This is a genomic window from Halomonas sp. BMC6 (assembly GCF_964204995.1).
GTDB lineage: Bacteria > Pseudomonadota > Gammaproteobacteria > Pseudomonadales > Halomonadaceae > Vreelandella.
Genome location: NZ_CAXNSH010000001.1, coordinates 1,542,458 through 1,599,379, shown reverse-complemented (window position 1 = coordinate 1,599,379; position 56,922 = coordinate 1,542,458). Strand labels below are relative to the sequence as shown.

The 56,922-nt window shown below is 58.2% G+C and carries 49 protein-coding genes (2 of these 49 only partly in view); 22 read left to right on the top strand and 27 right to left on the bottom strand.

All coding sequences use genetic code 11. The features are described 5' to 3' along the window. The 3 genes from AB6K10_RS07580 to AB6K10_RS07570 form a co-directional block, all read left to right on the top strand. Positions 1-1,845, top strand: partial view of an ABC transporter ATP-binding protein gene (locus tag AB6K10_RS07580; RefSeq protein ID WP_339118356.1) — the 3' portion only. It extends 3 nt beyond the left edge of the window; only the last 1,845 of its 1,848 coding nucleotides appear in the window; the start codon falls outside the window, past its left edge; its stop codon occupies positions 1,843-1,845. Between the two features lie 133 nt (positions 1,846-1,978). Beyond that, a complete protein-coding gene (locus AB6K10_RS07575; RefSeq protein WP_339118355.1) occupies positions 1,979-3,661 on the top strand; it encodes a methyl-accepting chemotaxis protein in 1,683 nt (560 codons plus the stop codon). Between the two features lie 164 nt (positions 3,662-3,825). Beyond that, positions 3,826-4,986: an EAL domain-containing response regulator gene (locus tag AB6K10_RS07570; protein WP_339118354.1), complete on the top strand. Its 1,161-nt coding sequence runs from the start codon at positions 3,826-3,828 to the stop codon at positions 4,984-4,986. Between the two features lie 55 nt (positions 4,987-5,041). Here the strand turns inward: AB6K10_RS07570 and AB6K10_RS07565 are convergent, their stop codons facing one another. Continuing rightward, positions 5,042-7,288 carry an ATP-binding protein gene (locus AB6K10_RS07565; protein ID WP_339118353.1) on the bottom strand — a complete coding sequence of 749 codons (2,247 nt, stop codon included), beginning with the start codon at positions 7,286-7,288 and terminating at the stop codon, positions 5,042-5,044. Between the two features lie 27 nt (positions 7,289-7,315). Then, on the bottom strand, positions 7,316-7,822 hold the full coding sequence (locus tag AB6K10_RS07560; protein WP_339118352.1) for a molybdopterin-dependent oxidoreductase: 507 nt from the start codon (positions 7,820-7,822) through the stop codon (positions 7,316-7,318). Between the two features lie 156 nt (positions 7,823-7,978). Here AB6K10_RS07560 and AB6K10_RS07555 point away from each other — a divergent pair, with 156 nt between their 5' ends. Beyond that, positions 7,979-8,692, top strand: coding sequence for a response regulator transcription factor (locus AB6K10_RS07555; RefSeq protein ID WP_159341346.1), 714 nt, complete (start codon positions 7,979-7,981; stop codon positions 8,690-8,692). Positions 8,693-8,795: 103 nt separating this feature from the next. On the opposite strand, the gene arfA is transcribed toward AB6K10_RS07555, so the two are convergent. The 4 genes from arfA to AB6K10_RS07535 form a co-directional block, all read right to left on the bottom strand. Continuing rightward, a complete protein-coding gene (arfA, locus tag AB6K10_RS07550) occupies positions 8,796-8,978 on the bottom strand; it encodes an alternative ribosome rescue factor ArfA (RefSeq protein ID WP_159341345.1) in 183 nt (60 codons plus the stop codon). Positions 8,979-9,098: 120 nt separating this feature from the next. Then, positions 9,099-9,923 carry a 2,5-didehydrogluconate reductase DkgB gene (gene dkgB, locus AB6K10_RS07545; RefSeq protein WP_305947024.1) on the bottom strand — a complete coding sequence of 275 codons (825 nt, stop codon included), beginning with the start codon at positions 9,921-9,923 and terminating at the stop codon, positions 9,099-9,101. A gap of 110 nt (positions 9,924-10,033) precedes the next feature. After that, positions 10,034-10,930 (bottom strand): uroporphyrinogen-III C-methyltransferase, encoded by an 897-nt coding sequence (gene cobA, locus AB6K10_RS07540; protein WP_339118351.1) that lies wholly within the window; start codon positions 10,928-10,930, stop codon positions 10,034-10,036. After that, positions 10,890-13,613, bottom strand: a complete 2,724-nt coding sequence (locus AB6K10_RS07535; RefSeq protein WP_339118350.1) for a nitrate reductase — start codon at positions 13,611-13,613, stop codon at positions 10,890-10,892. Before AB6K10_RS07535 ends, cobA begins: the two co-directional genes overlap by 41 nt. Before the next feature lie 635 nt (positions 13,614-14,248). On the opposite strand from AB6K10_RS07535, the gene AB6K10_RS07530 reads away from it, so the two are divergent. The 3 genes from AB6K10_RS07530 to nirD are packed head-to-tail and all read left to right on the top strand — an operon-like array spanning position 14,249 to position 18,514. Further along, positions 14,249-15,568 (top strand): FAD-dependent oxidoreductase, encoded by a 1,320-nt coding sequence (locus tag AB6K10_RS07530; RefSeq protein ID WP_339118349.1) that lies wholly within the window; start codon positions 14,249-14,251, stop codon positions 15,566-15,568. A gap of 17 nt (positions 15,569-15,585) precedes the next feature. Further along, entirely contained in the window at positions 15,586-18,111 is a 2,526-nt protein-coding gene (nirB, locus tag AB6K10_RS07525) for a nitrite reductase large subunit NirB (RefSeq protein ID WP_339118348.1), read from the top strand. A gap of 28 nt (positions 18,112-18,139) precedes the next feature. Beyond that, on the top strand, positions 18,140-18,514 hold the full coding sequence (nirD, locus tag AB6K10_RS07520; RefSeq protein ID WP_339118347.1) for a nitrite reductase small subunit NirD: 375 nt from the start codon (positions 18,140-18,142) through the stop codon (positions 18,512-18,514). A gap of 87 nt (positions 18,515-18,601) precedes the next feature. Here the strand turns inward: nirD and AB6K10_RS07515 are convergent, their stop codons facing one another. Both AB6K10_RS07515 and AB6K10_RS07510 read right to left on the bottom strand, forming a co-directional pair. Then, the gene (locus AB6K10_RS07515; protein ID WP_159341338.1) at positions 18,602-19,438 is read right to left on the bottom strand and encodes an alpha/beta fold hydrolase; all 837 of its coding nucleotides are present in this window, start codon (positions 19,436-19,438) and stop codon (positions 18,602-18,604) included. 79 nt (positions 19,439-19,517) lie between these two features. Continuing rightward, a complete protein-coding gene (locus tag AB6K10_RS07510; RefSeq protein ID WP_159341337.1) occupies positions 19,518-20,039 on the bottom strand; it encodes a GNAT family N-acetyltransferase in 522 nt (173 codons plus the stop codon). Between the two features lie 129 nt (positions 20,040-20,168). Here AB6K10_RS07510 and AB6K10_RS07505 point away from each other — a divergent pair, with 129 nt between their 5' ends. After that, positions 20,169-21,107: a cation diffusion facilitator family transporter gene (locus AB6K10_RS07505; RefSeq protein ID WP_159341336.1), complete on the top strand. Its 939-nt coding sequence runs from the start codon at positions 20,169-20,171 to the stop codon at positions 21,105-21,107. Between the two features lie 44 nt (positions 21,108-21,151). Here the strand turns inward: AB6K10_RS07505 and AB6K10_RS07500 are convergent, their stop codons facing one another. The 4 genes from AB6K10_RS07500 to AB6K10_RS07485 form a co-directional block, all read right to left on the bottom strand. Beyond that, on the bottom strand, positions 21,152-22,648 hold the full coding sequence (locus tag AB6K10_RS07500; RefSeq protein ID WP_339118346.1) for an alanine/glycine:cation symporter family protein: 1,497 nt from the start codon (positions 22,646-22,648) through the stop codon (positions 21,152-21,154). Positions 22,649-22,738: 90 nt separating this feature from the next. Further along, entirely contained in the window at positions 22,739-23,506 is a 768-nt protein-coding gene (locus AB6K10_RS07495; protein WP_339118345.1) for a metallophosphoesterase, read from the bottom strand. A gap of 43 nt (positions 23,507-23,549) precedes the next feature. Further along, the gene (locus AB6K10_RS07490) at positions 23,550-24,353 is read right to left on the bottom strand and encodes an alpha/beta hydrolase (RefSeq protein ID WP_339118344.1); all 804 of its coding nucleotides are present in this window, start codon (positions 24,351-24,353) and stop codon (positions 23,550-23,552) included. A gap of 64 nt (positions 24,354-24,417) precedes the next feature. Next, entirely contained in the window at positions 24,418-26,130 is a 1,713-nt protein-coding gene (locus tag AB6K10_RS07485; protein ID WP_339118343.1) for a thiamine pyrophosphate-dependent enzyme, read from the bottom strand. Between the two features lie 575 nt (positions 26,131-26,705). Between AB6K10_RS07485 and AB6K10_RS07480 the strand changes: the two genes are divergently transcribed. Continuing rightward, on the top strand, positions 26,706-26,828 hold the full coding sequence (locus AB6K10_RS07480) for a hypothetical protein (RefSeq protein ID WP_285262748.1): 123 nt from the start codon (positions 26,706-26,708) through the stop codon (positions 26,826-26,828). Between the two features lie 56 nt (positions 26,829-26,884). Here the strand turns inward: AB6K10_RS07480 and speG are convergent, their stop codons facing one another. After that, positions 26,885-27,436 carry a spermidine N1-acetyltransferase gene (gene speG, locus AB6K10_RS07475; protein WP_339118342.1) on the bottom strand — a complete coding sequence of 184 codons (552 nt, stop codon included), beginning with the start codon at positions 27,434-27,436 and terminating at the stop codon, positions 26,885-26,887. 133 nt (positions 27,437-27,569) lie between these two features. After that, a complete protein-coding gene (locus tag AB6K10_RS07470) occupies positions 27,570-28,775 on the bottom strand; it encodes an FAD-dependent oxidoreductase (RefSeq protein ID WP_339118341.1) in 1,206 nt (401 codons plus the stop codon). Positions 28,776-28,900: 125 nt separating this feature from the next. On the opposite strand from AB6K10_RS07470, the gene ltaE reads away from it, so the two are divergent. Then, complete coding sequence (gene ltaE, locus AB6K10_RS07465) at positions 28,901-29,911, top strand: low-specificity L-threonine aldolase (RefSeq protein WP_339118340.1); 1,011 nt, start codon at positions 28,901-28,903, stop codon at positions 29,909-29,911. 16 nt (positions 29,912-29,927) lie between these two features. On the opposite strand, the gene AB6K10_RS07460 is transcribed toward ltaE, so the two are convergent. Together AB6K10_RS07460 and fhuB are read right to left on the bottom strand one after the other, a co-directional pair. After that, a complete protein-coding gene (locus tag AB6K10_RS07460; RefSeq protein WP_339118339.1) occupies positions 29,928-30,539 on the bottom strand; it encodes a LysE family transporter in 612 nt (203 codons plus the stop codon). 94 nt (positions 30,540-30,633) lie between these two features. After that, positions 30,634-32,613 carry a Fe(3+)-hydroxamate ABC transporter permease FhuB gene (fhuB, locus tag AB6K10_RS07455; RefSeq protein WP_339118338.1) on the bottom strand — a complete coding sequence of 660 codons (1,980 nt, stop codon included), beginning with the start codon at positions 32,611-32,613 and terminating at the stop codon, positions 30,634-30,636. 160 nt (positions 32,614-32,773) lie between these two features. On the opposite strand from fhuB, the gene AB6K10_RS07450 reads away from it, so the two are divergent. From AB6K10_RS07450 to fhuF, 3 genes are all read left to right on the top strand, one after another. Further along, a complete protein-coding gene (locus AB6K10_RS07450; RefSeq protein WP_339118337.1) occupies positions 32,774-33,358 on the top strand; it encodes a cytochrome b/b6 domain-containing protein in 585 nt (194 codons plus the stop codon). A gap of 66 nt (positions 33,359-33,424) precedes the next feature. Then, the gene (locus tag AB6K10_RS07445; RefSeq protein ID WP_159341325.1) at positions 33,425-34,192 is read left to right on the top strand and encodes an ATP-binding cassette domain-containing protein; all 768 of its coding nucleotides are present in this window, start codon (positions 33,425-33,427) and stop codon (positions 34,190-34,192) included. A 110-nt stretch (positions 34,193-34,302) separates the two neighbouring features. Beyond that, complete coding sequence (gene fhuF, locus AB6K10_RS07440) at positions 34,303-35,076, top strand: siderophore-iron reductase FhuF (protein ID WP_339118336.1); 774 nt, start codon at positions 34,303-34,305, stop codon at positions 35,074-35,076. An 8-nt stretch (positions 35,077-35,084) separates the two neighbouring features. Here fhuF and AB6K10_RS07435 read toward each other — a convergent pair whose 3' ends face one another. Continuing rightward, positions 35,085-36,740: a multidrug ABC transporter permease/ATP-binding protein gene (locus AB6K10_RS07435; RefSeq protein ID WP_339118335.1), complete on the bottom strand. Its 1,656-nt coding sequence runs from the start codon at positions 36,738-36,740 to the stop codon at positions 35,085-35,087. A gap of 156 nt (positions 36,741-36,896) precedes the next feature. Here AB6K10_RS07435 and AB6K10_RS07430 point away from each other — a divergent pair, with 156 nt between their 5' ends. Both AB6K10_RS07430 and AB6K10_RS07425 read left to right on the top strand, forming a co-directional pair. Continuing rightward, a complete protein-coding gene (locus tag AB6K10_RS07430) occupies positions 36,897-37,763 on the top strand; it encodes a LysR family transcriptional regulator ArgP (protein ID WP_339118334.1) in 867 nt (288 codons plus the stop codon). 159 nt (positions 37,764-37,922) lie between these two features. Then, positions 37,923-39,716, top strand: a complete 1,794-nt coding sequence (locus tag AB6K10_RS07425; protein WP_339118333.1) for a diguanylate cyclase — start codon at positions 37,923-37,925, stop codon at positions 39,714-39,716. Between the two features lie 21 nt (positions 39,717-39,737). Here AB6K10_RS07425 and AB6K10_RS07420 read toward each other — a convergent pair whose 3' ends face one another. Together AB6K10_RS07420 and AB6K10_RS07415 are read right to left on the bottom strand one after the other, a co-directional pair. After that, on the bottom strand, positions 39,738-40,295 hold the full coding sequence (locus AB6K10_RS07420) for a cytochrome b/b6 domain-containing protein (protein ID WP_339118332.1): 558 nt from the start codon (positions 40,293-40,295) through the stop codon (positions 39,738-39,740). Positions 40,296-40,383: 88 nt separating this feature from the next. Next, positions 40,384-41,256 (bottom strand): LysR substrate-binding domain-containing protein, encoded by an 873-nt coding sequence (locus tag AB6K10_RS07415; RefSeq protein WP_159341319.1) that lies wholly within the window; start codon positions 41,254-41,256, stop codon positions 40,384-40,386. 140 nt (positions 41,257-41,396) lie between these two features. Between AB6K10_RS07415 and AB6K10_RS07410 the strand changes: the two genes are divergently transcribed. After that, positions 41,397-42,275 (top strand): DMT family transporter, encoded by an 879-nt coding sequence (locus tag AB6K10_RS07410; RefSeq protein ID WP_339118331.1) that lies wholly within the window; start codon positions 41,397-41,399, stop codon positions 42,273-42,275. Here AB6K10_RS07410 and AB6K10_RS07405 read toward each other — a convergent pair. The 3 genes from AB6K10_RS07405 to AB6K10_RS07395 form a co-directional block, all read right to left on the bottom strand. Further along, entirely contained in the window at positions 42,258-42,737 is a 480-nt protein-coding gene (locus AB6K10_RS07405) for an NUDIX domain-containing protein (protein WP_159341317.1), read from the bottom strand. The two genes, AB6K10_RS07410 and AB6K10_RS07405, sit on opposite strands and share 18 nt — an antisense overlap. Positions 42,738-42,877: 140 nt before the next feature. Next, a complete protein-coding gene (locus tag AB6K10_RS07400) occupies positions 42,878-43,663 on the bottom strand; it encodes an RsiV family protein (protein ID WP_159341316.1) in 786 nt (261 codons plus the stop codon). Positions 43,664-43,779: 116 nt separating this feature from the next. After that, entirely contained in the window at positions 43,780-45,222 is a 1,443-nt protein-coding gene (locus AB6K10_RS07395) for a hypothetical protein (RefSeq protein WP_159341315.1), read from the bottom strand. Positions 45,223-45,554: 332 nt separating this feature from the next. On the opposite strand from AB6K10_RS07395, the gene AB6K10_RS07390 reads away from it, so the two are divergent. The 3 genes from AB6K10_RS07390 (at position 45,555) to AB6K10_RS07380 (ending at position 49,971) form a co-directional block, all read left to right on the top strand. Beyond that, positions 45,555-45,947, top strand: a complete 393-nt coding sequence (locus AB6K10_RS07390; protein WP_167520871.1) for a septal ring lytic transglycosylase RlpA family protein — start codon at positions 45,555-45,557, stop codon at positions 45,945-45,947. A 187-nt stretch (positions 45,948-46,134) separates the two neighbouring features. Continuing rightward, on the top strand, positions 46,135-47,136 hold the full coding sequence (locus AB6K10_RS07385; RefSeq protein ID WP_339118330.1) for an NADP-dependent oxidoreductase: 1,002 nt from the start codon (positions 46,135-46,137) through the stop codon (positions 47,134-47,136). A 276-nt stretch (positions 47,137-47,412) separates the two neighbouring features. Then, on the top strand, positions 47,413-49,971 hold the full coding sequence (locus tag AB6K10_RS07380; protein ID WP_339118329.1) for a glucose/quinate/shikimate family membrane-bound PQQ-dependent dehydrogenase: 2,559 nt from the start codon (positions 47,413-47,415) through the stop codon (positions 49,969-49,971). A 223-nt stretch (positions 49,972-50,194) separates the two neighbouring features. Here AB6K10_RS07380 and AB6K10_RS07375 read toward each other — a convergent pair whose 3' ends face one another. Further along, positions 50,195-52,237: a TonB-dependent receptor gene (locus tag AB6K10_RS07375; RefSeq protein ID WP_339118328.1), complete on the bottom strand. Its 2,043-nt coding sequence runs from the start codon at positions 52,235-52,237 to the stop codon at positions 50,195-50,197. Positions 52,238-52,423: 186 nt separating this feature from the next. Between AB6K10_RS07375 and AB6K10_RS07370 the strand changes: the two genes are divergently transcribed. Then, entirely contained in the window at positions 52,424-52,597 is a 174-nt protein-coding gene (locus AB6K10_RS07370) for a YqaE/Pmp3 family membrane protein (RefSeq protein ID WP_044629799.1), read from the top strand. Between the two features lie 88 nt (positions 52,598-52,685). Here AB6K10_RS07370 and AB6K10_RS07365 read toward each other — a convergent pair whose 3' ends face one another. Then, entirely contained in the window at positions 52,686-53,162 is a 477-nt protein-coding gene (locus AB6K10_RS07365; RefSeq protein ID WP_305947055.1) for a nucleoside deaminase, read from the bottom strand. Between the two features lie 27 nt (positions 53,163-53,189). After that, positions 53,190-54,455, bottom strand: a complete 1,266-nt coding sequence (locus AB6K10_RS07360) for a dicarboxylate/amino acid:cation symporter (RefSeq protein ID WP_339118327.1) — start codon at positions 54,453-54,455, stop codon at positions 53,190-53,192. Between the two features lie 188 nt (positions 54,456-54,643). On the opposite strand from AB6K10_RS07360, the gene AB6K10_RS07355 reads away from it, so the two are divergent. Further along, positions 54,644-54,859, top strand: coding sequence for a TIGR02450 family Trp-rich protein (locus tag AB6K10_RS07355; RefSeq protein ID WP_159341309.1), 216 nt, complete (start codon positions 54,644-54,646; stop codon positions 54,857-54,859). A 218-nt stretch (positions 54,860-55,077) separates the two neighbouring features. Next, positions 55,078-55,284: a cold-shock protein gene (locus AB6K10_RS07350; protein WP_009095703.1), complete on the top strand. Its 207-nt coding sequence runs from the start codon at positions 55,078-55,080 to the stop codon at positions 55,282-55,284. Positions 55,285-55,391: 107 nt separating this feature from the next. Here AB6K10_RS07350 and AB6K10_RS07345 read toward each other — a convergent pair whose 3' ends face one another. Both AB6K10_RS07345 and AB6K10_RS07340 read right to left on the bottom strand, forming a co-directional pair. After that, a complete protein-coding gene (locus AB6K10_RS07345; protein ID WP_339119604.1) occupies positions 55,392-56,246 on the bottom strand; it encodes a putative RNA methyltransferase in 855 nt (284 codons plus the stop codon). Beyond that, positions 56,246-56,922 carry the 3' portion of a helix-turn-helix transcriptional regulator gene (locus AB6K10_RS07340; protein ID WP_339118326.1) on the bottom strand. The gene runs 94 nt beyond the window's last position, so 677 of the gene's 771 nt are visible here — the last part of the coding sequence; the start codon falls outside the window, past its right edge — the gene reads right to left on this strand; its stop codon occupies positions 56,246-56,248. The genes AB6K10_RS07345 and AB6K10_RS07340 overlap by 1 nt, the downstream gene beginning before the upstream one ends.

The window sequence follows — 56,922 nt, the reverse complement described above, 5'->3', positions numbered from 1 at the left end:
ATGCCGTCCTCTTCCTCTCCTTCCTCCTCTCCCTTCAGCGGCTTCTTTAGCGTATTTCGCTATAGCCGCCGTGCGCTGGCATTGGTATGGGACACCTCCCGCTGGATGATGTTGGGCTTGGCGCTTTGCACGCTGGTGGCTGGCGTGCTGCCCGCTGTGGCGGCTTATGTGGGCCAACTGATTGTTGATGGCGTGCTGGCGGCGATGGAAAGCTATGAGACAGCGAGCAACCCTGACTTATGGGCAACGCTCACTCCAGTGCTGGGGTTAGTGGCGTTGGAAGGCGGCATCATTGCCCTGATGGCGTTAGCCCAGCGTGGCCTCTCGGCCCAGCAGTCGCTGTTAAGAGCGCTGCTCGGGCAGAAAGTGAACGTGATGATTTTGGAAAAAGCGGGCACGCTGTCGCTGAGCCAATTCGAGGATTCGGAGCTTTATGATCAGCTCACCCGTGCTAGACGAGAAGCCTCGACCCGCCCACTAGCGCTGGTCAATAAAACCTTTGGGCTGCTGCAGAACGCCATTTCCCTCGGCAGTTTTGCCTTCCTGTTGGTGCAGTTTTCTCCCTGGGCACTGCTGATCTTGGTGGTGGGAGCGCTGCCAGTGTTTCTTTCCGAAGCGAAATTCTCCGGCGATGCCTTCCGGCTATTTCGCTGGCGCTCGCCGCAAACCCGCATGCAGATGTACCTGGAAACCGTACTGGCTCGTGAAGACAGCATTAAAGAGGTCAAACTGTTTGGTTTAGAGCAGCGCTTTCTGCAGCGCTACCGAGATATCTTTCATCAGCTGTTTGCCGAAGATCGCCGCTTGACACTGCGCCGAGAGGGTTGGGGGTTCGTGCTCGGGCTATTGGGTACGCTGACATTCTACGCGGCCTATGGCTGGGTCGTCGTCGAAACCGTTATCGGCGCGCTAACGCTGGGTCAAATGACTATGTATCTGATGGTCTTCAAGCAGGGGCAAAGCGCACTGTCCGCCAGCCTTACAGCCGTGAGCGGCATGTATGAAGATAACCTCTACCTCTCCAACCTCTACGAATATCTGGAACAGCCCACCGAGGCCGATACGGGCCATGTGACCCAGGGCGCCATTCCCAACGACGGGCTACGTTTCGAGCAGGTGAGCTTTGCGTATCCCGGCGGCCGTGAGGTGCTGCACGATATTTCGCTGCATATCGTCCCCGGCAGCAGTCTTGCCCTAGTGGGTGAAAACGGATCGGGCAAAACCACCTTGATCAAGCTCTTGACCCGGCTCTACCGACCCACAAAAGGGCGAATTTTGCTAGACGGCAGCGACCTCAACGAGTGGGACACCCAAGCGCTGAGGGCACGGGTGGGCGTAATTTTTCAGGACTTTGTACGCTATCAGCTCACCGTTGGGGAAAACCTTGGGGTGGGCGACACCACCGCCTTCGATGATCAGCAGCGCTGGCAGCAGGCGGCGAAAGACGGGCTGGCCGATCACTTCATCAAGCGCATGCCCGACGGCTACCAAACCCAGCTAGGGCGCTGGTTTAAAAACGGCCAAGAGCTTTCCGGCGGCCAGTGGCAGAAAGTGGCACTCTCCCGCGCTTACATGCGCAAAGAGGCCGATATCTTAGTGCTAGACGAGCCTACCGCTGCCATGGATGCCGCCGCCGAGGCGGATGTCTTTGCCCGCTTTCGTGATCACAGCCGCGACAAGATGACGATTCTGATCTCCCATCGTTTCTCGACCGTCCGCAGCGCCGACCAAATCATCGTCATCGACCAAGGGCGCATCATCGAACGCGGCACCCATGAAACGCTGCTTGAAGACAACGGGCGCTATGCGTCGCTGTTTCATTTGCAGGCGGAGGGATATAAATGACTTTTATTTACAATTTATTTTTAGCAGCTTTCAATCGTAAACAATAGTGACACTTCCTTTTCAGTCATCGCCAGCCACTAAATCTGAACGTATATTGATAGCATCCTAAAACAGGGGTCAGGGGTGTTCTCAAATGAAAACGATTAACAAAATCAGCTTTAAGTATGCAACCGCTTTTATCGTCGTAGCTTTATCACTTCTAGCAGTCGTGATTGCAGACGCTTTGCTGGTTAACATGGTAAAAGGCCGCCTCAATACTTTTATCGAAAATTATATTCCAGCCATGTCGGCGACACTCAATGCAGATCGTGACTTATATCAAGCTCGCGTAGCTCAAATGGAGTATGTATTGACACCTGCATCATCTGAAAAACGTCGTCAACTACGCGCCAGCTTTGAAGAAAACGCTCAACAAGCCTACGATAGGATGCAAAGTTATGCGCAGAGCATGCAGAAATATCCCTCTTTGACAAGTCACCTAGAAGACTTTGAAACCCTTTACTCAGATTGGAGAACAGTGAGCACACAAGCATTTGAACTTTATGACAACAATAACATAGAAGCTTCATTAACTTTATTAACTGGAACCTCACTAGATAGCTTCGAACGCCTTCGCGCACTATATGACATATCGGACCAAAGCATCGAGACTGCAACACTGGAAGCTGAAAAATCCGTGTTAAATAGAATAAAAGCTCAGCAAACTGCTACATTATCTTTTTCAGCCATTGTATTTTTAATTGTACTATTTATCGCTTTCATCGGCCCTAAAATGATGTCGAGAGCCATACAACAAGTAAGCGCAAGAATTAAGGAAATTACTGAGGGTGATGGTGACTTAACAGCACGAATCCACAATCAGCGAAAAGATGAGATTGGAGAGCTCGCTATAGAGTTCAACGCTTTTATTAAGCGTATCGACGACACGCTGCAGTCAGTGAGCCACAGCACCGTCAGTCTTCAGCACGCCTCCACAGAAATTGCCAAAGGCAGCCAAGAACTTGCTTCACGTACTGAACAGGCCGCGGCCAACTTGCAGCAAACCTCTGCCTCCATGGAGCAAATTGCGGCGGTGGTAAACAATGCCTCCGAATCTGCCCAACAAGCCAACCAGCTTGCACTATCGACCCGCGACATCGCCCATCAAGGTTTGAACGCCATGCAGAACGTTCAGAAAACCATGGGCAGTATTAGCGAGTCGTCTAGCCAAATCGGTGAAATCGTGACCATGATCGAAAGCATTGCCTTTCAAACCAATATTCTGGCACTGAACGCCTCAGTGGAAGCGGCCAGAGCGGGCGAGCATGGCCGGGGCTTTGCGGTGGTCGCACAAGAAGTGCGCATTCTCGCCAGCCGTACCAGTGACGCGTCAAAGAGCATCTCTGAACTGATCAGTACCTCGGCGGAACGCACCCACTCGGGCGTCTCCCAAGTGAAAGCCGCCAGCGATACGCTGCACAGCATGATGCAAAGTATCGAGCGCGTCGCCGACGTGGTGGCAGAGATCAGCGCAGGCGCAAAAGAGCAGAGCGTGGGCATTGGTCAAGTCAATGACGCGGTAAACGAACTGGATAGCATGACGCAGCACAATGCGTCGATGGTGGAGGAGTCCAGCGCTGCCGCCGCTGAGCTGCGTGAACAGGCAGATCGACTGAGCGCATTGGTGGGCTCTTTTAAACTGAGCAATAGCCCACCCATCGTTGATTCAGGGCGTCACGTATCTCTTGATCAAACTAATAAAAGCACACTACAGTTAGCCTCAACGCTACCTAGAAATTTGGTTCGTCAGTCTACCCCTGAATGGGAGTCTTTTTGATGATGCCCACTAAGCCAATCGTTTAACCCTATTCATCTCTACGTCTTCAGGCTCCTCCCTGGCACCTGAAGGCGCTTTTGCATTGCCGACTCAGGCATTGCGTCAGTGCGCTGGCAATAACACTTACTTAAAACGCTGCGCGTACCTATTTGAAAGGACATATCATGCCGCCCAGTGCGTTAGTGATTGATGATGACGTCGATATCCAGCTGCTAGGCAAAATGTTGCTAAGCCGCCATGGGTTTGACGTTGCCACCGCCGGATGCTTGGGAGAGCTGGCGCGTAAACCTACCCTACTTAACACTAACCTAATCGTGCTGGATTTTGGCTTGGGCGATTTTACTGGGCTGGATATACTGGATTATCTCTATGATCTAAAAATGAATGCGCCTATTTTGCTGTTAAGCAGCTGCTCTGATGAAATTGCCGCGCACGCAATTGCCGAAGGTAAATCTAAGGGGCTAAAGATGCTGGGCTTTTTACCTAAGGCCAAGCTAATGACCGGCCTTAGCGCGTTTATCGAGCAAATTGAGTCATCGCCGAAACCACCCTCGGTGGGCGAGCTGGCCCAGGCGATCAAGCAGCAGCATATTTGCCTAGCACTGCAACCAAAGGTATCGCTGGCGACAGGTGCAGTTGTGGGCGCAGAGGCCTTAGTGCGCTGGGAAGATCCAATGCGCGGTACCATTTACCCTGATAACTTTATTCCCCTGGCCGAAAGAAGCGGACTGATGGTGCCGCTGACTTGGTGTATTTTAGAGCTCTCGTTTGCACAGCTGGCTGCTTGGCATGCCCGTGGGTTGCCGCTAAGCATCGCCGTTAACGTGCCTGCAGAATTTATCAAAGCCGAAAAAATGCTGACGATGTTCGATACGCTATGCAGCCAGTATCCCATCGATATGACTAACGTTACGCTGGAGCTGACAGAATCCGTCGGCGTGGAGTGCTTGGGCTATGCTCGACACGTCTTGGATGAACTACGTAAACGGGGATGCAAGTTAGCGCTTGATGACTTCGGCACGGGTTACTCATCGTTAACACAGCTCTACCGACTGCCGTTTGATGAGTTAAAAATTGATCGAAGCTTTGTATCCCTCATCGATAGCGAGCCCAGCGCTCAAGCCATTACGCTCTCCATTGTCGAGCTTGGCGCGCGTCTCGGGATGAGCGTCGTGGCAGAGGGGATTGAAAACGCAGAGCAGCAGGCGCTGCTCGCCAAAGCGCACTGCCCCGTTGGGCAAGGCTACTTCATCTCTCGCCCTCTCTCGTCAGTGCAGTTCGATGGGTGGTTGGATCATCAAATGACAATCGCTAAGCGCGCCTAGTCGCCGCCCCTGGTCGACAACACCCAGCGCTACCCTGAGTAGCGCTGGTATGGCCTCAAGCTGCCAACAATCCTTGCGCCAACAACGCTTGCTCGGTCGTGAGTTTCAGCGCTTCTAGCGCGTCCAACAACCCCGTCACCGATGTATCGTTGTCATGGCTGGCGCTCTTCTCCAGCATGGCGGCTTTCTCGGCAATGGCGGCACAGCCTAGCGAGGCAGCCGCTCCTTTGAGTGAGTGCGCTTCCTTACGTAAGGACTCACTATCCCCCGAAAGCCAGCACGCTCGTAGGCGAATCAAACGCTCCTCCAGCCGGGTCAAGAACGCGCTCAACAGCGCATTGAGCGATGTGGGGTCGAACGCCTCCTGCAGCTCAGCGCAAATCTTACGATCCAACACCTCCGGCACGTCCGCGGCATCTTGTAGCAAACTCCCCTGCTCGCTGGCGGAGCGCTCGCCTGACTCGACACTTTCCTTGGGCAGCTCAGCGCTCGGGACGTAGCGACTAATCAGTTGATACAGCTCTTCCCGGGTGAACGGCTTGTTGATCATGTCGTCCATCCCGCTGTCGAAGCAGCGCTCGCGGTGCTCGGGCATGACGTTTGCCGTCATGGCGACGATGGGCAGCCTGGGCAGCGCGTTCGCGGCCTCAAAAGCCCGCCAGCGCAGCGTGGTGTCAGGACCATCCAAAATCGGCATCTGCATATCCATCAACACGAGGTCGATGGCCGCATACTCTTCTTGAAGCTGCGCCAACGCCGCCTGACCGTTATCGGCAATGGTCACCCGCTGCCCAAGCTGCTCCAACATGACTTTTGCGACGGTCTGGTTGATGGGGTTATCTTCCACGATCAGGATATGGTGGTTATCTACCAGCGCCGCTTGCTGCTCGCTGCGGTGATAAACCTCTATCCCTTCTGTTTCCGGCAGCGCGACCGTAAACCAGAAGCGGCTACCCAAACCTACTTGGCTAGTCACACCGATCTCACCATCCATGGCGTGAACGAGCCGCTTACAGATGGCGAGCCCCAGGCCCGTCCCTTCGTGGCGCCGCGCAATCGAGGTATCTACCTGGGAAAAAGCGGAGAAGAGACGCTCCTGATCTGCCGCCTCAATACCGCACCCCGTGTCGTACACCTCGAACAGCAGTCGATGGTCATCACTTGGCGAGGCGTGAAACTTCACAAACCCCTCTTCGGTGAATTTCAGCGCGTTGTTGATTAGATTCATCATCACCTGACGTAGGCGAGCGATATCCCCCACCACGAACCGAGGCAGCGACGGGTCGATGGAGTAGTTGAACACGACCGGCTTGCTTTTTTCCTGGAGCACATAGCCCGTACAGAGCGACTCGATGCATTCGCGCAGGTCAAAGGGACGAGCGTCCAGATCAAGCCGTCCGCTCTCTATCTTGGTGTAATCCAGAATATCGTTGATTACGGCGCGCAGGCTCTCAGCGCTGCGTTTGAGTGCTGACAAGTAGGCGTGAGCCTTGGGCGTGTGCACTTCGTCACTCAATAGATCGGCCATCCCTACCACCCCGTTGAGCGGTGTGCGAATCTCATGGCTCATCACGGCCATGAACTGGGACTTGGCTTGGCTGGCTATTTCAGCACGCTTGGCCGTCTCTTTCAGCTCCCGGCTCTTCACCTCTAATGCCTGGGCTTTACGAAGGCTCACTTTTCCTTCGATGAGCAGGGCGCGAACCAATAGACCGCCCGATAACATCAGCGAGAGCAGAATGATCAACGCCAACCCGTAGAGCTGCGTCATCTTTTCGCGCTCAAGCGTGCGCAGTCGCGCCACGCTTGCGTTGGTCTCTATCAAGATGGTGCCGGTAATTTGCTGTAGTTGAACCGTGCGCTCCAAGGCTTGACGAATTAGCTCGTCGTTTAGGGCGTTAGCATCGTCCCAAAGCGGCTCGATCAGGTGGTCGATCTCATGAATCACGGCGGCAGCTTGTTCTACCAGTGCATTCACGCCCTCAATTTTAGACACTGCCAGGTTGATTTCCCCCTGCTGAAACAGCGTCTTCCGGCTAAACAGTATTTCAAAACGCAGCAGCAAATCCTCGCTGCTCATGTGACCCAGCTGGCTATCCACCAGCGTCAGGTGAAACTCGCGCACTTCCCTATCAAACTGATACCCCGTCCACACGAGGTTTTCCAACAGGCGATTTTCGATGGCGTGCTGCCGCTGGAAGATGACGCCACCCGTAATGATGGCAGATAGAAAAAAGAGGATCGCTGAGAACGTAGCGACCCTCACACGGCGCGAAAAGTAGTGCCTAATAATGGGTAGCATGGCGTGTACCTAACAATATTGCGCCCGCTACTCGACCTCGATGCGCTTGACCTGCCACACGGAGCGGGTAAGGATCTCTTCGTTCAAGAGCGAGGGGTTTTCATCGAAGGGATAAATGATGAATAGCGGCCCGTGATCACGAATTCTCAGCGGCTGTCCATCGGCCTGCATGGCCAAAATGACGTCATGTTCATAGAAATCACTGACCGGTACCGTGGAGGAGTAATCATTGAGCGCCACGACGTTCAACTGCTCCCCTTCAGCACCCACGGCGTCTAATAACGCTCTTCCCAGCGGCCCTTCAAAACTCACGACGCCGTCATGCCACGGCGTGCTAGTGACGGTGGTACGCTGCGTGAGCGCTTCTAGCATCGCTTTATCGAAATGCGCTTCGTTACCCACATTGGTGTGAGTAATGTTGCCCGTCACTTCTAAAATGACGCTGCCGGTCGGCGCCTCGAGCGCCTGCGCCACATTGAAGAAAAACGCACCGGCTAGGAAAACAAGAGCTTTATTAATCAGACGCTTAGCCATTTTTCACCTCCTAGGTTGTAGGCGAATTATAGCGCTACGACTTAAGCGTTAACTGTAAACCTTTGTGTCGCTACCCCTACCTAAACTAGAATTAAGGCATGAGTTCTATCCCCATTGGTGTGAGGTTTATCACACGATAAAAATAGGTAACTCACCATGCATATCGGCGTGCTGGAAGATGATCTCGACCAACAAGCGTTCATTGAGCAGTGCCTGCTTTCTGCAGGGCATCGAGTCTCGCTCTTTGGCAGGGCAAGTGAATTAAGGCGCGCAACGCAGGAGCAGCGCTTCGATTTCCTCATCATCGACTGGCGCCTGCCGGATGGCTGCGGCATGGACGTGGTCAGCCACTTGCGACAAAACGACGGTTGGCGTGGCCCCATTCTGTTCATTACCGCAAGCCAGGGGGAAGACGACGTGGTCAAAGCGCTGGAACAAGGCGCCGATGACTTTCTAGCGAAGCCGCTGCGCCCCAAAGAGTTTCTCGCCCGCGTCAGCGCCTTGGGTCGCCGCGCCGGTTACGACACACCCCGCCCCTCTGCCACCTGCCCCAGTGCTTTCTCAATCAATACCGATGAGCACACCATTTGCGTCGATGGCCATGCCGTTGAATTGACCGAACGCGAGTACCGTCTGGCCACGCTTTTCTTTTCCAAAGTGGGTGAGCTGTTGAGCCGTGCTCATTTACTGGAATTGGTTTGGGGCATCAAAGGCGATGTCTCGACACGCACGGTGGATACCCATGTCAGCCGTTTGCGCCGCAAATTAGAGCTGGATGGACGGCACGGACTGCGACTTCGCAGCGTCTACCAATCGGGCTACCGAATGGAAGTGTGCAGCATCTCTACCGTAGAGCAAGCGGCCAATTGACATAAAAAAGCCGACCTTGCGGTCGGCCAAAAGCTGATGAGAGTCTGCAGACTGGCAAATTGCCTGCAGCGATGCCTGGGGAAGGCATCGCCAAAACGCTGATTTAAGCGGCTTGGCGATGCCCTCTCAGGGCGCTAACACCGATCGAAGACGATCCCTTCTGTGCATGACGCCCTTTGCGAGAGTAGCTGCCTTTGCCTTTCTTAGGCGTTTGCTGCTGCATTTTGAACATGGGCGTACGTAATTGTGCCTTTAGCGCGTTATTGCGAACCTTATGCTGTTTCACACTGTACTCCTGGTTTATTAAGAGACGCTTAATAAGGCGGCGTGTGTTAGCCGCCGCCCTTAGGAACACCCGCTGCGCCAACAGTTCCCGTTGCCGAAGCGGTTTTACGATAGCGTTTTCCTAATGACCTAACGGCTGGTCGTCCCACTGTGGAGCAAAATCGGGATTTGCAATACGCTCATGGCGATCCAGTTCAGCAATCTGCGCCATTTCTGACTCGCTCAGGGTAAGTTTGAAGGCATCGATGTTGCTTTGAATGTTACGCGCCTTAGTGGACGACGGAATGGTCAGGTAGCCCAGTTGATGGATCCACGCCAAGGTCACTTGCGCCGGGTTGGCCCCATGTGCATCCGCAATGCGCTGCAGCGCAGGCTCTTCGAGCACTTTACCTACGGCAAGCGGCATAAAGGCCGTCACTTTGATGCCCAGCTTCTCGCAGTGCTGCACTAAGCGGCGATTTTGTAGAAACGGGTGAACCTCGATCTGGTTCGTAAAGATCTCACCTTCGCCTAAGATATCCACCGCTTCATCGAGCTGTGCAATGGTAAAGTTCGACACGCCGATATGGTGCGCTTTGCCCGCCTGCTTCACTTCTTTCAAAGCGGTTAAGTAGTCTGCCATGGGCACCGCATCGTTCGGCGACGGCCAGTGGATAAGCAGCAGATCCACATAGTCGGTGCCCAGCTTTTCCAGGCTTTCATCGACGCTGGCCTTCAGCGCGGCGGGTTCGAGCTTGTCGAACCACACTTTCGTGGTCAGAAAAATCTCTTCACGGGGAACACCGCTAGAGGCAATCGCTTTGCCAACGCCCGCTTCGTTATCGTAAAACTGAGCGGTATCGATATGGCGGTAACCTGCCTCCAGGGCCGCGTGTATGCTCTTCGTTAACGTATCGCCTTCCAAACGAAAAGTACCAAAACCGGGGTTCGGAGCGTCGTTGTGCATCCCTTCTCTCCTTTGCTTCATTTGATAGCGTGTTAATGAATATGGGGAGAGCATTCTGGGACTTCAACCCTGGCTTTTAACATTTTTTCGTAAAAAAACGACATCCGCCATCAGGCCTGCTGGCAAGGCAGCGCTTTTGCGCCCGTCGCAGCTGGGCTATGGGCCACCATACTGACCACACTGCCCACCATGATGAGGCAGGGCGATGGCAGCGGTTGAGCGGCGAGGCGTTCGGGCATATCGGCTAGCGTGCCTACCAAAGACTGCTGCTCGGGCTGGCTGGCGTTGGCCACCAGCATGATAGGCCACGTATCGGGCAGGCCCGCTTGGCGAAGGCCGTGGCAAATGGCGGCCACTTTGGAGAGCCCCATGTAGAACACCAGGGTCTCATCTTGACGCGCCAGCGACGCCCAGTCCGGCATACCGCCTTCCCGGCATAGCTGCGCCGTAATAAAACGTACCTGCTGGGCGTGGCCGCGATCGGTAAGCGAAATCCCCATCCCCGCCGCCGCCGCAGAGGCGGCGGTAATACCCGGCACAATCTCGGCGGGCAGCCCGGACTCGGCCAGAGCCGCTAGCTCTTCGCCCATGCGCCCAAACACGCCAGGATCGCCGCCCTTCAAGCGCACTACCGATTTGCCTGCCTGGGCCAGGGAGACGATCAGCTCACCAATCTCCGCCTGAGGCATGCTGTGATGGCCGCTGGCTTTACCAACATAGTAGCGCTCGGTGCCCGGAGGAATAAGCCCTAGCACTTCGTCTCCAACAAGGCGGTCATACACCACTGCGTCTGCCTGCATCAGCAACCGCGCGGCTTTCAGCGTCAGCAGCTCCACATCGCCGCTGCCCGCGCCGACCAAATAGACGGTGCCTGGGTGGCACTCACCGCTTAACGGCAAGCGCAAGCGCGTGGCGGTATCGCGACTAAATGGCGCCCACGCCCGCTGACCCAAGCGCCACAGCGCTTCAGGCCACTTCTGTGTTAGCTGTTTGCTTAGCGCGCGCATGGGGCCGCTCCTCTTCAAGTATCGCTTTTAGTTCGGGTAGGCAGCTGCCGCACTGGGTGCCGCAGGCCAGTCGTGCGCCTAACGCTTCAACGCTGGTATCGCCCGCATGAATCGCTTTCACAATGCTGGCTTGGCCAACCTGGTGGCAGCTGCACACCACGGGGCCTGTATCCACGGCACCATCGTCGCACCCGGCCAGCAGGCGTCTACGGTGCTGTGTCTCCAGGGTAGCGTCATTGAAGCGCGCTTCAAGCCAGGCAAGCCCGTGCAGTTCGTCGGGTGATCCCACCATCAACCACCAGCGTAGCCGCCCGTTCACTACGCCCGCTGCGCGCAGCCTACCCGTTGCCGGGTCGTCACACCACAAAGAGACAGGCACGCCGCACCACGCTTCCACCTGCGCCAGCCAATCATTGATCGGCTGGCTATCCGCTAGCTGCCAACGGGTGCAGCTTGCCATCGGAATTCGCGCCCAGTAGTCGCTGCGACACCAGGGCGATGGTGGCGTATCCAATTCGTTGGCTAGCAGCAGCGTCGCCTGCCAAGCAACGGGAAGCTTGCTCACCGCCACCGCCCCTTGCTTGGCTTCCGGCTGCCCGGAGAGCGGGTCGGTATACCCTTGAATCAGTGCACCGCTGCGGCCCTGCTTGGTAAAGCAGTCGGTCCAGTGCATCGGCACGAACACTTCGCCTCGGCGCTGGGCGTTGGAGACCCGCACCCGCCCACGGTACTCCCCGGCGGCAGCGGTCAACTTAGCCAAGCCCTGATCCTTAACGCCTGCCTGAGCAGCATCGTCTGGGTGCAGCTCAATGAACGGTTCGGCGCGGTGGTTCATCAAACGCGGCGAACGGGCGGTACGCGTCATGGTGTGCCATTGATCCCGCACGCGGCCGGTATTCAAGCGCAGCGGGTAGTCGTCGCTCAGCGGCTGCGCCGGTGGGCGCGGAGTAATCGGAAGCAGTTTGGCTCGGCCATTCGCCGTAGCAAACCGGCCATCTTCGAACAGCCTTGCCGTGCCGCGAGGAGCCTGCTGAGTCACGGGCCACTGGATCGGTGCGAGCGCATCATAAGCCGCTTGGCCCAGACCTGCCAGCCCTGAGATATCGAACAGTCGCTGGGTATCGCCGCTATTCTCATAGCCAGAGAGGCGCGCGTGCTCATCGAAAATCTCCCACGGGTGGGTATAGTCAAACGCTTCCCCCACGCCCAAGCGTTTTGCCACTTCACAGAGTATCCACCAGTCGTGCTTCGCCTCGCCGGGGGGAGGCAGCATCCCCCGCTGGCGGGAAATTCGCCGCTCTGAGTTGGTCACCGTGCCATCTTTCTCCGACCAACCCGACGCGGGCAGCACGATATCCGCAAAGGGCAGCAGGTCGGTATTGGCGACGCACTCCGAGACAATTACCAGCGGGCATTTTGCCAGCGCGCGGCGCACTTTCTCCCCGTCCGGCATGCTTACCGCCGGATTGGTCGCCATCACCCACAGGGCGGTAATCTCACCACGCTCGATGGCATCAAAGAGCTCTACCGCCTTGTAACCCGGGGCGTCAGGCAGTGCCGGGGTTAAGTGCTCAGTAGCCCAAAAGCGGCTGACTAATTCACGAGCGCCCGGCGTGTGATAGTCCATATGCGCCGCCAGTTGATTGGCCAACCCACCCACTTCGCGCCCGCCCATGGCGTTGGGCTGCCCTGTGATTGAAAACGGCCCCGCCCCCGGCAGGCCGATTTTCCCACCCGCTAAGTGGCAGTTGATAATCGCGTTGCACTTATCGGTACCGCTGGAGGATTGATTCACCCCCTGGGAGTAGAGCGTGACCACGTGCAGCTGGCTGGCAAACCAGTAATAGAAAGTTTCCAGACGTTCAGGGTCCACATCACACTCGCGGGCAACGGCTTCCACGCTGCCTGCACTCTGCCTGGCAGTGCTCAGCGCGTCATCTATCCCCTCGGTGTGGCGTTCTAGGTACACGCTATCCAAGCGATTGTGGGCGTCCATCCACGCCAACAGCCCGTTAAACAGGTAAGCATCGCTGCCCGGACGAATGCCCAAATAGAGATCGGCAATTTCGCAGGTGTCGGTCACTCGCGGGTCGATCACCACGACCCGCATGAGCGGGTTGCGCTCTTTGGCCACCTTCAAACGCTGATAGAGCACCGGATGATTCCAGGCAAGGTTAGACCCTACCAGTACCACCAGCTCTGCCTCTTCTAGGTCTTCATAGCTGCAAGGCACCGCATCGGCACCAAAGGCGCGCTTGTAGCCCGCCACGGCGGACGCCATGCAGAGACGCGAGTTGGTATCCAGGTGAGGAGTGCCCAAGAAGCCTTTAAACAGCTTGTTGGCAACGTAATAATCTTCGGTTAATAACTGGCCCGATAAATATGCCGCCACCGACTGCGGGCCATGGGCACTGCGCTGCGCCTGCAAGCGTTCGGCGATGGTGGTGAGCGCCTGCTCCCAAGAGACCTCCTGGCCGTCCACGCGCGGCTTCAGCAAGCGCCCCTGCTCGCCCAAGGTTTCGTGCAGCGCGGTGCCTTTTACGCACAGGCGGCCATAGTTGACTGGGTGCTCGCGGTCTCCTTCGACGGCGATGAGCTGCTCGTTCTCCAGCGTGGCGGTAACGCCGCAGCCGACGCCGCAGTAGGGGCAGGTGGTTCGGGCGAGCCGATTGGCCTGTGGCATGGCAGTTTCCTCCGGCGTTAAAAAGCAAAAAGCGCCCAAGCTAGCCTCGAAAGAAGCCTGCCTGGACGCCGTTGTCTCAGGGGCACCGCTTACCGGGTGCCATACTCATCAGTGATTTGCTGCAGTTGGTATTGTTCGACGCAATTAGTCGTTGTAATCGTTATGGGCAAAGACCCTGCACTGAGCCGTTGTTGCTTGTTACCAGAATAACTGCAAACCCTGCGCCCTGGCCGCTAAATAATCATAAAAATGTTTTAAAAACATACTCTTAAAAAACACCTCATAGCCCTATCGCTTGCCAAAACGCTGACCCTTGACCGATAAGCGTTTGAAGAGAGTGCACCAGCCGCCTCCAAAGCACCAAAATAGGGCAAGCCTAGTAAACCGTTAGCGGCCTGCCGCCTCCTCAAAAACGCTTAATACGCTGATTATGCTGAATTAAATCCACCGACGGCAAAAGCTGGCGGGTTTTTTGCTCACCATAAGATAAGACAGTTCGGCAGCCAACGGCGGTTGCTGTGCGTTATCAACGACGCCAACGGGCAACGACGCCCCTGATACTCCCTTCTTGATAGGGCTGTGTCAGGGGCGTTTTTTATTTGCTGAACATTATGCTTCAACCACAGGAGCTACCTATGGAAACCGCTTCCCGGTGCTCACCGAACGAACACCTCGTCATTATTGGTAACGGCATGGCTTGCCACCGTTTACTTGAAGCGCTGGTTAACCATCCGCAGCGCCCACGCCGTATCACAGTGGTGGGTGAGGAGCCGGTACCTGCCTATAACCGCATTTTGCTCTCTCCTTTACTGGCGGGCGAACTGGCGCCTGAGGCGCTCACTCTGCAAGACGCCGCCTGGTACGCCGATAACGACATCACACTGACGCTTGGCGACCGCGTGACCTCCATTGACCGCGAACGCCGCCTGCTCCTCACGCATCGCGGCGACATCTTAAGCTATGACCGATTAGTGATGGCCACTGGCTCGCGCCCCACGCTGCCAGCGGTGCCTGGCATCACGCTTGACGGTGTTCATACGTTTCGTGACCTGCGCGATGCCGACGCCTTAGAAGCCATTGCTCAGCAAGGCGGCAACGCCGTGGTGATTGGCGGCGGCTTACTTGGATTGGAAGCCGCTGAAGGGCTGCGCAAACGCGGCGGTAGCGCGCTCACCGTCAGCGTTCTGCAGCGCAGCGGGCGGTTGATGAATCGCCAGCTAGACACCACCGCCGCCCAATTGCTGGAAGCCACGCTGCGCGAGCGCGGCATCATCATTGAAACCGGCGCATCGCTTGCTGCCTTGGAGGATAACGGCCAAGGGCAGGTGCAGTCGGTCACACTGAGCGATGGCCGGAAGCTAGCTGCCGACAGCGTGATTGTCGCTGCGGGTATTACCCCCAATGCGGAACTAGGCCAGCAAAGCGGGCTTATGTTTGACCGCGCCATTGTGGTGGATGGGCACCTCACCACCTCAGACGACCACATTTATGCGCTGGGCGAATGCTGCCAGTTCGAGCAGCACACTTACGGGCTGGTGGAACCCATTTGGCGGCAGGTGGAGGTGCTTGCTGCCGTGCTGTGTGGTGAAACGCCAGCGGCATATCAAGAAGCCCCCACGGCCACCAAACTCAAGGTCAGCGGTGTCAGCCTGTTTGCCTTTGGCCCCACCGAGGCCGCCGCCAAGCACGAAGAGCTTCGTTATCAAGACCCGGAAACCGGCGACTACTGCCGCCTGCTGCTCCATCAAGGCCGCTTAATTGGCGCGGTGCTGTATGGCGATACCCGCCACGGCCCCTGGTATTTCGAGCAGGCGCTGGCCGCGACCGACTTAACCGCGTGCCGCCACCTGTTGCTGTTTGGCGCAACCGATGCCCAAACAGCGCTCGATAACCATTTCGATAACCCTCTCGACACCCTGTCATCCCCTTTATCTCTCACCCGTGAGGCGGCTTAGCTATGGTGAATCACACAATGTCTACTCCAACCACGTCTTCCAACAAGCAAAAGCTGATCATTGTCGGCAACGGCATGGTCGGCCACCATTTTGCCGAGCAGCTCGTGGAAAGCGGCGCGCTGGCGGGGTTTGAGGTGACGATGTTTGGCGAAGAGCGCCACCGCGCCTACGACCGCGTGCACTTATCCGAGTACTTTAGCGGCCGCGATGCGGAGTCACTGGCGCTGTGCGATGGCGATTACTACCACACCCACGGCATTCAACTACGCAGCGGCGAAGCGGTCACCGCGATTGACCGCGAACAACAGCTGGTGGTGACCGAACAGGGCCACTACGCCTATGACCAGCTCGTGCTGGCTACCGGCTCCTTTCCCTTTGTGCCGCCCATTCCCGGCAACGACAGCGAAGGATGCTTGGTCTACCGTACGTTGGATGACTTGGATGCCATTCAGGCAGCGGCCAAAAACGCCACCAACGGCGTGGTCGTGGGTGGCGGCTTGCTCGGTTTGGAAGCCGCCAACGCGCTGCGCGGGCTGAACCTGGACACTGCCGTGGTGGAGTTCGCCCCGCGCCTGATGCCCATGCAGGTAGATAGCGAAGGCGGCGAACTGCTGAAAGAGAAAATCGAAGCTCTCGGCGTTCAGGTACTCACCGAGCGGGCCACCCAGCGTATCGAACCCGGCGACACCAGCCGCCTGCGGATGGTCTTCCAAGACGACAAAGTGCTGGAAACCGACCTGATCGTCTTTTCCGCCGGTATTCGCCCGCAGGATACGCTCGCCCGGGAGTGCGGCTTGACCATTGGCGAGCGCGGCGGCGTGGTGATCGATGACCAGTGCCGCACCAACGACCCGAATATCCTCGCCATCGGCGAGGTAGCGCTGTGGAATCAGAGTATCTTTGGCCTCGTGGCACCTGGCTACCAAATGGCCAAAACGGCCGTCGCCACGCTGACGGGGGGCGATACCTGCTTTAGCGGTGCCGATATGAGCACCAAACTAAAACTGCTGGGCGTGGATGTCGGCTCTATTGGCGATGCCCACGGCAATCAAAATCCTGGCGCCCGCATGTTCCGCTACCTCGACCCGCTCACCCAGGTCTACCGCAAACTGGTCGTCACCAGCGACGGTAAGAAGCTGCTGGGGGCCATGCTGGTGGGCGATAACAGTGTGTATGACACGCTGTTGCAGTACTACGCCAACGGCATCGAGCTGCCTAAGGAACCCGCATCGCTCATTCTGCCGCAACAAAGCGGTGCTGCCCCGGCGCTGGGGCCGGATGCCCTGCCGGAAACGGCGATGATCTGCTCCTGTCACAACGTGACGAAAGGCAGCATCTGCAGTGCCATCGACGCGGGCGCGGCTGACCTTGGCAGCGTTAAAGGCGCGACCAAAGCCAGCACCGGCTGCGGCGGCTGTGCGGCGCTGCTCAAAAGCGTGGTGGATCACGAATTAGAGGCCCGCGGCGTCGAAGTGGATAAATCGATCTGTGAGCACTTCTCTTATACCCGCCAAGGGCTTTACGACATCGTGCGTGTCGAAGGCATCAAGACATTCAGCGAGCTAATGGAGAAGCACGGCAATGCCGAGACGCATCGCCTCGGCTGCGATATCTGCAAACCGGCGGTGGCCTCGATTCTCGCCTCCTGCTTCAACGAACCGATTACCGATGCCGCCCACGTGCCGCTGCAGGACACCAACGACACCTTCATGGCCAATATGCAGAAAAACGGCACCTACTCGGTAGTGCCGCGCATTGCGGGCGGTGAAATCACTCCCGATAAGCTGATAGTGCTGGGGCAAGTGGCCCAGAAATACCAGCTCTACACCAAGATTACCGGCGGCCAGCGCATCGACCTGTTCGGCGCACGGCTGGAAGACCTGCCGGCCATTTGGGGCGAACTGATTGAAGCAGGCTTTGAGACGGGCCACGCCTACGGTAAGTCGCTGCGCACGGTGAAATCCTGTGTAGGCAGTACGTGGTGCCGCTACGGCGTGCAGGACAGTGTCGGCATGGCAATTCAGCTTGAGAACCGCTACAAGGGCCTGCGCGCACCGCACAAGATCAAGTTCGGGGTTTCTGGCTGTACCCGCGAGTGCGCCGAAGCGCAGAGCAAAGACATTGGCATTATCGCCACCGAAAACGGCTGGAACCTCTACGTGTGCGGCAACGGCGGTATGCGCCCCCGCCATGCGGAACTCTTCGCCACCGATTTAGATGACGAGCAGCTCTACCGCACTATCGACCGCTTTTTGATGTTCTACGTACGCACCGCCGACCGCTTGCAGCGCACCTCGGTATGGCGGGAAAACCTGGAGGGCGGCCTGGACTACCTGAAAGAGGTGATTCTGGAAGACAGCCTGGGAATCAGCGATGAGCTGGAGCGCCAAATGCAGCACGTGGTGGATAGCTACCAGTGCGAGTGGGCCAACGCCATCAGCGACCCCGAAAAGCTCAAGCGTTTTAGAAGTTTCGTGAACGATGCGCGGCCCGACCCTTCCATCATCATGACTTCCGAGCGCGGCCAGCTACGCCCAGCTTAACCCAGTGACCAAAGAATCGAGGACGACCATGACCGCTACCGCACTCAAACCGACGAACCGCAACGACACTTGGCAGCCGCTCTGCACCAAAGCAGACCTCGTGCCCTTTTCCGGCGTTGCCGCTTGGCTGAACACACCGGAGGGCCCCGCCCAAGTGGCGCTGTTCTATTTGCCCGGCCACGCGCAAGAGCTTTATGCCCTGGATCACTTCGATCCTTTCTCGAAGGCCTATGTGATTGCCCGCGGCATCGTCGGCGATATTAAAGGCAGCCCAGTAGTGGCCTCTCCGATCTACAAGCAGCACTTCCGCCTGGAAGATGGCCAGTGTTTGGAGGAGGATGAGGTACAGCTGCGTACTTGGCGCGTCGCCTTCAAAGGCGATGAAGTGTGGGTGGAAGGCTAGCCGAACGCTTACCTCTAAAACGCCCCCTGCAACGCAAACAGCCGCGCCGCCTATCCAGGCGGCGCGGCTGTTTGAGAGTGACGCTCTTTATTGAACCAAAAACCGAATCAGCGCCTGATTGAACGCCTCTGGGTGAGTCGCGTTAAGCCCATGCGGGCCACCCTCGATCACCTCTAGCGAAGCGTTGGGCAGTAGCTCAGCGGCGCGTTTGCCGCTCACTTCCAGCGGTACGATGCCGTCTGAATCCCCATGGAGGACCAGCGTCGGAATGTCGATCTTGGGTAAATCCTTGCGGAAGTCGGTGTAGCTAAACGCTTTGATGCAGTCGTAGGTCGCTTTGGGAGAGGCGAACGCCGCGATATCGCGGTGATAAAGCCGGTTCGGTTCGCTGATCAGATCGCTCTTGTCGTTGGCGGTAAAGAAGCTCTTGGTGAAGTCATCCAAGAAGGCGATGCGGTCACCCTTCACGCCTTCCAGGAACTGGTGAATCGTGGCATCGTCCAGGCCGCCTTCCGGGTTATCGTCTGTTTTATACAGATACGGCGGCACTGCAGCTGCCAACACCGCTTTATTGACACGCTCGGTGCCGTAGCTCGACAAATAGCGCGCGACTTCGCCGCCGCCCATGGAGAAGCCCACCAGGGTCGCGTCGTTGAGATCCAGCGCGTCCAGCAGCTTTTTCAAATCAGAAGCGAGGGTATCGTAGTCGTAACCGCCATCCGCTTGGGTCGAACGGCCAAAACCACGGCGGTCATAGGTCACCACCTTGTAGCCCGCCTCCACTAGCGCAGGCACCTGCTGCTCCCAAGAGCGGCCACTCAGCGGCCAACCGTGAATCAGTACGACCGGTTTACCTGCCCCGTGAACCTCGTAATAAATCTCAACCGGTGTGCCCTGCTCCGTCCCTGCATTCAGAAATGGCATCGCATCAACCTCCTGGTTTGGCGTTTACGGAAAACGTCATTCAAGGCTAGTACAACGTGTTGTGAGCTGCCAAACCACGCTACGAGGCCGGAGAGTATTCAAACACCCAGCAATCTTTAAGCTCCCCTTTCACCCGGGAGTAGCAAGACAATCGCTGTTGGGCAACAAACCCGCCTCTTGTCAGCACGCGCTGGGAGGCCATGTTGTCCACCGCAACCACCGCCGCCAACTGTGTGACGCCATACACGCAGCGAGCTTCCGCCAATAAGCGTTTCAGCGCGTGTTGCGCAATCCCCCGGCCGCCAGCGCTTCGCGCAATCCGATACCCCACCCGCGCCTGATCATCAACAATATTGCGTAAATTCGCGCGCCCCACGATGACGCCCCGCTCACGGATGATGAGTGGATTCATCTTGCGCTGTGCGTTGAGCGCTAAACAATCGATGATGTGCTTAGCCACCCCTTGCGGCGTGTAAAAGCACTCCGGCCTAGCCTCAATATGCTGCTCGAACCACGCACGCTCTGCGCGTTCGAAACGCAGCAGCTCAACGGCATCTTCGGGCGTTAGCAAATGAAAGGTGACGTCTTTGGCATGGCGCATCTCCACATCCCTCCTTGGGTGCAGTGCGGGGTTCACCCCTTAGGGGGTCATAAATCACTGACATTGCCTACCGTGATGTTGCTATGCTTGCCAGCCTCTTGATTCGGTAGGCATGGGAGCCATACGTTCGTGAAGACAGAATCCAGTACGTTAGCCTTTTCCGCCTTCATGGCGCTGCTCATTGGCTGTGCCGGTATCGTGGCCACCTTGGCCTCGAACTCCCAGGCCATCCTATTGGATGGCTTGTTCAATCTTATCTACTTTAGCGTAGCGCTGGTGACCATCAAGGTCAGCAAGCTTGCCAGCCGCCCGGATAGCGAGTCGTACCCCTTTGGCTACAGCTACTTCGAGTCGCTGGTTAATTTATGCAAAGGTTTGCTGATTTTGGGGGTATCGATCTTCGCGCTGGTGGATGCCGTGGCGGCGCTGCTGACTGGCGGGCGGGAAATTTCAGCGGGGCTTGCGGTGATTTATGCGCTGTTTGCGACCGTCGCCTGCTCACTGACGGCTTGGGTCATGCACCGTAGCCAGCGCCATGTCAGTAGCCCCTTGGTGGCCGCCGACAAACTAAACTGGCTGGTCAACAGTGTGATTTCAGGGGCCGTACTAGCGGCTTTTTGCTTCGTGATGCTGTTTGAACGCCTCGGCTGGCAAGCTGTGTTGCCCTATGTGGATTCCGTATTGGTGATTGCGGTGGTGGTCCTTTGCCTGGGGGTGCCCGTGCGCATGGCGTCGCAAGCGTTAAGAGAGCTGCTCAACAAAACCCCGGAAGAAGCCGTCGCTGAACCAGTGCGCCAAGCCGTTGCCCGTGGCCTTGCCGATATCGATACCCTGGAAGTGCGCGTGCGTATGGTGCGCCCCGGCCGCCTGCTTTACGTTATCGTCCACGTGGTACTCCCCAAAGAGCTGCCCGAAGCGACCCTGGCAAACCAAGACGCGCTGCGTCAGCGCATCGATGAAGAAGTGCGCCGCTACTACTCGCCCGTGGTGTGCGACGTGGTGTTCACCGCTGACAACCGCTGGGCAGCGCCCTCTTGTGGGCTGCTGGTGGAGAAATCCGCTAGCTAACCCCTGACACGTAAAGAGCGGCTCGAAGGCCGCTCTTTACTCGCTTACCGGTCTACCGGTTTCTCTTCTTTTACCGGCCACACATCCTCATCCACCAGCTCTGGATTTTTAAGTATGGCGGGATCGAACAGCGGCTCCTCGATGCCCTGGCGACGCTGGCGCTCGTAATCCTTCAACACCGAGACCGCAATCGGGGCCATCAAGAGAATGGCAAACAGGTTGGTGGTGGCCATTAGCCCCATGGCTAGGTCGGCAAAGTCCCAGACCACGCTGAGTTCGGCAACAGAACCTAGCAATACCATGGCGAGGATAATGATCTTGAACACACCGACCGCTTTTTTGGCACGGCGGCGGAACAGGTACTCAATGTTCACTGACGAGAACGAGAAGTTCGCCAGAATGGAGGTAAAGGCAAAGAACAGGATCGCGATGGCGATAAAGATCTCACCAAAGCCCCCCAGGTGATCCACCATGGCATCCTGGGTCAACTGGATCCCTTCGATGCTCTCCCCCGGCGACTCGGACAGCAGCCGCTCGTACACACCGGAGAGCAGAATCACCACCGCTGTGCAGCTACAAATCACGATGGTATCGACAAAGACCCCAAAGGATTGCACCAGCCCTTGGGCCGCTGGGTGCTTCACGGTGGCCTGTGCTGCCGCATTGGGGGTCGAGCCCATACCGGCTTCGTTAGAGAAAAGACCGCGCTTGATGCCGTTTTCCATGGCGGCCTTAATGGCGTAACCCGCCGCGCCACCGACCGCCGGGCCTAAGCCAAAGGCACTCATGACGATCAGTGACAGCATGTCGGGCACGGCGGAGAGGTTGGCAAACAGAATCCATAGCGCCACCAGCAGATAGGCAATCGCCATCACCGGCACGATCTTCTCGGCCGTACGTGCTACCGATTTCAGGCCGCCATAGATGACGACACCGGCCAGTGCCGCAATCACCACGCCGGTCACCCAGTTGGGAATGCCAAAGGCGCCGCTCATGCCTTGGGCAATGGTATTGGATTGCGCCGCGTTGAACGCCAGCCCGTAGGCAATGATCAAGAACACCGCAAACAGCGACCCCAGCCAGCGCCAGCCCAGACAGCGCTCGATATAGAACGCAGGACCACCGCGAAAGACGCCATCTTCGTTGCGATGCTTATAGACCTGAGCCAGCGTCGATTCGATAAACGAGGTCGCAAACCCTACCAGGGCCGTCACCCACATCCAAAAAATCGCCCCTGGCCCGCCGATCCACAGCGCTAAAGCAACCCCCGCCAAATTACCGGTTCCGACCCGTGCGGCCATGGAAGTCGCGAACGCCTGAAAACCACTAATGCCATCCCCTGCCCCGCGGGCGGTAAAGGTCACGTGGGCCATGTGCCGAAACAGACGAAACTGCATCCCGCGCGTCATGATCGTGAACAGCAGGCCTGCACCCAGCAACAGGTACACCAGAATGTAGCTCCAGATAAAGTTGCTGACGGGCATCATAACGGCATAAAGGCCGTCACGAAGTGGCCCTAGCACCGTTTCTAATATTTCCATCGCCTATCACTCCCTGTGGTTGTATGAGCAACTGTTATCGTCACAGGTAGGAGTGTAGCTAGGTTATAGAGCAGCGCGTCATTTCAGCCCTTATTCGCCCACCGTGACTACCCAATTAGGTCGAAACAGCGGCGGCGAAAACTCCTCTGGATAACCGCCCGGATTGGCGATAACGCGCGTGCCGCTGTGCCGTGTATCTACCGGCTCGTGAACGTGGCCGTGAATCCACAAATCCATCTTGCCCATCAGCTGCGGGAGGTGGGAGGCAAAGGCGGGCGAGAGCGCGTCGCCTATGTACTGCTCGGGAATGCAACCGTGCAGTGGGGCATGATGGCTCACCACGACGCGCGGTCCATCGACAGGCTGTTGAAGCTCGCGACTCAACCACTCCAGCGCCTCACGGTGGATGTCTTGGCTGGCTTGGGGCGTGAATACTTGGCCGGGAGCCGTGGTAATGATGCGAAAATCGGGCATATAGCGCAGCGCTTTTGCTTCGGTCTCTGAGGGGTTACGGGTGGGGTCGTCGGCATAGAGCGCAAAATCTGTCCAGAGCGTCGTGCCGTAAAAGCGTACTCCGCCAATGGTCACGCTGCGATTATCCAGCAGCTCGATATCATACCGAGCGGCTTCTAGCGCTAACTCTTGGCGCAGCAGCGGCATGCAGGTGCCGTAGAACTCATGGTTGCCCGGCACGTAGAGAATCGGCAGGTCGGGAAACTGCTGCCGCGCCCATGCCAGCCCCTCTGCTCTGCGATGAATATCCCCTGCCAACACCACCACATCTGCCTCGGCAGGCGGCAGCTCGCGGTGTCCGTCAAAATGTTCTAAATGAAGATCGGATAAGACTCTTAAGCGCATAGAACGTCTCTCATGGTACTCACACGAGCCTGGGCTTGAGCCATTAATAGGCAAGGCGAGCGATAAATTGGCGGGCAAACTCGACCACCACGGCTTCGGCTTCCCGGTGAGGAATATGACCGATGCCGGGCAGCATTTCGCAGCGGGCGGGGCCTTGGGTATAGCGGGCAATACGCTCTGGCTGACGATGAGACCCGTACTCGTCTTTTTCGCCATGCAGCACGAGTGTCGGGCACTGTACTTGTTCAAGCGCAGGGATGAGTGACCACTCTGCAAACGCGGGGCTTAGCCATGTTTCCACCCAGGCGTTGAGTACCCAGCGGGCTTTGTCGCCGTGGTGCCTAGCCAGCTTGGCGAACTGTTCCGGCGCCTGAAAGGCAACGTTTGCCTCCTCGATCCCCTGCCGTGTGCGGTTTTCGTTAAACGCTTGGGCAGCAATGGTTATCAGCCCTTGGCACTGATCCGGGTAACCCCCAGCACAGTGCACCGCCATGCAGCCCCCAACGCTATGGCCCAGAGCGATAAAGCGTGTGATTGGATAGGCCTCGCGCAGTGCAGCAAAGCTCCCCGTGGGTTCATCGTCGATAAAACTCAGCGGCAAAGGCGCTGAGTACGCATCGGAGCGGCCAAAGCCAAGCCGGTCGTAAGCAATAACCGGCTGCCGTGTTGCCGCACACAGCGCGGCGGGGAAGCTGCGCCATAGATCTACACAGCCCAGAGAATCATGGAACAGCACGATCGGAACGTCCGAGCGAGCACTGTGTGGTTCCCAAGTTCGCGTGAATATTCGACCACTGGCGGTATTCACCCAGCGGTCATGGTGATGAATGGCGGGCGTTTGCGTCATAGCATTGCTCTTACTATTGTCGGTTTGTCATGAGCCGCTGCCAACATAGCACGCGATAACCCTGCTAGCGTTTTAAGAAGTTACTTTTGACTAAGTGAACCACCTCGTCCATGCGCCCGCTCAACACGGCTTTAGCGGAGTAGAGCGCTGTTGAAGCGACCTGCCCGGCCTCTACCTTAGGAGGCATCACCAGCTCCATGGGGTTCACCACCACATCTAATAAGGCAGGCCCCGGCTGGGCAAGCCACTGGCTAATCGCGACATCCAGTTCGGCTTCCTGCTCGACCCGGCGACCCCATAACCCCATGGCGGTGGCGACTTCGCCAAAGTTGGGGTTTTTAAGCTCCGTGTAAGCATCGAGCAACCCTTCTACTTTTTGCTCTAATTCCACGAAGCTTAGAGAGCTGTTGTTATACACCACGATTTTTAGCGGAATTTGCTGCTGCACTAAGGTTAATAAATCCCCCATCAGCATGGTTAACCCGCCATCTCCGCACATGGCAATCACTTGGCGGTGGGGATACGCCAACTGAATCCCCAACGCCTGGGGATACGCATTGGCCATGGTGCCGTGCTGCAAACTCGCCAGGGTGCGCCGCTGCTGGGAGGAGCGAATATGGCGCAGCATCCATACGTTGACGCTGCCGGTATCAGCCGTAAAAAAGGCATTCTCCGCCGCGTGGCGGTCAATGGCCAACGTCAGCTCTTGTGGGTGAATCACTTGGCTATCGCGGCTTTGATGGGCCGATTTTTCCAACGATTTGGCGTAGCGCTTGCGACACTTCTCTAGCCAGTGGCTGCGCGTATTCTCCTTAACAACTTGAGTGAGCGCCTCGCAGGTATCCCGCGTGCTGCCGACGATGCCCACGTCTACCGGGTAACGCTTGCCGATATGCGTAGGGTCTTGGTCTACCTGAATAATCGTCGCACGCTCTGGGTAGAACTGGCTAAACGCAAAATTACAGCCGAGTAGCAGCAAGGTGTCGCACTCGGCCACCGCGTGATAGCCGCCTTCCAGGCCATACACGCCCGTCATGCCGACGTGATAAGGGTTGTCGTGCTCTATGAAATCCTTCGCCCGAGAGGTCCAGGCAATCGGCGCCTGAAGTTTTTCCGCTAGCGCGATCACCTGCTCCCGCGCATCCTCGCAGCCAGCGCCGGCAAAAATGGTGATGTTGCCACCTTTATTGAGCTGCTCGACGGCGGGCACCAGCGCTTGTGCCGTTGGCCGTAGCGAGTAGCTAAACCGATGCGTGCGATAGCCCAACTGATTATCCGGCGTTTGCGTCATCACATCGCCCGGTACAATCAGCACCGCAACGCCGCGCTTGGCGAGCGCCGCCTGGGCGGCTAAAGCGGCCATACGGCGCGCCTGCTCGGCAGAGACAACGGTTTCACAAAACACGCTGTACTGTTTGAAAATGGCGCTTTGATCGACTTCCTGGGGAAATTGGCTACCGGTATCACTGAGCCCAATTTGCGAGGCGATGAGCACCACGGGAGAGCCATTACGGTGAGCATCGAACAGCCCGTTCACAAAATGCAGGCTACCCGGGCCGCAGGAACCTGCGCATAGCGCTAGTTCCTGGGTCATATACGCCTCGCCACCGGCTGCAAAACCACCCACTTCTTCGTGACGTACACCTACCCACTGTATATCGCTTTGCCGTAACGCATCCGTAAAGTGGTTCAGCGTATCGCCCACGACACCATAGCAGCGCTTGGCACCTGCGCTTTGCAGTGTTTCGACGATGATCTCGGCAACGTTTGCGCTCATGTGCGACTCCTTTCGCAGGGAAATGACAATTCAGCCTACCTAGCCTAGCCCGAGACGCGCCACTTTGCCGAACGTCAGGGGAACGCCTATTGATGCTGCAACGCAACATCAATAGGCCTACACTGTTAAGGGCGTCCCACAGGAGGACCTTGCCATGATCGTCACCCACCTCACCCCGCCTGTCAGCGATGACGTGCTGGCATTCTGGCACTGCCAGGCACAGTGGCTACGCGCCGCCAATGATGCCATCGCCGATTTTTACGGCTAGCTAGCGCTTTTTGCGCCGGTTTCCATCTCGTTAGACGAAAAGATAACCCTCCAAGCCGACACGCCATGTCGGCTTTTTTGTATTATGAAAATCTTTTCCATTCAACAAGCTAGCCCAACAGGCGCCCCTCTCACGACGATTTGTAAGCTATTTCTTACGCGCAATGGCAGATCACTTACATCTTTTGGACTAGTCACGCCGGAGGAAAGCGCCTAATATTCATATCACAGCTATTTTACTGCATTGCACAACGCAAGCTGTGTATAACAAAAACGTTTCCTTTCCCCCTGTACCAGGAGTGTTCGCCATGAAAGATGCCACGTCTCAAAAATCGGCCATGGAAGTCGATGTGATGGAAGTATGGGCAAAACGTGCTCAGCAGCAGCGCGCTGCGTTCGATGCCCTCGCCGCCTACATGCGCCAGCAATAAGGCGCTTCCCGCGTCTCGGTCAATGCGCTTTGGCCGTTGACCGAGATGCGGGACATCTACTCCCACCCTCCTTCTTCGTCTGGCTGCTGTCCTAGCTGCGCCAAATACGTCTCTTGCAAGATGTACATGCGCTTTACATCACGGTATTTGCCGTTGATGAAGAACTCCTGCACCAAGTGCCCCTCTTCGATGAACCCGCTCTCTTCATAGAGATGAATCGCTTTGACGTTCTGCACTGCGACGATCAAGTAGACCTTATGCAGGTTCAAAATCGTGAAGGAGTAGTGCAGTGCCTGACGAATCAGTGAGCGCGCAAACCCTTTCCCCTGGTGCTCGGGCGTTATGATGATCTGAAACTCGGCACTGCGATGGATGTAATCGATTTCGATCAGCTCCACCAAGCCAATCGCGTTACCGACGCTGTCCTCGGCCACGAAGCGCCGTTCGGCGTTGTCGTGGATGTGCTTGTTGTACAGCTCTTCGAGCTCATCGAAGGATTCGTAAGGCTCCTCAAACCAGTAAGACATGATGCTCTGGTTGTTATTGAGTTCATGGACGAAGCGCAAATCATTGCGCTCCAGGGCACGAAGGAACAGGGCGGGACTCATGACAAACACTCACTTATTCATCAAACGATGCGATACGGCAGGAAGATTATCTTAACGACGAGTACGAACGCATGAGAGGCGTTCGTACTCGTAGTGTAGCGTCTTATCAGCGACGCGTTGATGCCCGTGGGCGCTAGCGCTGAAATGAGAACAGCGCGCGCAAAGGGTGATCGCGCCCTTCGATCAACGCCCGCAGCAGTTGGGCACCTATCATACTGTAAGTAATCCCGTTTCCCCCGTACGCCATGGCGAAATGAACCCTTGGCCCCAGCGCCTCATGAGGTCCGAAATAGGGCAAGCCGTCGTCGGTTTCCGCGAACGTGCCGCCCCAGCAAAACGTCGGATTGATCTCAAGGTCCGGCCAGAGCGCCTCTACCTTGGCCGCCAGCGTTCGCGCTTTTTCCATCACCCGGGCGTCGCGGCGCTCGGCGATGTCTTCATCGTCATCCTCTCCGCCGATCAATAGTCGCCCCTCCTGAGTAGAACGCAGATAAAGATACGGCCGCGCAGACTCCCACACCAGCGTGTGTCCCAGCTTGCCCATTACCTCGCGGGGTAAGGGGTCGGTCACGAACGCATAGCTGCTGCGATTGGCCGCCACGGGCTCCGGCAACCACGTTTGGCTTTCGTAACCGGCGGCGATGACGACCTGTTGGCTGCGTAGCGTCGCCCCATTGCGCAGCACGACGCTCACTCCTTCGCCGTCCGGCGTTAACTGCTCCACCTGGGTGCGATCGAACACCTGGCTGCCGCGTCGGACGACGTTTTCCAATAGGTGATACGCCATACGGTAAGGGTCGGCACGGGCGGCCAGCGAGGAGAGAATCGCCCCTGGCGCAGAAAAGCCGTAGTCCGCCTCGATCGTGCGCTTGTCCAGCCAAGCGACATCGAAGCCAAAACGCTTGCGCATCGTAAGTTCAGCGCTCAAGGCAGCGACATCCGCCTCTTGACTCGCAAAGTAGAGGCTCTCCTGGCGGCTGAACGCGACGTTGCCCAACTCGGCAGCCAAGCGCTCCAGGGACACAATCGCCTCGGCACAGCCTCGATAAGCCATCACGGCATTGACCTCACCGTACTGCTCGGCCAAATGCACCATATGGGTGTCTATTTCATACTGCAGCAGCGCCGTACTGGCGGCAGAGCTTCCCCAGCCAACGTCCCGCCGTTCGAGCACCGCCACCTGATGGCCGTGGCGGCTAAGCTCATCGGCGATCAAAGCACCGGTGATACCTCCACCAATGATCACTGTGTCTACATTGAGATCTTGAGTAAGCTGGGGAAACGGCGCTAACAAGCCATTTTTTACCGTCCAGAACGGATAACCACTTTTAAGATCCATCTTATTGCCTATGCTGGATTGCCATACGGTCAGACCGGGCAGATAAACGTTGGGTGTCGTGCCCATTAACCATAGTGGGTTATCGGCATCATGCCCTGTCCCACTCCCCAACCAGGAGTCGTTCGATGACGATTGATTTACGTAGCGATACGGTGACACGCCCTACCGCCGCCATGCGAGACGCCATGATGTCGGCGCCGCTGGGCGACGATGTGTGGGGCGACGACCCGACGGTGAATGCCTTTCAAGCCACGCTGGCTGAGCGTGCGGGCAAAGAAGCCGCGCTGCTATTCCCCAGCGGCACCCAGAGCAACTTGGTGGCTTTGATGGCCCACTGCGAGCGGGGTGATGAGTACATCGTTGGCCAGAGCGCCCACACCTATCGCTATGAAGGGGGCGGTGCCGCCGTGTTGGGCAGCATTCAACCGCAGCCGATCGAGAACGCCCCAGACGGCAGCCTGCCACTCGAAAAAATCACCGCCGCCGTCAAAGCCGACGATTTTCACTTTGCCCGCACCCGGCTGCTCGCGTTGGAGAACACCATAGGCGGCAAGGTACTGCCTGCCGAGTACGTGCAGCAGGCCACCGCGCTGGCTCGAGAACATGGTCTGGCCACCCACCTAGACGGTGCCCGGCTCTTCAATGCCGCCGTCGCGACGGATACCTCACTCACGCAGCTCTGCCAGCCCTTCGACAGCGTATCGCTATGCTTTTCGAAGGGGCTAGGTACGCCCATGGGCTCGGCACTGGTGGGCTCTCAGGCATTGATCGACCGCGCTCGGCGCTGGCGTAAAGTAGTGGGAGGCGGAATGCGCCAGGCAGGTATTATTGCCGCCGCCTGCCAGCACGCGCTGGATCACCATGTAGCGGATTTGGCACACGATCACCGCCGTGCGGCCCACTTGGCGGAAGGCTTGGCCGTCTTTCCCGCCATCGAGGTGACCTCACAGGCCACCAATATGGTGTTTGTTCAGATCGACAAAGCGCATATCGCGCCGCTGGCCGCTTGGCTTAAAGAGCATGGCGTACTGATAGAGCTACTCTACGCCACACGGATGGTGGTGCATCGCGATATCAGCGACAGCGATATTGAGCAGGTATTAGATATCATCAAGCGCTACTTCGATCAGGCGTAATACGTCAATCAAACCGTTACAACAACGCCGAGCCGAGCGCCAGGTGCACCGCGATGGCGGCCATCATTAGGCCCATCAGCCCGTCGATGGTGCGCCATGCCGCAGGGCGGGAGAGCCAGGGCGACAGCGCCGCGCCGCCCCAGGCCAGCAAGCTGAACCAGAGAATCGACGCCGTTGACGCTCCGGCAACGAACACACCGGCGCTCTCCTGCTGGGCACCAATGGCGGGAATTAACAGCAGCGTATCGAGGTAGACTTGCGGGTTGAGCACCGTCACCGCCAGCGTCGCCAGTAACACGCCGCGCAGGCTACGCGCTTTGGCGCTGTTGGCTTTCAAGCCTTCGCGGCCGCTGGCAGCGCGCCATAGCGCTTGTGCCGCTAGCCAGCTCAAAAATAGCACGCCTACCCAGCGCATGGCTTCCATGGCATTGGGCATGGTGAGCAAAAACGCGCTGGCACCAAACATACCCGCCGTAAGCAGGATGATATCCGCGCTTATACACAGCCCCGCCGACCACCAGTGGTACTCGCGGCGAACGGCCAGCCCCAGCACGTAGGCGTTCTGCGCCCCAATCGCCATGATGATACCGCCGCAAACTACCAAACCCGTTAAGTAGCTTTCCCACATTGCCGTTCGCCTTTTGCTGGAGTGAAGATGGCGACAGGGTAAGGGAAGGCTCACATAACCAAAAATCATCTTGCTAATGGCGCATTAGCACAGCTTATAGCCGTCGTAGCCCCCACATGAAGTAGGCGCCGCCAATCAGCGAGGCCACCAAGCCTGCGGGAATCTCATACGGGAACATGATTTGACGGCCCACCCAGTCGGCCAACACCATCAACAGCATACCGATCAAGGCAGCGCCTACTAAGTGCTGGCGGGCGCGGGAGAAGCCCATTAGCCGGGCCATGTGCGGTGCCAATAAGCCAATGAAGGAGAGCGGCCCCACCACTAGCGTGGCGCAGGCGGTGAGCACAGCGACCAGCAGCAGTAGTGCTAGGCGCGCACGGTTCAGGCCAATGCCCAGCGAACGCGCTGTGGCGGTACCCAGCGGCATAATATCCAGCCAGCGGGTGAACGGCAGCGATACCAACGCAAGTCCTGCCGCCATACTGCCCACGAGCAGCGCGCTGCCTACATCCACGTAATAAGTAGAGCCTGCCAGCCACGCAATAACCTGCTGGCCGCGCGGGTCACCGCCCGCCAGCAGCACGCTGCGCACCGCATCGAACAGCGCGCTAATCGCTACGCCGCTGAGCAGTAAACGCTCAGGCACAAAGCCACTCTTACGGTTGAGCGCTACCAGCACAAGCAGCGTCGCCAACGCCCCCAGCGTTCCTATCGCCACCAGCATGGCATTGCTGGGAGCGGGGAGCAGATAAATACCTAAAATCAGCGCGATGGCGCAGCCACCACTGATACCCAGCACTTCAGGGCTCGCCATGGGGTTAGCCGAAAGGCGCTGCAGAATAGTGCCCGCTATTGCCAGCATCAAACCGCTGGCCGCTGCCGCCATCACGCGCGGAAAGCGCCACTCGATCACTCCCCAGTTCGTCGGGGCGATGATGCTCCAGCCGTTGGCCCCTTGCCCCACCAAATGGCCCACCACCATAGCTGCCACCAGCGCTAGCAGTAGCCCTATCGCTAACCGATGGGGCGCGGCGTGGCGCGTGATCACCACGCCGGTTGTCTGGGGAGGTCGGTCGCCCTGCAGTTTAAGGCGCGGAATTAACCACATCAGCAGCGGTGCGCCTAAGGCGCCCGTCACGGCCCCGGTGGGAATCAGCGTCGCCATCATGCCGGAAAAGCGCTGCAGTAAGAGATCCGTGGTGGCCAACAGTACGGCGCCTAATAACGTCGACCAGAGCAAGCGCGCACGCAGCGTGCGTGCCCCCGCCATACGCACGATATTGGGAGCCGCTAAACCAATGAAGCCGATGATACCCACCACACTCACCACGCTGCCGGTGATGAAGACCGCCAGCCCTAACCCGGCAAAGCGCAAATGCTTCAGCGAAATCCCCAGGCTTTTGGCGCTGGCGTCGTCTAACTCCAAAACGGCCAAAGGACGCAGCAGCAGCCACGCCGCCAAGCCGCAAATGGCTAGCCTGGGAGCCAGCGACGCCACGCCATCCCAACCATTTTGCGCCAGGGAGCCAGCCCCCCAAATCAGCAGACCCGCCAGGGTTTCGTGATTGAACAACAGCAGGGCCGTCGAGAGCGCCCCCAGATAAAGATTGACCACCAACCCCGCCAGCACCACCGCAATGGGCGCCAACCCACGCCGCCACGAAAGTGCAAACACCAGCCCCATAGCGGCAGCGCCACCCAGCAATGCAATCCACTCACTGCCTATCGTAAGCACGCCGGGGGCCAATAGCGTAGCCGCCATCAACGCCAAGTTGGCGCCCGACGCCACGCCCAAGGTGGTGGGCGATGCCAGCGGGTTGCGGAGCACCTGCTGCATCAACACCCCAGCCAGTGCTAGACCGCCACCGGCTAATAGCGCAATGGTAAAACGCGGCCACCAAGCGAAGTGCAGCAGCAGCTCATCGACGTTATCGAGCGTGGGAAACAGCAGCGCCTGAACACTCTGCGCGATACCGCCCTGCTGCTGAAGGCTCAGCCCCAGCAGCACCATCAACGGCAAGCTCAGCAGTAAGCAGATATGAGCGGGAGAACGGCGGCCCATCAGATGCATGACAATATCCCGTCAACGAGGACAGCGGAGGCACGGGCAGGCATTGTCATTGGCGTGACCTTGGCAATCGAGGGAACAGAAATAAATCAAAGGGCGAGATTCTAAATGATAAGTATTCACACTACAATCTTGGCTCAGCCCATTACCACTAAGTCTCGTTATGAAAGCTGCTCTCTCCTCTACACTGTTGCCCACTGCATGGCGCGACACTCCCCATCATTACGGTGTCGTCAGTCGTCTACTGCACTGGCTCACTGCGCTATTAGTGCTTACACAGTTCTTTGTCGTGGTCATGTGGCGTGTATTTGGCGAAACAAGCGTGACGTTAATGCTGTCACGGTTAGCGCCACACGGAGCGATTGGCCTACTGCTATTGGTCATCACCTTAGCGCGATTAGTCTGGTGGCTTAACCAGCGTGGTCAGCGGCCTCGGCAGTTGCACACGTTACGTGGCCGGCTGGCTAGCACCGTGCATGGCTTGTTTTATGTGCTGTTGATGCTGATTTCCAGTCTTGGAGTAATCAGAAACTACGCCGGCGGCTGGCCACTCAAGATCTATGGTATTGAGGTGATTCCTGGTGCAGAGAACGAGGTCCCAGCGCTCATGCTCCCTGCCGACCTGCTACACAGCCCGCTCTCTTGGCTACTGCTCCTGCTGGTCGTCGGGCATATCGTGATGGCCATCGTGCACCAACGCTTGCCGTTGATGACAAAAATAAGCGGCCGGTCACGGAAAAATTTCTAAATGATAACTATTAGCGATACAATGCACTTTTCATTCGCGCGACGTCCGCTTGGCCAGGAGTGACGCATGTTTAACGTTCAGGGTGCCACCTTCGCCATCAACGGCAAGCCCCTTCTTCAACCAATTCACCATACTTTTGAAGAAGGCAAGGTGTATGGCCTGATTGGCCATAACGGCTCTGGCAAATCGACGCTGATCAAGCTGCTGGCGCAGCAGCAGCCCGTCAGTGAAGGCGATATTCATTTTGATGAACGCCCTTTGCAGGCGTGGGGGCATCGTGAGTTTGCCCGTCAAGTTGCCTACCTGCCCCAGCATCTACCCAGTGCCGAAAATCTCACCGGACGCGAGCTGGTGGCGTTTGGGCGTTACCCCTGGCACGGTCTACTAGGTCGCCATAATCAAACAGACAAAGAGGCGATTGAGCGGGCGATTGCCCTCACCCACACGGAAGCCTTCGCCGACCGCTTGGTAGATACGCTTTCAGGCGGTGAACGCCAACGGGTGTGGCTCGCCATGCTGATCGCCCAAGGCAGCCGTTTTTTACTGCTGGATGAGCCGCTCGCAGCGCTGGATATCGCCCACCAAATGGAGGTATTGGCGCTGATTCGTAAGCTCTGCGACGAGCTGAATCTGGGCGTGATCATCGTGCTTCACGACATCAACATGGCCTCGCGCTACTGCGATGAGCTCATGGCGCTTCACAGCGGCCGCCTGCTGGCCCACGGCAAGCCCGATGCTCTGATGCAAAACGACACGTTGGAAGCCATTTACGGGCTACCCATGCAGGTCATGCAGCATCCAAACGGCGGGCACCGCATAGCCGTGGCGCAATAATAGCCACGGCTGGAAGACGAGTCGTTCTCAATTAACTCTTCAACTGATAAGCATTATCGCTTATGCTGGCGCTCTACCCACGTGCGCTTATCACGTCTTGGAGTTCGGTTATGCCTCTCGCCTTGCGCCAGCCCGACACCGCCCTGCCACTGTCTCTTGCTGATTGCTATCAGGGGCCGCTTGAGCACTTTACGCCGCCATTGATCGGTGGTGCGGTGCCGCATGGGGCTATCAAGGCATCTCGTTGGCGCAACGCTGCGCTGCTCGAAGAGGACATGGCGCGCTACGCCAGCCGCTACCCCGGCGGCGACAAGCGAGCCATTGCCTCGCTCTGGTCGAAGTGGCACTTCAGCACCGTCACCGTTCCCACGCTGACGGCTCATCTGCTGCTGAACCGCGACCTACCCGTCGGGCTGGACGATCTCTATGTGATCCAAAATGAAGAAGGCTGCGCTCAAGGGCTTTGGCTGCCCCATGAAGGCGAGCGCTTTACAACGCAGGACACCACCGAGCGCTTTACCACGCTCATCGAGCAGCACTGGGCACCGCTCATCGAGCGCCTCTCGGCCATTTCTGGAGCCGCGCCACGGGTGTTTTGGAGCAATGCAGGCGGCTACGTGGACTATTACGTCAATGCCCTGGCAGCGCATCCGCTGGTCAACCAAGAGGCGCTGGCCACCACGCGCGCGTTGCTGGAATCGCGCACCCTCAACGGGCAGCGCAATCCGCTATTCGAGCCAGTGCGTACGTATCAGCCCAGCGGCAGTGAAGAGGTCAAGCGGGTGCGCAAGCTCTGCTGCCTGCGCTACCTGCTCGATGAATTTGACGTATGCGGTAATTGCCCGCTAGAAGGGTGCGACCGCCAGGCGCGGCGCAAAGGGTAAGCCGCTCATTACAAGCTGATCTGCGCCACCGCGTCCTCACTGGCCTGTGCCCGCTGCTCTCCCGTCAACTCACTCAGCTGACCCTTGGACATCTCCAGTAAACGATCCGCATGGACGAAGTAGCTGTCGTCGTGGCTAATGGCAAACACGGTTTTGCCCATTGCTTTCAAGTGGGGTAACAGTTCGCGGTAAAACAGCCGCCTGAACTGCGGGTCCTGGTCCGCTGCCCACTCATCCAGCAGCAAAATATCCCGCTCTTCGGCAATCGCCAGCAGCAGTGCCAAGCGCTTGCGCTGCCCTTGCGAGAGCTGAGTATTCACCACCCGGTCATCTTGCCACTCAAGCTTATGCTGCATCTGCAGCCGCTCAAGCCAGGTCGCGACCAGCGCGGAGTCAGCCGCTTTGCCGCCCGGCCCCATGGCTTGGTCGAACTGGTGAAAATCGGTAAAGACGCTGGCAAAGCGCGCCCGAAACGCAGCCCACTCTTGCGGGCTAAGCTCCTTTCCATCCACACTAATTTGGCCACTTTGCGGGCGGTACAATCCTGACAGCAGACGCGCCAGCGTCGATTTACCACTGCCGTTACCGCCAATCAGAAACACCTGCTCGCCACGCGCCAGCGTGAGATTGAGCGGTCCCACCTGGAAGCCTTCGCCCCCGGAGGACGGCGTGTAGCGATACACCACGTTAGTGAGCGTTAAGCGCTGCCAGTCGTGGAAGCGATCCTCCACATCAAAGCCCGGCTGGTACTCCGCTAGCTCCAGGCTTGCCAGTTTATCGAACGCCACTTGGGCGCTGATTAACGTGGGCCATGCGCCCACGGCCTGAATCAAGGGCGTGCGTAAAAACAGCAGGGTTAGAGCAAAGGTGGCTGCCACCGCCGGGCTTGCCCAGCCCAGCACGTTGGCCATGAAGAACACCACGCCAATGGCGCCCAGCATCATGATATTGGACCAGTTATTGGCGCTGAGATGGTAGGTATCCGCACGAATGATGTGGTGGCGGTACGCTTTGGCGTTCTCCGTGTAGGATTCATCAAAAAAGCGCCGCGCACGGTCACGGTTAAGCGCCAGCTCTTTGCGGCCCTCGATCGCCGATTGATAATCCTTGTACAGTCGATCCTCGCTTTCGCGCACCTGATGGAAGTGGCGATACACTTTCGATACCAGCACCCAGCCAACGCCCATGGTGAAGGCCATCCACAGCACGGTGATCACCACCATCTGCGGCGAGAGCCACGCAAGGTACGCCACCGAGGCCAGCGTCAGCACTACGCCTTGCACCAGCTCCGGCAGGCGCACGAAGCCGATGGTGATATTGCGCACATCGCTGGAGAGACTTGCCAATAGCGTCGCGTTACCAAGCTGCTCTAACCGTTCGATATGGGTATCCAGAATCCGCTTCACCAGCCGGGAGCGCAGATCGAAGACGAAGTAGTGGCCCAGCAAGGTGAGCGCTAGCTGCGTGCCCAGCGTGACCGCCAGCAGCAGCGCCAATAGCCCTAAAAACTGGGGCAATGCGGAGAGGGCACTGCCCGCTTCGATCAGCCGCTGGTTGATGAACGCAATCACCCCCACCCCTAGCCCAGCACTCACTAGGCTCAGCACCAGTGCGCCTAGAAACGGCCAGCGGTAGTGACAAAAAACCACCCGCAATAATTCCATGCTGCATCCCCTTTACACATAAGCGGCGAATTGTGACGCACTTCCCCGGCAAGTCAAACAAAGAGACTGATTTTCATTTACGCAACGTGACGTGCACGTCTTTACTCACCAATGTGGGGTTGGTTAACTGCCCTAGCCAACAACAGAGAGAACGCCATGGTGGATTACAAATTACTGCATGCCCTGGCCACCGTGGTGGAGTGCGGCGGCTTCGAGCGGGCAGGCGACGTGATGGGATTGTCGCAATCGGCCGTTTCGCAACGAGTGAAAGCGCTAGAAGTTCGCCTGGGCCAGCCGGTGCTGATACGCCATCCCACTCTTGCCCCCACCCCTGCGGGCCAGCGATTACTCGCCCACTACCAGCAAGTGCAGCTATTGGAGCGCGATTTACACGACGCCCTACCGACCCTGGAAAGAGCCGCCCCTCGGCTCCGCATCGCCGTGAATGCCGATAGCGTCGTCACCTGGTGGGCCGACGCTGTGGCGGATATCTGCCAATCGGAGGAGGTGCTGCTCGACCTGGTCATCGAGGACCAGGACGTGGGCTTAAAACGCCTGCGAGATGGCGATGTTGCCGCCTGCTTATGCGCTACACCCCATCCGATCGCCGGTGCGCGCTGCCTGCACGTGGGAGACATGCTTTATCAGCCACTGGCATCGCCCAGCTACGTCGCACGCTTTTTTTCAGAAGGCCCGAGCGCAGAGGCTTTTCAAAAAGCACCGGCTATCGTCTTTGGCCCCCACGACCAGCTACAGCACCAGTTTTTGGCCCAGTGCGGCTACCAGGGGCACTTTCCTTACCATTTGTGCCCTTCGTCAGAGGGCTTTGTGCGCTTGGCCATGGCGGGCATTGGGTACGGCATGATTCCGCAGCGCCAAGCTGCCGAACAGTTGCAATCAGGCCAACTGGTGAGTATCGCGCCGGGGCACGGGTTAACCGTACCGCTCTACTGGCACTTTTGGCGACATAGCGGGCAGTTGATTCAGCGACTCACTGAAAGTCTGAACCGTCTCACGCTTTAGCATCATTCTCATCTGCTGGGAGGGAATCACGGCTACACTCAAAGTGGTTTTGGATGACCCACGCCATCCTACCCGCACCACGAAGGCGTCTTTCTTTCGCCCTTTCGTTAGCGATCAGGGTTTCCTGAGCGGAGTAAAAACATCACAAAAGCGAACGCTATGGATGCTCACGGTTGGTTAAAGCGCTTACTGCTCTGTCTCGTTGTCCTCTCGTTCAGTGGGTGCCTTCAGGCAAGCGCCGCGAATACGCTGTCGATCTCTCCTGAACACGCCCGCTACTCGCTCAACGACGTCACTCGCTACTGGCACACCGAGACACCGCTAACGCTACGTGACGTGCTGGACCACACGAAGGATTTTCAACCCGTCACTAGCGATGACGACTTACACCTAGGCTATACCCAAGGCGACACGTGGCTGACCGTTCGCTTGCACAACGCCTCGCCCCGCCCGGCCACCTGGCTGGTAACGTTCGAATATCCTTTTTTGGATGTCGTCACGCTTTACACCCTGAGAGCGCAGTTTAGCGAGGTGCAGCAAAGCGGCAGTGCGCTACCGCTCTCGGCGCGCGCGCTCGCCCACCGACAGGCGGTCTTTCCAGTGACGCTCGCCGGTGGCGAAACCGTCACGCTGTACAGCCAAGTCACCGCCGCCGGGAGTAAGGTATTGAACTACAGCGTGATGACGCCGGACAGTTTCTATACCCAAAACGATCGGCACAACTTTTGGCTAGCCACGTACTTCGGCATGCTGCTGGCGCTGGGTGTGTATAACTTTCTGCTCTTTTTGGGTCTCAAGGAGCGCGTCTTTCTCTACTACGCGCTGTTTAGCTTTGGTTTTACTCTGGCGATCTTGACCTTCAATGGCCTGGGAACCCTGATCTTCTGGAGCGCTCTCGGCGAGCACACCGCGCGGCTCGTGGCCATTGGTTTCACGTTTGCCTCGGCCATGGCCACACTGTTCGCCCAGAGTTTTCTCAACACGTGGCGCTATAGCCCCCGCTGGCACCGTATGCTGTCAGGCTGCCGAATGATCTACTGGGTCGCACTGCTCGCCGCCCTGCTGCTACCCATACAATACGCGCTACGCTTGATGGATGTGGTTGGGTTCAGCGCGTCGCTGCTGCTGTTAGTATGTGGAATTTACTGCAGTTGGCGACGCGTGCCGAGCGCTCGCCTGTTCGTGGTCGCGTGGTCGATTTTTTTACTTGGCGCGGCCGTGTTCGCGCTGCGCAACATGAGCATACTGCCTGCGAACTTCGTCACGCTGCATGGCATTCAGATCGGCTCGGCCATCGAGATGCTGCTGCTCTCCTTTGCCTTGGCAGCGCGGTTCAACAAACTGAAATGGCAAAAAGAGCGCGCCCAGGCCAACACCGTCGCCATGCTCAAGAAGCAGGAAGCCGCCTTGGAAGCCAAAGTCGCTGCCCGCACTCATGCGCTAGAGCAGCTTGCCAACCACGACATGCTCACGGGGCTACTGAATCGGCACGGCTTGGTGCGCTACGCCGAAGCGGCCCTGGCCCGCAGCCATGACCAACACGAGCCGCTGGCGCTGATCATGTGCGATCTCGATCGCTTCAAACCGATCAATGATCAATTCGGCCACGAAGCGGGAGATTTCGTGCTTCAGCAAGTGGCCAAGCGGCTAGCGCACGTGGCGCGGGAAGGCGACCACTGCGCGCGCTTTGGTGGAGATGAGTTCATCTTACTGCTGGAGCACATCCAAGACCCCAGCCTGCTGGACGATATCTGCAGCCGCATCACCCAGGCCGTGAGCGCACCGATCAAGCTGCCCTGCGGCGCGCTGGTGAAGGTCGGTATCAGCATCGGGATGAGCCTTAGCCGCGACGACAACTGCACGCTCGCGCAACTGCTCAAAGAGGCCGATTGCCATATGTACGCGGAGAAATCACGCCAAACCAACCGGTCTTACGGCTATGGTTCGGCGTGATAGGAGGAGAAGCGGCGCCGCTTAGTCAAACAGGCTCATGCGTTTCATCACGTTGTCGCGTTTGATACGCCAGTGGAATAGCGCCCCCGCAACGTGCAGCGTGATCAGCACCACCAGTGCCCAGCCCAAACGCTCGTGCCACATGAACAGGGTTTGCGAGAGAGCGTCGTTTTTACCCAGCAGCCCTGGCAAGTGCCAGTGGAAAAACTCGACGGGGAAGCCGCCTGTCGCCGTGGCAGCCCAGCCGATCAGCGGCATCGCCACCAATGCGGCATACAGCAGGTGGTGAACGCTGGTACTGACCATACGTTCGAAGGCGTTCAAAGGCGGATCGTGATCCGGCACCACGAACGCCACTCGCGTGATGATGCGCAGCGTTATGAGCAGCAGTATCGTGACGCCCAACGTTTTATGGCTGGTATAGAGCAGGTTCGTGAGCGTATTTCCGACCAGCGCCAAGGTGCGTTCATAGCCCAAAAACCCCAGTGTCAGGCCGCTCGCCAGCGAGAGCAGCACCGCCAGTGCCACCAGCCAGTGCAGCACCCGGTGTGGATAGATATAGTGATCTAACTCGTGCATTCAAGACTCCCTGCCCAGCCATGTCGTCACCGTCAGCATAGTGCAACGTCGACCCGTTAGAAAAATAATGATTAGCCAGCGGTTTACCTTATAACGCTTCGCTGGCAGCCGCTAGCTGTTCGCGTATCAATTCACCCAACCGCCGTGCGGGCTCGGATGGACGGTGCGGGGCGCGGTGCAGGGCCAGCTCGATCATCGGCAGTGCAGGCAACCCGCTGCTCTCATCCAGCGGGCGCAGCGTAGGCGTGAGCATACTGCGAGTCACGACGACCACGGCCAAGCCCGCCGTCACGATCGGCGCTAGCCCCGCCATGGATTGGCTCGTATAGGCCACTCGCCAATCTCGCCCGGCGGCTTGCAGCGCCTGCTCGGCCACTTCGCGAAATACATCCGCGCCTGGGGTGTAAAGCGCCAGTGGAATAGGGTCACTCAAGGAGGGCTGCTGGTGTACTCCTACCGCCCACACCAGCGGCTCTCGGCGAATGACATCGCCCCCGGGGGAGTGCCGCTGGCGCGTCACCAGCGCCAAATCCAGCGCCGAGGCTTTCACTTGTTCGACCAAGTGGGCGCTGGTGCCGCACTGAACCGTTAGCCCTACGGCGGGGTAAAGCTGGTGAAAGTACGCAAACACCGACGGCAGCAGTGAGGCGTAATCCTCAGGAATGCCCAGCGTAAGATCGCCAGTAATCTGGCGGGCCTGCATATCGCTCCAGGCCTCGTCGTTGAGCGCCAGCAGCCGTCGTGCATGGGCCAGTAAACGCTCGCCCTCTGCGGTAAAGCGCAGCCGCCGCCCTTCCCGCTCGTGCAGGCTCACCGCGAGCTGCGCCTCCAACCGCTGCAGCTGCATGCTCACCGTCGACTGCGTATAGGCCAGCCGTTTTGCCGCCGCCGTCACGCTGCCGGTGTCCGCAATGGCTACCAGCGTCCTCAATAGCGTCAAGTCAAACGTGGGTGCCCGCATACATCACCATTGTTGATGATATCGATCATAAAAGATCGTTATCTTGATGGGTAAGTGATGAGTATGCTGCGCGGCATGGGATCCTTTCAAGACGGGGTCCCTTGACGGCTTGAATCATCGACGGCTTTAGGAGACGCATCATGCCCCCCCTTCACTCCCCGGTAGCGGTATCCTCAACATACAGCGTGTGTGCCGCCTTGCTGGCGGTGACGTTATGGAGCATGGCACCGCTGCTGGCCGAACTCGCCAATGCCACGGCCCCCTTACAGCTCACCGCCCTCACGCTGCTAGCAGGCGCGCTGGCCACGCTGCCGCTCAGCCGTCGTGTTTCTATGCCCACCTGTTCGCTGGGCTGGCAGCTGATCGTCTGGCTGGGTATCCCGCTGCTGATCGTAGGCGCCGTCAGCAGCTATTTCATTGGTATGCGTCTCGCCCCCGCCGCCGAAGCGGCGTTGATTACCTATACATGGCCGGTGCTGTTCGTGCTGCTGAGCCAGTGGAGCCGCTGGGGACGGTTGCAGTGGGCAAGCGTGGCCGGCGCGCTGATCGCTTTTTCGGGCGCGGCGATATTACTGCTGCCCCAAGCGCTCAGCGGGGGAGTTGGCGGTTCGGCTTCCGGCTATGGCTTGGCGCTGCTGGCGGCCTGCTGCTGGGCACTCTATTCATGGCTAGGTCAAGCGGCCCCTATCTCACTCACGCCGCTGCTGCCGCGCTTATTGTTGATTGCTTGTGCACTCACCTGTATCGCTAGCGTTTGGCTGGAGGGTGACGTGGCGCTGCCCCGCGGCGAAGCGCTCGTGGCAGGCATCGCGCTAGGCTTGGGGCCTTACGGCATCGCCATGGTGGCGTGGGACAAAGCGCTGCGATTCGGTCACGCCAGCCTCGTGGGCAGCTTGGCGTATGGCGTGCCTATCTTGGCAGCGTTGCTACTCGTCCTGGCAGGCATGAGCGTATTCGACTGGCGGCTACCTACGGCCGCCCTGCTGGTGGTCGTTGGGTGCTTAAAGGCGGGCCGCTGAGGTGGGCATCATCATCTCGCTAAACAGCACGCTGGCCAGCAGCTCTGGCAACCAGGACGGCGAAAAGGTGTCACTCTCGCTGCTCTGCATTTCCGAGAGTGGCCACCACGCGTAGCAGGGCGTGGCGTCACGGCCATCGTCCAGCATCAGCCTGCCCTGGGCGTTGTCGTGGGTGTCAAGCTGGGTATCAGGACAGCGCACCAAGAAAAAGCGCTCTTCACCGGTTTGGCCCGCTTTCGCGGTGTGGGCACGCTGGCGAAGTAGCGGCCCCAAGGGGCAGGTAAGCCCGGCTTCCTCGAAGAGCAAACGGATTGCCGCCGCCGGGTAATCTTCATCGTGAGCCAGCGCGCTGCCGAGTAGCGTCCAGTGGGGAGGCGATGCCTCGCGTTTGAGCAGCAAGCGGCCCTGAGTATCGACCACCAGTAGCTGCACTTGCCGAGCGGCTTGCGTATCGAGTGTCATAAGCGATCCATGCCTATTGGTCTTCGTGGGAACAATAAAAAAGCAGCTCCCCCACACGTCTCGTGTCGGCGAGCTGCTTTTCAGCGTAGTCGATAACCGGCGATTTGTTTTACGCCATTAGGAGCAATCGCAGAGCTAGTTTATTGGCCCAGGTAACGCGGCTTGGCCACGCCTTTCAGCGCCTCAAGGGGGAGCGTGAGGGTTGGCTGGCCCGCCGCATAGGGCGCAATGTCATAAACGTTGTAGGTTACTTCCCAGCGGTCCTCCAGCGGCGCAATGTTGCGGCTTTTACTCAGCGGCCACTGGGCTGCAAACTGCGCATCAAAGCCCATCTCAGTGATCCAGCGCTGATGCGCGTCAGCCAAAAGGGTATCGAAAGCGGCCTCCTGCCCGTCCACCAGCATGTCCTCGGGCTCGACGATGCGCCGCTCGCGCTCATCGATGACCATGTATTCGGTCAACGGAAGCCCATGCGCTTGGCCGGCATGATACACATAGCTATTGAGTTCGATGACCAACAGGTCGTGATGACGTGCGTACACCGTGGCTTCCAATAGCGCTTCGCTGGTCATGTCACCAGGCGCGGCTTGGTTGTCCTCTTCAGCCAGACTCAGGAAGCGCTCGGCGTACGCGTCCCAGCTCTCGGCAGGGGCAGCCGTCTCGTCGCTGATCGCCATGCCTAGGGTGAGCAAGCGGGTTTGTAGGGCCTCGCTTAACGCAGGCGCCTGGGGAAATGCCAGCGCTGAGATAGTCACCGTCGAACACTGCTCCCCTTGGCATCCCGGGGCCACGTACTGTTTTTCCACGGCCAGCGAGGCCAATGCAAACGGCTCTGAGGGCGATGTATCAGCGGCCAAACAGCCGCCCAAGAGAAGCGCTCCGGCGAGCGATAGACCCACTCCTAGCGTTTTGAACGTGCGTAGCATCTTAACCTCCTTGTGAATCACTCACCCTATGAGGCGGGCTGATCATCGTAGAACGGCAACGCCCCTGCAGAGCGGCAGGGGCGTTGTTGAAAACGAACCGATACTTCGCGGTGGCTTTAGGTGTCCGGCTGCATTTCGGTGGGTTCTGCGCTCACCGCTAGTTCGAACATACCGCTGCCGCTGGCGCTAAAACCGCGTGCGCTCACGGTATAGGTGCCGGGCAGTAGCGCCTGCTCTAAACGGGCGTTGGTACCACCGCCGCTGTCGTCGTCAGTATAGGACACGCCTTCGCCGTACAGTTCAAGATACGTATCGAAGTCGTTAGAGCTCATGCTCAGCGTGACGAGCGAGCTTTCCTCTATCGTGAGCTGATAGGTCAGAGCCTCGCCGCTGTACCAGCCGTTGAGCGTTTCATCGGGAGTGAGCGCGCCTTCGTTGCGTAACTCGACATCGTTCGGCAGATCACGCGGCTCGATGGCGAGGGTGAACAGCCCGCTGTCAGTGCCGTAGGCGGTACGGGCCGTGAGTTGGTAAGTACCCGGCGCGAGAAAATCGGCAATGCGCGCATTCAACTCACCCGCACTGTCATCATCTTCACGGTAATAACCGTTAGGGCCCTCGAGTACCAAGTAAGCGTCCACATCGCTGGAGCTCATATCGATTTGGTACATGCCCGCTTGGTCGATCTCTAAGTCATACGTGACGTCTTGCCCGCTGTACCAGCCGCTCAGCGTCTCGTTGGGGGTGACGGTGCCATCGTTACGCAGCTCGCCATTCCCCGGCAGCTCATGGGGCTCGGCCGTCAGGGTGAACAGGCCACTGCCATCACCAAAGGCAGAGCGGGCAGTCAACGTGTACTCACCGGGGGCAAGAAAATCGGCAATGCGAGCATTCAACTCACCCGCGCTGTCGTCATCTTCGCGGTAGTAATCGTTCGGGCCTTCCAATTCTAGGTACGCATCGAACTCATCGGCACGCATTTCGATCTGGTACATGCCTGCTTCTTCGATGGTTAGCGTGATCTCACGTTCGGTGGTATCGAGCCAGCTATCGATGGGCGTACCCACCGTCATGGTATCGGCATCGCTCAGCTCAATAGTGCGGCTGTTGACGTTGAAAGGCCCATAGCTATGCGCGTCGGCACCGCTGATCACCACGATGTAATCGCCGTTCTCTTCGATGCGGTGGCGTACCGTGTCTGCGTTGGCCAACAGTTGAAGCTGGTCGTCATACAGGGCGACGGTGCCCTGCAGCGCCCCGCTCAACGACACCTCCACTAGCGCCTCTTCGTCCAACGTGATGGCATAACGGGTAAAGCGGCTGCCATCTTTACCGTTGAGCTCGCTCGCGGAGGTGATCTCGCCACGCGCACGCTCGCCCAAGGTGAGGTACTCCAGGCCCTGCAGGGCCGCAGGCGTCGTGTCCTGCTCGGCCGTCGTTTCTGCGTCGGGCGCTTCTGCAGGAGGGGCCAGGTTTGGCAACGTTTGCGCGGCAAAGTAGCCAACGGCAACGCCGCCCACCGCCACAATCAACAGAGTGAGAGAAGAAGTCTTAGCCATGGGTGCATCCTTGTTCATTGGCGAGGGTGGGTGACGCCATAGAGAGCATCGTGAACGATGGGAAATTATAAGGTGCTTAACGAGTTAAAGTGAGCGTTTGATGAAAAATAGTGCATCGCCCACGCGTCTTCATTAATTCACTTCATTGACGCTGCTTAAGCCACTGAATCTCAAGGGCATAGCGCCGTTGAACAAAAAGCAGAATTATGGAGCTAATTGCGTCGATCTTCTTAAAGCTTGCCGACCTCCAGAGGGCAAGCTACTATCCATACGCCTATCGGCACCTCGTCAACGAATGCGGAGTCCGCTTTACGAACCACTGAGGTACTCCTATGGGAGACTATCTACGTACGATCCGAACGAGCGGTTTTGCTGTTTTATTGCTATTGCTCTTTGTCAATCAAGCAGTTGCCAGTCAAGCCGTAACGACCACAGAGTTACAAGAAGGGGTGGCTTCTTTTTACAGCGACCGCTTTCAAGGGGCCACCACCGCTAGTGGCGAGCCCTTCGACCAGCAGGCACTGACCGCAGCGCACCCTAGCCTGCCCTTCGGTACCAAAGTGCTGGTCACCCGCCCGGATACCGGGCAAGAAGTGGAAGTACTGATCAATGATCGCGGTCCGTTCGTCAAAGGACGCATCATCGACCTTTCCAAGCGGGCAGCGCGGGCACTCGGTATGATTCGCCGAGGGACGGCCCCCGTGATGATCACTCTGGTAGATTAACGGATAACACACCCGCAAGCGTGTGATACCCCTTAAACGATCAGCGTTGCCCCAGGGCAACCCCTGCTGAGCAAAGCGGCCCGTTCGGGCCGTTTTTTTTGGTGTGAACGTATGGCGAACTTGCAAGCGTGCTAATGGTCTCTACCCTGCAAGGAACGTTACGTTTACTTCAATGCAGGAGGCAGCCATGCAATCTCGTTTTTATACCCTCACCGACTACCCGACCGGCTTACCCAAGCGCGAGCTATTCTCCCTGGAGAGCCAAGCGTTACCCGAGTTAGAAGAGGGCGAAGTGCGTATTCGCAACCACTGGCTCTCGGTCGACCCTTACATGCGTGGTCGTATGAGCGGCGTGCACACCTACGTCGCCCCCTTCGAGCTTGGCAAGCCCATGGAGGGCGGTGCGATTGGTGAAGTCATCGCCTCGAACCACTCCAGCTTGAAAGTAGGCGATAAGGTGAGCCATATGGGCGGCTGGCGCGATGTCGCACAGTTGCCGGGGAACAGCGTGACGGCCCTTCCCGACACGAACGTGCCCGACCAAGCCTACCTAGGGGTGCTCGGCATGCCCGGCATGACCGCCTGGACAGGCCTCAACCTGATCGCCGAGTGCAAACCGGGCGATAATGTCCTCGTCAGTGCTGCCAGCGGCGCAGTGGGCTCCTTGGCCGTACAGCTAGCAAAAGCGAAAGGCTGCCACGTGGTGGGCATCGCGGGCGCTGCCCATAAGCTTGCTTGGTTGGAAACCCTCGGCGTCGAGCCGGTCAGCTACCGTGACCGCAGCGCGCAAGAGTTAAGCGATGCCATCAAGCTCGCCAGCCCCAACGGCATCGACGTCTATTTTGAGAACGTAGGTGGTATCTGCCTCGAAGCGGCGCTCAGCCAGCTCAACGAGGGAGCGCGCATTGCCGTCTGCGGCATGATCGACAGCTACAACGCCGAAGCGCCCACGCCGGGGCCAAATAACCTCTCGCAGCTCGTGGTTCGTAAGGCCAAAATGCAAGGGTTCATCGTGGCCGATCACTGGTCCAGCTACCGCTACTTTTTGAACGAGGTCGCGCCGCAGGTCGCCGATGGCAAGCTGGACTACAAAGAGACCGTTAAAGAGGGACTCGACAATACGCCCGATGCCTTCCTGGCGCTCTTTGAGGGGGGCAACACCGGTAAAATGCTGGTTAAGCTGAACTGATACGCCCTCCCCACAGGCAGGTTACGCTAGGTTAAATCTACCTATCATCGCTTCCCCTCCCTTCTAGCCGCGCTATGTTGAGTAGCGCGGCTTTTGGCATTGGTATCGATTAGCCAGCAAAGTATTAGACCAAAAGCGAATTGATTATTAAAATCACAGCTAATCAATGTGTGTTTTAACCCATCGGCCCTGCCGATGGGTTAGGGCACGTTGTGGAGCCGCCGCAGACCTTGTCGGTTAAGCGGCATCAACTCGTTGTTAAGAGGGGTTTACCTCATGGATGAACACACGCGTGCTCGCGGCAAATGGCCAGCCTTGGTGCTGGGTTTGCTGCTGGCGTTAGCTGGCATTGCACTTGCCGTAGGTGGCGGCCAACTGCTCATGCTAGGCGGTAGCGCCTACTACTTGATCGCTGGGGCGGGCTTAGTAGTGGCCGGGCTGCTGCTGGCCTTGCGCAAAGGGGCGGCACTTTGGCTGTACGCCCTCATTTTGTTCGCCACCCTGGTGTGGGCACTTTGGGAAGTCGGGCTGGATTGGTGGCAACTGGTACCTAGGGTCGCCATTCCCTGTCTCATCGGCATCATCATGCTGCTGCCGTGGTGGCGCAAACCGCTCAACTCGCGAGGTGGCAGCTTGGCGCTCATGGCCAGTATTGGCGCGGCGATCATCGTTGCTATTGCCAGCCAGTTTAGCTACCCAGGCACGGTGGAAGGCACCATCGAGTCCGCCAATAGCACCGAGGCCGTCAACCCAGCCCAGGTCGCGGGCGACGACTGGCCTGCCTACGGCGGTACCAATGCCGGCACCCACTACTCGTCACTCGACCAAATCACGCCCGAGAACGTTGGCGAACTGGAAGAAGTGTGGCGCATTCAAACCGGCGATGAACCCGGCCCCAACGCCCCGCCGGAAATTACCAACCAGAACACGCCGCTGAAAGTCAACGACAGCCTATATATCTGCACGTCGCATAGCCGTGCCATGGCGCTGTCACCGGAAACCGGCGAAACCCTTTGGGAGTTTGATCCCAATATCAGCACCATGGGCGCAGACGATTTCTCCGGCTGGGCCCACATGACCTGCCGCGGCCTCGCCTACTACGATGCGTCTAACTACGAAGCCTCGAACGACGACGCTGAAAACACAGACAGCAGCACTAACGATGGCACGGCGTCTGCGGAAGACGGCACGGCCACTCCTCGCGTGCTGTTCGATGACGGCAGCCAGTTCGACCTGGACCTGGCCTTCTTGCTCTTCATCAGCGGCCTAGGCGCCAGCCCAGCGTCCGATGACGGCGGTGAAGCGGCCATGCTAAGCGCCACGGACGTAATGTGCCCGCGCAGGCTCTACTTACCCACTGCCGATGCCCGCCTGATTGCGCTGAATGCCGATACCGGCGAGCGCTGCGAAAGCTTTGGCAACAACGGCGAAGTGGATCTCACCAATAACATTGGCGAGTTCTCCCCTGGCGGCTACTACTCCACCTCTCCGGCCACGGTGACGGAAGACTTGGTCATTTTGGGCGGCCACGTCACCGACAACAGCTCCATCGACGAGCCGTCCGGCGTGATCCGTGCCTTCGACGTGCATACCGGCGAGCTGGTGTGGAACTGGGACAGTGGCAACCCAGACGACACCGCCCCACTCGAAGAGGGAGAAACCTATACCCGCGGCTCTCCCAACGTGTGGGCACCGATCAGCGTCGATGAAGAATTGGGGCTCGTGTATCTGCCCATGGGCAATGCTACCCCGGATCAGTACGGCGCTGACCGCTCTGAAAACGATGAAACCTACAGCGCAGGGCTCGTAGCGCTGAATTTGGACGACGGCCAAGTGGCCTGGGTCTACCAGTTCGTTCACCACGACCTGTGGGACATGGACACCCCGGCTCAGCCGGTTCTGATCGACTTGGCAACTGAAAACGGCACCCAGCCTGCCGTCATTCAGCCCACCAAGCAGGGCAGCCTCTACGTGCTCAACCGGGAAACCGGCGAGCCCATCGTGCCGATCGAAGAAGTGCCCGCACCTCAGGGGGCCATTGAAGGCGACTGGACCGCAGAGACGCAGCCGCGTTCGGCGCTGAACCTGCTGCCACCGCCGCTCACCGAGCGGGATATGTGGGGCGCGTCACCGTTCGATCAGATGATGTGCCGCATCCAGTTCCGCTCGCTGCGCTACGAAGGCCAATACACGCCGCCCTCATTGGAAGGCAGCATCGTTTACCCGGGTAACGTGGGGGTAATGAACTGGGGTGGCGTTGCGGTCGATCCTGAGCGCCAGGCACTGTTTACCGGCGCGAAGTACCTCGCGTTCGTGTCTACGCTGGTGCCCCGTGACCAAGTCGAAGAGGGCCAAGGCTCCGCCAGCGAGCAAGGCCTACAGCCCAACGAAGGCGCACCCTATGCGGTAGAACTAGGCCCGCTGCTTTCCGTGTTGGGCTTACCTTGCCAAGCGCCCTCCTGGGGCGATGTGGCCGGTATCGACCTGCAGGATGCAGAAGTCGTGTGGAAACATCGCAACGGTACCACCCGCGACAGCATGCCCTTTGGCCTGCCGATTGGGTTGAACGTGGGCGTGCCCGCGCTGGGCGGCCCGCTGACCACCGCTGGCGGCGTCTCTTTCCTCAGCGGCACGCTGGACCAGTACCTGCGCGGCTACGACATCACCACGGGTGAAGAGCTCTACAAAGCGCGCTTACCCGCCGGTGGTCAAGCCACGCCGATGACCTATACCGGCGCCGACGGCCGCCAGTACGTGGTGGTGACAGCCGGTGGTCACGGCACCTTTGGCACCAAGATGGGTGACTACGTGATTGGCTACGCATTACCCGAGTAACCGCTAGCTCCACGGAGTCAGCTAGATAGAAAACGGGCGGCCATTGGCCGCCCGTTGTCATTAAGGTCATTCACGCACTTAAGGTGAGACGATCTGAGTAGCCCGTAGCGGGGGTCTTTCGCCATGGATGGCGAAAGTAGCGTCCAAGGAGGGATTCACAGCGCCCCCGCCTAGGGTTACTCAGATCGTAGGCACATCAAGCGATAACATCGATTTTTTCTGATTAAAAACTCAACTCTACGCCACCATAGACGCTGCGCCCTGGGGCGGGTTCGTAAAAGCGTCCAAAGGTGCCGTTCAAGCGCACATTGGCGTAGTGCTCTTCATCCAGCAGATTTCGCAGGCCCACATAGGCGCTTAGCCGAGTCTGTTGGCTCAGCTGCCAGCCGTCGCCCACCCGTAGGTTCACCAGCCAGTAGCTATCCACCGACGTCTCGTTGGCATTATCGGCCACCAAGTCACCGACGTATTCGGTCTCCAGCGTGGCGAAGCGCTCGTCGAGGTTCTCCCACGTTAGCTGGTTCACCCAGGTTTGTTCCGGCAGGCCGGGAATGCGGTTGCCATCGAAGCGTTCAGAAGGCGTGGCAAACTCGTCGAACTCGTAGCGCGCCAGGGTCAGCGCACTGTCCAAACGCCACTGGTCGGCCAACTGCCACCCCAGCGCCAGCTCGACACCATCACGATTGGTATCCCCGGCGTTCTGGTAGAACGTGCGGCCGCCTTCATCGTAGGGTACCAGCTCATCGCGCACACGGACGGAGAAGAGCGCGACATCGTAATCCAGCGCCAGCGGCTCGATGTAACCACGCAGCCCCACTTCACGGTTCCAGGCTTTTTGCGGCTCTACGCTGGGGTTGAAGCCACCGCCAGCGGGGTTGGCAAACTCAGAGAACGTCGGCGTCTCGAAGGCCGTGCCGGTATTGATATACGCTTGGTGCTGCGGGCGATAGCGGTAGCTCAGCCCGGCAGAGCCGCTCCACTCGTTGAAGGTGCGCTGGCCGCTCTGGTCACCGTCGGCAGCAAAATCGTCGTCGACATCGAGGTCTACACGGTCAAACCGCGCACCCAGCGACAGCGTCAGCGGCTCCGACAGCGCTAGATCTCCCTGAGCAAACACGCCAGTGGAGGTCGCAGTTTGGGTTTCATCGGCGAGCGGCTCGCCCACCACCCCTTGGGGATTCACATCGTTGCGGAAGCGGTCATCTTTCTGGCGTGCGGCATCCACCCCCACGATGTAATTCAGCGGCAGGCTGCCTAGCGTTACCTCGTGGTGATACTCTGCGCTAGCGCCCATGTAATCGCGCTGATAGCCCAGGCGGCTGCTGCCCACGAACGGTAGCTGTTGCTCAAAATCCCGCTGAGCGATAAAGCCTTTCAGGTACAGCTCGCCCTCCCCTGCGGACAAATCCTCGTATTGAAGGCCAATCAACTGCTGGTCGACGGTTTGACCGGCATCCAGCGCCAGCGAGTTCGGTGCGGCTTGGTCGCGCCCTTCGGCCACCTCGCGGGCGTTGAGCGCGCCGGGGTCTTCCGAACGCGGGTTGTCCAGCAAGTTGATGATGGCGGTGAGTGCCCGATCGCTGCCCAGCTCACGGCGCAGCTTGGCATTGAGCAGATACTTCTCGGTGGAACTCTGCTCCCGGTAGCCATCTACGTTCAGCGCAGTGAGGCTGATATGGTGCGACCAATCCCCCTGCACGCCGCCATTTTGCAGCGCCATTTTCTGGTAGCCATCGCTACCGGCGCCCATACGCAGCCGAGTGCCGGGGTTGTCGCGTCCATCGGCGGTGGTGATGTCGATCACGCCACCCGCCGCGTTGCCGTAGAGCACCGAGGACGGCCCGCGAATGACCTCAATGCGCTCAGCGCTATCCAAATCAATCGCATCTAGCTGGGCCTGCCCATCCGGCAGCGTGTAGGGAATGCCGTCCACCATCACCGTAATGCCTCGCACCCCAAACGGCGCACGGGCACCAAAGCCGCGAATTGAAATACGTTGCCCTTGGGCAAAATTATCGCGGTTCTGCAGGAAAACGCCCGGCACCCGGTTGAGCGACTCATCCAAACGCACCCGCTGCTGGCCTTGGGCAATGGCGTCTTGCTCTATCGTCGAGACCGCAGCAGGCGTGGCGTAAATCTCACGCGCCAAGCGCGGTGCGCTGACTTCTACAGTGGGCAGTACGGCTTCTGTATCGGTTTGTGCCCATACGGGGGCGGAAAAAGCGGTGCTGAGTAACAATAATGAAGGAGGGAGATAGCGAGTCATGGCATCCTTTCCAATGAAAAATCCCAATGAATCATCAGTGAGCGTTCAACGTCATGACGCCCGACGGGGAACGACCCCGTAAAATGATGGTCGTAAGATGAACCGGCTCATTAGCCAAGTGTAGGGAATCGTTCTACACTGGCGGCTGGGCAACATTATACTAACGGTGTAAGCAAAGGAGGCTACATGGCGTTTACCGCGACTGACCCGATCAAGATGATTTTTGCGGTTATCTTTCCCCCGCTAGGGGTGTTTTTTGAGGTCGGTTTCAAAGGACACTTTTGGCTCAATATCCTGCTGACGCTCTTTGGCTTCATTCCAGGCATCATTCACGCCTTTTACGTCATATTGAAGCACTAGCCTCTTTCATTGCGTGATCAGTTTAACAAACGCCGCCTTGCATTGCGCAAGGCGGCGTTTTCGTTTAACTCTGGTTGAAACGGCGTAGCTACTTGCCGTGCAGGCGTCGATGCAACGCGTGTACTTGCTCGTCCAACCCAGGTACCGGGCCATCTACCTCAAGCCCTGGCACCACGTCGTTGATCGGTAGCGTAGCCACTGGCGGCGGTGCTACGCCCCACTCAACCAGCCACTGCCCTAGCTGCTCGGTCGAGCTGACGTAAACGATCCGCCCCAGCCCTACCCAGCCATGGGCCGCCGCACACATGGGGCAGTGCTCCCCGGAGGTATACACCGTGGCGGCTGCACGCTCTTCCGGTGATAGGTGATTGGCTGCCCAGCGGGCTAACGCAAACTCAGGGTGCTGCGTGGCGTCGCCTCCGGCAATACGGTTGCGGTCTTCCGCCAGTATCTCGCCCTGGGCGCTGACTAATACGCTGCCAAAGGGTTCATCACCGGCATTGAGCGCCTCTTCGGCCAGCGCCACGGCGCGTTCCAGGTAGCGGTACTCATGATCGTGAATCATGGCTTCCTCCTATCGCTCCAACGCGAATCAAGCGTTCTCCACCGCGTGGCCGCCTTCTTCATCAGGCGCTTCAGCCAGCGTATGCCCTTCACTTCGGGCAATCACGGTCGTGCCGACCAAGTCTCCCGTGACATTCAGCGCCGTTGCCCCCATGCCTACCAGGGCATCAATGGCGGTGAGTAGCGCCACGGTTTCGATGGGCAGGCCTACTTGGGCAAACACGGTGGCGATCATGATGATGCCCGCCCCCGGCACCCCGGCCGTGCCTACCGTGACCAGCGTGCCGATCAGCACGATCTGCACCATGCTCATCAAGTCCAGAGGTGCGCCAATCACGTTGGCGGCAAACACCGCTGAAATGGCAATACGGATCGCGGCACCGTCCATATTGAGCGTTGCTCCCAGGGGCAGGCTAAAGCCATAAATGCTTTTCGGGATGCCCAACCGCTGCGCAGCATTGATCGTGATGGGCAGCGTACCGGAGCTGCTTTGCGTGGCGAAGGCAGTGGCCATCGGCGTGCGCGCCTCACTAAAAAAGCTGCGTAATTTCACGCCAAACAGCAGCATCACCGCGCAGTAGATCAACAGCTGTGCGCCGAGCGCGATGTACAGCACCATCACCATGTCACCCAGCGAAAGAAGCGTTTCCATCCCCTGCTGACTCACCGTTTCAGCAACGATGGCAAAGACGCCAATGGGCACGAAATGCAGCACCCCCGACATCACTTTCAGAGTGACCTCGTTTAATCCTTCGATAACTTGATAAAGCTGCTCGCCAAGCGCGTGCTGCTGCTCGGATTGGCGCATTTTCAACAGCGCGATCCCGAATACCAGCGCGGTAAAGATGATGCCCAGCATATTGAGTTCGGCAAAGGCGGCCACGATATTGCCCGGCACGATATTGAGCAGCGCATCGACCACGCCTGGGTTGTCTGGCACTGAAAAACTCGCGCTGTCGATGAGCGTCATGCCGCTGCCCGGGCTGAACAGCGTGGCAACGGACAGGCCCACCGTAATGGCCAGCGCCGAAGAGCCTAAGTAGTAAAGGAACACCTTGCCGCCCACGCGGCCGGCACTGCCTTCCCGTGATTGGTTCACCCCCACCATGAGAGTGAACAGCACGATCGGGACGATCAGAAACGTCAGTAGCCGAAGCAGCAAATCCCCCAAGGGAGCTAGCCACACGGCCACCTCGTCACCGCCCACGATGCCCACCAGCACGCCCAGTACCAGCGCAACAGTGACGCGGAGGATGAGCGATGCTTGAAGATAGCGTTTCCAGAGATATGTCATTGAATGTCCTGTCGATGTAAATCCGTGGAACCAACCATGGCATGAAACATCACTATTGGTTACCGAAACAGAGGGAGCGTCGGGTGAGCCCTCTCACGCCAATGAAATAGCTTAACACGCCCTTTATGACGACTATCATAGGCCCCCTTCGCCAACGTTGCCGCTCTGCTTACCTAACTGGAGTCTCGATGAATAACATCAACCCTAACAAGCTACACCACAGCAAATGGACAGCCGTAACGCCACGTCATAAGGAGAAGCACTTCATCGTGACGCAACTGCTCCGCGATGAAGAGGAGAACGTCGTGGATGTCGTGCTCGAAGCGGTTCACTCCCACCGAGAGAGCACGCTGCCATGGCAAGCGCTCAAAGATGACAGCCTTTGGAAAATGGGCTGGAAGTAATCCGTGGCCGGCGGGCAGTCAGAAAATAAACGCGAAAGGCTTTGACCTAGCCCCAGAAGCATGACACTGTAGCGTCAGTTGGTTAGCAAGCAGCATGGTTTCAGAAGCGTACGATCTTTTTCGGCAGCCTGATATTGTATTCCTTGTTTCACCCGCTACTTCATCTGGGTAATACCAGGAACTTTACGACGGCGCATTAGCGCGAAAGGATCTACACAATGGCAACTGGCACAGTTAAATGGTTTAACGACACCAAAGGCTTCGGTTTCATCGCTCCTTCTGACGGTGGCGACGACCTGTTTGCACACTTCTCTGAAATTCAGTCCGACGGCTTCAAAACCCTGCAAGAAGGCGCTAACGTCTCTTTCGACGTTACCCAGGGTAAAAAAGGCCTTCAGGCTTCTAACATCAAGCAAATCTCCTAAGTCCTATCTTTTTAGATAGCACTGAAAAGTTTGCTAGAACCCTCACCCACTAGGTGAACGGTTCGAACAGAAAGGCCCGCCTCGGCGGGCTTTTCTGCGTTTGGGTATTAAATCCTCTCCCATACGATCAGTTGAGCATCAATAGTCAGCGTGAGCTGCTCCAAGTTAGCTGCTCGCTCGCGCCCCTCCGCACTGGCACGATACAAATGCGGCGTCATGGTCAGCAAATCGTGGATAACGTCTGCCCCTTCTAGTGAAATAGCGTAGCTAATCTGCTCGGAAGCTCGGTGAGCAAACCCTTCCGGTACATCAGGCGCTTTCTCACGTGCAGGTTTTAAGGTGGGATAAATAATTTCCCGTAGCTCGCGCAGGTGCTCCGGCCCTGCTTCTACTTGCAGCAGCTGCCCGCCCGGCTTAAGCACGCGTGCAAACTCGCTATACACCGGAAAGCCAAACATACACAGCACGCTATTCAGCGTTGCCGACTGCACCGGCAATTGGGCGTTACTGCCCACTACCCAACGGCTGATAGGTGCGTGCTTATCGTCTTGCTTCGCCGCCGACTGCACTGCCCACTTCGAGATATCCAACCCCATCAGTGACAGCGCCTGCAACTCGGGCATGTATTGGGACAGTTGGCGCAGGTAGTAACCCTCGCCACAGCCTGCATCCAGGCAGCTGTACGTGTCTGGCTGCTCACAGTGGTGCCTCACCGCCTGGCTCAGCGCCTTTGCTATAGGCGCATAGTCACCCGCCGCCAAAAAGCGCTGGCGTGCGGCCACCATGGCTTTGCTGTCACCAGGGTCGGTGGAGCGTTTCTGCTGTACAGGTAGCAGGTTGATATAGCCTTGTTTCGCCACATCGAAACTGTGGTTTGAGGCACACCGCCACGTGCCGCCTTCCAAATGGAGCGGTTCGCCGTCTAACGGGCAGGCCAGGGCCTGAAAAGGGGTACGATGGATCACAAAGAAGTCTCGTTGGGGCGTTTGTTGGGCATGGAAGCGCGGGACACATCCTTGAACAGCGTGGATTGCCACTGGCGAACCGCCAGCACCGAGGTGGTGCCAAAGCGCTGATGAAGGGGCAGGCTGCTTTCCCGTTCGCATAAGGCGTGAAACTCGTTCGCCAGGCGCTGCATGATTTGCTGCCATTCGGCGCTGCCCGCCTGGGAAAGCAAGCCATTCAACACCATGAGCTTTTCGGTGTCGCGATCAAAGCGCGACTGGAAAAACTCAGTGGCAATATGCTGCTGGAAAAACTGCTGAATCGGCCCGCCAGGACGCCAGCGAAAATTAGCCGCCACGCGCTGGCGAATACGGTTCCCCGGCAACAGCTCGATCAGCTTTAACTGCTCAAGCGTGAGCAGATGGCGAATACACTGCGCCTCGCTCAGCCGATACTGGTGGTGAATCTCTTCGAAGCGGTAGCCGTTAATCACGCACACCGCGACCAAAAACAACTCGCGGTCATCGACGATGCGCTGCTCTTGCGCTTGGGTCAGCTCCTGCACCCGCTGCTCGTCGGCCTGCATGGCGCTGATCAATTCGGCGAATTCCAGGTTAAGCTGGTCGCAAATCACCTCTAGGCGCTCTAAGGTAACGTGCTTATCGGCGAATAGCCGCTTCACCGAGGCTTCGC

What these genes read in the sequence shown, in the direction of transcription:
- AB6K10_RS07370 (WP_044629799.1), top strand. Translation starts at nt 52,424, where the DNA reads ATGGCGTTTACCGCGACTGACCCGATCAAGATGATTTTTGCGGTTATC.
- AB6K10_RS07450 (WP_339118337.1), top strand. Translation starts at nt 32,774, where the DNA reads ATGAAAGCTGCTCTCTCCTCTACACTGTTGCCCACTGCATGGCGCGAC.
- AB6K10_RS07395 (WP_159341315.1), bottom strand. Translation starts at nt 45,222, where the DNA reads ATGGCTAAGACTTCTTCTCTCACTCTGTTGATTGTGGCGGTGGGCGGC.
- AB6K10_RS07510 (WP_159341337.1), bottom strand. Translation starts at nt 20,039, where the DNA reads ATGCGCCATGCCAAAGACGTCACCTTTCATTTGCTAACGCCCGAAGAT.
- AB6K10_RS07375 (WP_339118328.1), bottom strand. Translation starts at nt 52,237, where the DNA reads ATGACTCGCTATCTCCCTCCTTCATTATTGTTACTCAGCACCGCTTTT.
- AB6K10_RS07410 (WP_339118331.1), top strand. Translation starts at nt 41,397, where the DNA reads ATGCCCCCCCTTCACTCCCCGGTAGCGGTATCCTCAACATACAGCGTG.
- AB6K10_RS07460 (WP_339118339.1), bottom strand. Translation starts at nt 30,539, where the DNA reads ATGTGGGAAAGCTACTTAACGGGTTTGGTAGTTTGCGGCGGTATCATC.
- AB6K10_RS07405 (WP_159341317.1), bottom strand. Translation starts at nt 42,737, where the DNA reads ATGACACTCGATACGCAAGCCGCTCGGCAAGTGCAGCTACTGGTGGTC.
- AB6K10_RS07515 (WP_159341338.1), bottom strand. Translation starts at nt 19,438, where the DNA reads ATGCCATTTCTGAATGCAGGGACGGAGCAGGGCACACCGGTTGAGATT.
- AB6K10_RS07350 (WP_009095703.1), top strand. Translation starts at nt 55,078, where the DNA reads ATGGCAACTGGCACAGTTAAATGGTTTAACGACACCAAAGGCTTCGGT.
- AB6K10_RS07485 (WP_339118343.1), bottom strand. Translation starts at nt 26,130, where the DNA reads ATGAGCGCAAACGTTGCCGAGATCATCGTCGAAACACTGCAAAGCGCA.
- AB6K10_RS07415 (WP_159341319.1), bottom strand. Translation starts at nt 41,256, where the DNA reads ATGCGGGCACCCACGTTTGACTTGACGCTATTGAGGACGCTGGTAGCC.
- AB6K10_RS07445 (WP_159341325.1), top strand. Translation starts at nt 33,425, where the DNA reads ATGTTTAACGTTCAGGGTGCCACCTTCGCCATCAACGGCAAGCCCCTT.
- AB6K10_RS07530 (WP_339118349.1), top strand. Translation starts at nt 14,249, where the DNA reads ATGGAAACCGCTTCCCGGTGCTCACCGAACGAACACCTCGTCATTATT.
- ltaE (WP_339118340.1), top strand. Translation starts at nt 28,901, where the DNA reads ATGACGATTGATTTACGTAGCGATACGGTGACACGCCCTACCGCCGCC.
- AB6K10_RS07390 (WP_167520871.1), top strand. Translation starts at nt 45,555, where the DNA reads ATGGGAGACTATCTACGTACGATCCGAACGAGCGGTTTTGCTGTTTTA.
- AB6K10_RS07575 (WP_339118355.1), top strand. Translation starts at nt 1,979, where the DNA reads ATGAAAACGATTAACAAAATCAGCTTTAAGTATGCAACCGCTTTTATC.
- AB6K10_RS07360 (WP_339118327.1), bottom strand. Translation starts at nt 54,455, where the DNA reads ATGACATATCTCTGGAAACGCTATCTTCAAGCATCGCTCATCCTCCGC.
- fhuF (WP_339118336.1), top strand. Translation starts at nt 34,303, where the DNA reads ATGCCTCTCGCCTTGCGCCAGCCCGACACCGCCCTGCCACTGTCTCTT.
- AB6K10_RS07495 (WP_339118345.1), bottom strand. Translation starts at nt 23,506, where the DNA reads ATGCGCTTAAGAGTCTTATCCGATCTTCATTTAGAACATTTTGACGGA.
- AB6K10_RS07480 (WP_285262748.1), top strand. Translation starts at nt 26,706, where the DNA reads ATGAAAGATGCCACGTCTCAAAAATCGGCCATGGAAGTCGATGTGATG.
- fhuB (WP_339118338.1), bottom strand. Translation starts at nt 32,613, where the DNA reads ATGCATCTGATGGGCCGCCGTTCTCCCGCTCATATCTGCTTACTGCTG.
- nirD (WP_339118347.1), top strand. Translation starts at nt 18,140, where the DNA reads ATGACCGCTACCGCACTCAAACCGACGAACCGCAACGACACTTGGCAG.
- AB6K10_RS07435 (WP_339118335.1), bottom strand. Translation starts at nt 36,740, where the DNA reads ATGGAATTATTGCGGGTGGTTTTTTGTCACTACCGCTGGCCGTTTCTA.
- AB6K10_RS07430 (WP_339118334.1), top strand. Translation starts at nt 36,897, where the DNA reads ATGGTGGATTACAAATTACTGCATGCCCTGGCCACCGTGGTGGAGTGC.
- AB6K10_RS07490 (WP_339118344.1), bottom strand. Translation starts at nt 24,353, where the DNA reads ATGACGCAAACGCCCGCCATTCATCACCATGACCGCTGGGTGAATACC.
- AB6K10_RS07365 (WP_305947055.1), bottom strand. Translation starts at nt 53,162, where the DNA reads ATGATTCACGATCATGAGTACCGCTACCTGGAACGCGCCGTGGCGCTG.
- AB6K10_RS07535 (WP_339118350.1), bottom strand. Translation starts at nt 13,613, where the DNA reads ATGCCACAGGCCAATCGGCTCGCCCGAACCACCTGCCCCTACTGCGGC.
- AB6K10_RS07470 (WP_339118341.1), bottom strand. Translation starts at nt 28,775, where the DNA reads ATGGATCTTAAAAGTGGTTATCCGTTCTGGACGGTAAAAAATGGCTTG.
- AB6K10_RS07570 (WP_339118354.1), top strand. Translation starts at nt 3,826, where the DNA reads ATGCCGCCCAGTGCGTTAGTGATTGATGATGACGTCGATATCCAGCTG.
- AB6K10_RS07385 (WP_339118330.1), top strand. Translation starts at nt 46,135, where the DNA reads ATGCAATCTCGTTTTTATACCCTCACCGACTACCCGACCGGCTTACCC.
- speG (WP_339118342.1), bottom strand. Translation starts at nt 27,436, where the DNA reads ATGAGTCCCGCCCTGTTCCTTCGTGCCCTGGAGCGCAATGATTTGCGC.
- AB6K10_RS07355 (WP_159341309.1), top strand. Translation starts at nt 54,644, where the DNA reads ATGAATAACATCAACCCTAACAAGCTACACCACAGCAAATGGACAGCC.
- AB6K10_RS07500 (WP_339118346.1), bottom strand. Translation starts at nt 22,648, where the DNA reads ATGGAAATATTAGAAACGGTGCTAGGGCCACTTCGTGACGGCCTTTAT.
- nirB (WP_339118348.1), top strand. Translation starts at nt 15,586, where the DNA reads ATGTCTACTCCAACCACGTCTTCCAACAAGCAAAAGCTGATCATTGTC.
- cobA (WP_339118351.1), bottom strand. Translation starts at nt 10,930, where the DNA reads ATGCGCGCGCTAAGCAAACAGCTAACACAGAAGTGGCCTGAAGCGCTG.
- AB6K10_RS07560 (WP_339118352.1), bottom strand. Translation starts at nt 7,822, where the DNA reads ATGGCTAAGCGTCTGATTAATAAAGCTCTTGTTTTCCTAGCCGGTGCG.
- AB6K10_RS07565 (WP_339118353.1), bottom strand. Translation starts at nt 7,288, where the DNA reads ATGCTACCCATTATTAGGCACTACTTTTCGCGCCGTGTGAGGGTCGCT.
- AB6K10_RS07555 (WP_159341346.1), top strand. Translation starts at nt 7,979, where the DNA reads ATGCATATCGGCGTGCTGGAAGATGATCTCGACCAACAAGCGTTCATT.
- AB6K10_RS07380 (WP_339118329.1), top strand. Translation starts at nt 47,413, where the DNA reads ATGGATGAACACACGCGTGCTCGCGGCAAATGGCCAGCCTTGGTGCTG.
- AB6K10_RS07420 (WP_339118332.1), bottom strand. Translation starts at nt 40,295, where the DNA reads ATGCACGAGTTAGATCACTATATCTATCCACACCGGGTGCTGCACTGG.
- AB6K10_RS07400 (WP_159341316.1), bottom strand. Translation starts at nt 43,663, where the DNA reads ATGCTACGCACGTTCAAAACGCTAGGAGTGGGTCTATCGCTCGCCGGA.
- dkgB (WP_305947024.1), bottom strand. Translation starts at nt 9,923, where the DNA reads ATGCACAACGACGCTCCGAACCCCGGTTTTGGTACTTTTCGTTTGGAA.
- AB6K10_RS07425 (WP_339118333.1), top strand. Translation starts at nt 37,923, where the DNA reads ATGGATGCTCACGGTTGGTTAAAGCGCTTACTGCTCTGTCTCGTTGTC.